Source organism: Haloleucobacter ellipsoideus, assembly GCF_052491725.1.
In genome coordinates this window covers 1-57049 of sequence record NZ_JBQWAR010000018.1, presented here as the reverse complement: position 1 = coordinate 57049, position 57049 = coordinate 1, and the positions used below count along the sequence as shown (strand labels likewise).

Annotated in this window: 49 protein-coding genes and 4 tRNA genes (1 of these 53 cut by a window edge); 21 read left to right on the top strand and 32 right to left on the bottom strand. The window is 63.7% G+C overall.

The features are described 5' to 3' along the window. The 7 genes from ACT6QG_RS07495 to ACT6QG_RS07465 all read left to right on the top strand — a co-directional run. Nucleotides 1-699 carry the 3' portion of a phosphoglycerate kinase gene (locus ACT6QG_RS07495; protein ID WP_444976954.1) on the top strand. 528 nt of this gene lie to the left of the window's left edge, so only the last 699 of its 1227 coding nucleotides appear in the window; its start codon lies off the left edge, out of view; its stop codon occupies nt 697-699. 37 nt (nt 700-736) lie between these two features. After that, on the top strand, nt 737-1762 hold the full coding sequence (locus ACT6QG_RS07490; protein WP_444976953.1) for a class I fructose-bisphosphate aldolase: 1026 nt from the start codon (nt 737-739) through the stop codon (nt 1760-1762). 242 nt (nt 1763-2004) lie between these two features. Further along, entirely contained in the window at nt 2005-2679 is a 675-nt protein-coding gene (locus ACT6QG_RS07485) for a thiamine phosphate synthase (protein ID WP_444976952.1), read from the top strand. Between the two features lie 12 nt (nt 2680-2691). Then, entirely contained in the window at nt 2692-3768 is a 1077-nt protein-coding gene (locus ACT6QG_RS07480; protein ID WP_444976951.1) for a tetratricopeptide repeat protein, read from the top strand. Nucleotides 3769-3952: 184 nt separating this feature from the next. Beyond that, complete coding sequence (locus ACT6QG_RS07475; protein ID WP_444976950.1) at nt 3953-4744, top strand: inositol monophosphatase family protein; 792 nt, start codon at nt 3953-3955, stop codon at nt 4742-4744. 281 nt (nt 4745-5025) lie between these two features. Further along, nucleotides 5026-5112: transfer RNA gene (locus ACT6QG_RS07470), tRNA-Leu, on the top strand. A 290-nt stretch (nt 5113-5402) separates the two neighbouring features. Further along, nucleotides 5403-5813 carry a hypothetical protein gene (locus tag ACT6QG_RS07465; protein ID WP_444976949.1) on the top strand — a complete coding sequence of 137 codons (411 nt, stop codon included), beginning with the start codon at nt 5403-5405 and terminating at the stop codon, nt 5811-5813. Nucleotides 5814-5830: 17 nt separating this feature from the next. Here the strand turns inward: ACT6QG_RS07465 and ACT6QG_RS07460 are convergent, their stop codons facing one another. The 3 genes from ACT6QG_RS07460 to cycA all read right to left on the bottom strand — a co-directional run bounded on the left by ACT6QG_RS07460 (nt 5831) and on the right by cycA (nt 8872). After that, nucleotides 5831-6517 carry a FadR/GntR family transcriptional regulator gene (locus tag ACT6QG_RS07460; protein ID WP_444976948.1) on the bottom strand — a complete coding sequence of 229 codons (687 nt, stop codon included), beginning with the start codon at nt 6515-6517 and terminating at the stop codon, nt 5831-5833. 180 nt (nt 6518-6697) lie between these two features. After that, complete coding sequence (locus ACT6QG_RS07455) at nt 6698-7354, bottom strand: MarC family NAAT transporter (protein ID WP_444976947.1); 657 nt, start codon at nt 7352-7354, stop codon at nt 6698-6700. Between the two features lie 102 nt (nt 7355-7456). Continuing rightward, nucleotides 7457-8872, bottom strand: coding sequence for a D-serine/D-alanine/glycine transporter (gene cycA, locus ACT6QG_RS07450; protein ID WP_444976946.1), 1416 nt, complete (start codon nt 8870-8872; stop codon nt 7457-7459). A gap of 189 nt (nt 8873-9061) precedes the next feature. On the opposite strand from cycA, the gene ACT6QG_RS07445 reads away from it, so the two are divergent. Continuing rightward, a complete protein-coding gene (locus tag ACT6QG_RS07445) occupies nt 9062-9604 on the top strand; it encodes a peptide deformylase (protein ID WP_444976945.1) in 543 nt (180 codons plus the stop codon). 324 nt (nt 9605-9928) lie between these two features. Further along, nucleotides 9929-10975 (top strand): HPP family protein, encoded by a 1047-nt coding sequence (locus ACT6QG_RS07440; protein ID WP_444976944.1) that lies wholly within the window; start codon nt 9929-9931, stop codon nt 10973-10975. 3 nt (nt 10976-10978) lie between these two features. Here the strand turns inward: ACT6QG_RS07440 and ACT6QG_RS07435 are convergent, their stop codons facing one another. The 9 genes from ACT6QG_RS07435 to ACT6QG_RS07395 all read right to left on the bottom strand — a co-directional run bounded on the left by ACT6QG_RS07435 (nt 10979) and on the right by ACT6QG_RS07395 (nt 20440). Then, complete coding sequence (locus ACT6QG_RS07435) at nt 10979-12454, bottom strand: sensor domain-containing diguanylate cyclase (RefSeq protein ID WP_444976943.1); 1476 nt, start codon at nt 12452-12454, stop codon at nt 10979-10981. Nucleotides 12455-12605: 151 nt separating this feature from the next. Then, nucleotides 12606-14000: an FtsX-like permease family protein gene (locus ACT6QG_RS07430; RefSeq protein WP_444976942.1), complete on the bottom strand. Its 1395-nt coding sequence runs from the start codon at nt 13998-14000 to the stop codon at nt 12606-12608. Beyond that, the gene (locus ACT6QG_RS07425; RefSeq protein WP_444976941.1) at nt 13997-14719 is read right to left on the bottom strand and encodes an ABC transporter ATP-binding protein; all 723 of its coding nucleotides are present in this window, start codon (nt 14717-14719) and stop codon (nt 13997-13999) included. Before ACT6QG_RS07425 ends, ACT6QG_RS07430 begins: the two co-directional genes overlap by 4 nt. A gap of 4 nt (nt 14720-14723) precedes the next feature. Beyond that, nucleotides 14724-15203, bottom strand: coding sequence for a hypothetical protein (locus ACT6QG_RS07420; protein WP_444977420.1), 480 nt, complete (start codon nt 15201-15203; stop codon nt 14724-14726). A 66-nt stretch (nt 15204-15269) separates the two neighbouring features. Continuing rightward, entirely contained in the window at nt 15270-17198 is a 1929-nt protein-coding gene (locus ACT6QG_RS07415; RefSeq protein ID WP_444976940.1) for an alkaline phosphatase, read from the bottom strand. Between the two features lie 132 nt (nt 17199-17330). Continuing rightward, nucleotides 17331-18068 carry an amino acid ABC transporter ATP-binding protein gene (locus ACT6QG_RS07410; RefSeq protein WP_444976939.1) on the bottom strand — a complete coding sequence of 246 codons (738 nt, stop codon included), beginning with the start codon at nt 18066-18068 and terminating at the stop codon, nt 17331-17333. A 13-nt stretch (nt 18069-18081) separates the two neighbouring features. After that, entirely contained in the window at nt 18082-18747 is a 666-nt protein-coding gene (locus tag ACT6QG_RS07405; protein ID WP_444976938.1) for an amino acid ABC transporter permease, read from the bottom strand. Nucleotides 18748-18749: 2 nt separating this feature from the next. Beyond that, on the bottom strand, nt 18750-19472 hold the full coding sequence (locus tag ACT6QG_RS07400) for an amino acid ABC transporter permease (protein WP_444976937.1): 723 nt from the start codon (nt 19470-19472) through the stop codon (nt 18750-18752). Nucleotides 19473-19546: 74 nt separating this feature from the next. Further along, nucleotides 19547-20440, bottom strand: coding sequence for an amino acid ABC transporter substrate-binding protein (locus tag ACT6QG_RS07395; RefSeq protein ID WP_444976936.1), 894 nt, complete (start codon nt 20438-20440; stop codon nt 19547-19549). A 446-nt stretch (nt 20441-20886) separates the two neighbouring features. Between ACT6QG_RS07395 and ACT6QG_RS07390 the strand changes: the two genes are divergently transcribed. Further along, complete coding sequence (locus tag ACT6QG_RS07390) at nt 20887-22080, top strand: mechanosensitive ion channel family protein (RefSeq protein ID WP_444977419.1); 1194 nt, start codon at nt 20887-20889, stop codon at nt 22078-22080. A 132-nt stretch (nt 22081-22212) separates the two neighbouring features. Here the strand turns inward: ACT6QG_RS07390 and ACT6QG_RS07385 are convergent. Continuing rightward, a tRNA-Gly gene (locus ACT6QG_RS07385) sits at nt 22213-22287 on the bottom strand. 262 nt (nt 22288-22549) lie between these two features. On the opposite strand from ACT6QG_RS07385, the gene ettA reads away from it, so the two are divergent. After that, entirely contained in the window at nt 22550-24205 is a 1656-nt protein-coding gene (gene ettA / locus ACT6QG_RS07380) for an energy-dependent translational throttle protein EttA (RefSeq protein ID WP_444976935.1), read from the top strand. Between the two features lie 60 nt (nt 24206-24265). Here ettA and ACT6QG_RS07375 read toward each other — a convergent pair whose 3' ends face one another. The 12 genes from ACT6QG_RS07375 to ACT6QG_RS07320 all read right to left on the bottom strand — a co-directional run bounded on the left by ACT6QG_RS07375 (nt 24266) and on the right by ACT6QG_RS07320 (nt 37559). Then, a complete protein-coding gene (locus ACT6QG_RS07375; protein ID WP_444976934.1) occupies nt 24266-25579 on the bottom strand; it encodes a GGDEF domain-containing protein in 1314 nt (437 codons plus the stop codon). 417 nt (nt 25580-25996) lie between these two features. Further along, nucleotides 25997-27139, bottom strand: a complete 1143-nt coding sequence (locus ACT6QG_RS07370) for an NADH:flavin oxidoreductase/NADH oxidase (RefSeq protein ID WP_444976933.1) — start codon at nt 27137-27139, stop codon at nt 25997-25999. 126 nt (nt 27140-27265) lie between these two features. Further along, a complete protein-coding gene (locus tag ACT6QG_RS07365; RefSeq protein WP_444976932.1) occupies nt 27266-28360 on the bottom strand; it encodes an NADH:flavin oxidoreductase/NADH oxidase in 1095 nt (364 codons plus the stop codon). A gap of 73 nt (nt 28361-28433) precedes the next feature. After that, the gene (locus ACT6QG_RS07360; protein WP_444976931.1) at nt 28434-29486 is read right to left on the bottom strand and encodes a LacI family DNA-binding transcriptional regulator; all 1053 of its coding nucleotides are present in this window, start codon (nt 29484-29486) and stop codon (nt 28434-28436) included. Nucleotides 29487-29522: 36 nt separating this feature from the next. Beyond that, a complete protein-coding gene (locus ACT6QG_RS07355) occupies nt 29523-30683 on the bottom strand; it encodes an iron-containing alcohol dehydrogenase (protein ID WP_444976930.1) in 1161 nt (386 codons plus the stop codon). Nucleotides 30684-30746: 63 nt separating this feature from the next. Further along, nucleotides 30747-32177, bottom strand: coding sequence for an aldehyde dehydrogenase family protein (locus ACT6QG_RS07350; protein WP_444976929.1), 1431 nt, complete (start codon nt 32175-32177; stop codon nt 30747-30749). 4 nt (nt 32178-32181) lie between these two features. After that, nucleotides 32182-33045 carry an N-acyl homoserine lactonase family protein gene (locus ACT6QG_RS07345; protein ID WP_444976928.1) on the bottom strand — a complete coding sequence of 288 codons (864 nt, stop codon included), beginning with the start codon at nt 33043-33045 and terminating at the stop codon, nt 32182-32184. After that, nucleotides 33042-33734, bottom strand: a complete 693-nt coding sequence (locus ACT6QG_RS07340; protein ID WP_444976927.1) for an ABC transporter ATP-binding protein — start codon at nt 33732-33734, stop codon at nt 33042-33044. The genes ACT6QG_RS07345 and ACT6QG_RS07340 overlap by 4 nt, the downstream gene beginning before the upstream one ends. Continuing rightward, complete coding sequence (locus tag ACT6QG_RS07335; RefSeq protein WP_444976926.1) at nt 33727-34494, bottom strand: ABC transporter ATP-binding protein; 768 nt, start codon at nt 34492-34494, stop codon at nt 33727-33729. Before ACT6QG_RS07335 ends, ACT6QG_RS07340 begins: the two co-directional genes overlap by 8 nt. Further along, nucleotides 34491-35498 carry a branched-chain amino acid ABC transporter permease gene (locus ACT6QG_RS07330; RefSeq protein WP_444976925.1) on the bottom strand — a complete coding sequence of 336 codons (1008 nt, stop codon included), beginning with the start codon at nt 35496-35498 and terminating at the stop codon, nt 34491-34493. The genes ACT6QG_RS07335 and ACT6QG_RS07330 overlap by 4 nt, the downstream gene beginning before the upstream one ends. Before the next feature lies 1 nt (nt 35499). Further along, the gene (locus tag ACT6QG_RS07325; protein ID WP_444976924.1) at nt 35500-36366 is read right to left on the bottom strand and encodes a branched-chain amino acid ABC transporter permease; all 867 of its coding nucleotides are present in this window, start codon (nt 36364-36366) and stop codon (nt 35500-35502) included. 20 nt (nt 36367-36386) lie between these two features. After that, nucleotides 36387-37559 (bottom strand): ABC transporter substrate-binding protein, encoded by a 1173-nt coding sequence (locus ACT6QG_RS07320; RefSeq protein ID WP_444976923.1) that lies wholly within the window; start codon nt 37557-37559, stop codon nt 36387-36389. Nucleotides 37560-38041: 482 nt separating this feature from the next. Here ACT6QG_RS07320 and ACT6QG_RS07315 point away from each other — a divergent pair, with 482 nt between their 5' ends. From ACT6QG_RS07315 to tcuB, 3 genes are all read left to right on the top strand, one after another. Then, nucleotides 38042-38725, top strand: coding sequence for a GntR family transcriptional regulator (locus ACT6QG_RS07315; RefSeq protein WP_444976922.1), 684 nt, complete (start codon nt 38042-38044; stop codon nt 38723-38725). Between the two features lie 63 nt (nt 38726-38788). After that, a complete protein-coding gene (gene tcuA / locus ACT6QG_RS07310; protein WP_444976921.1) occupies nt 38789-40273 on the top strand; it encodes an FAD-dependent tricarballylate dehydrogenase TcuA in 1485 nt (494 codons plus the stop codon). Beyond that, nucleotides 40263-41387: a tricarballylate utilization 4Fe-4S protein TcuB gene (gene tcuB / locus ACT6QG_RS07305; protein WP_444976920.1), complete on the top strand. Its 1125-nt coding sequence runs from the start codon at nt 40263-40265 to the stop codon at nt 41385-41387. Before tcuA ends, tcuB begins: the two co-directional genes overlap by 11 nt. 81 nt (nt 41388-41468) lie before the next feature. On the opposite strand, the gene dmeF is transcribed toward tcuB, so the two are convergent. The 5 genes from dmeF to ACT6QG_RS07280 all read right to left on the bottom strand — a co-directional run bounded on the left by dmeF (nt 41469) and on the right by ACT6QG_RS07280 (nt 43911). Continuing rightward, complete coding sequence (gene dmeF / locus ACT6QG_RS07300) at nt 41469-42431, bottom strand: CDF family Co(II)/Ni(II) efflux transporter DmeF (RefSeq protein ID WP_444976919.1); 963 nt, start codon at nt 42429-42431, stop codon at nt 41469-41471. A 77-nt stretch (nt 42432-42508) separates the two neighbouring features. Then, on the bottom strand, nt 42509-42790 hold the full coding sequence (locus ACT6QG_RS07295; RefSeq protein ID WP_444976918.1) for a metal/formaldehyde-sensitive transcriptional repressor: 282 nt from the start codon (nt 42788-42790) through the stop codon (nt 42509-42511). 312 nt (nt 42791-43102) lie between these two features. Beyond that, a tRNA-Ala gene (locus tag ACT6QG_RS07290) sits at nt 43103-43178 on the bottom strand. Nucleotides 43179-43301: 123 nt separating this feature from the next. Continuing rightward, nucleotides 43302-43377 (bottom strand) — tRNA-Ala (locus tag ACT6QG_RS07285). A 144-nt stretch (nt 43378-43521) separates the two neighbouring features. Further along, entirely contained in the window at nt 43522-43911 is a 390-nt protein-coding gene (locus ACT6QG_RS07280) for a TIGR02300 family protein (protein ID WP_444976917.1), read from the bottom strand. Between the two features lie 243 nt (nt 43912-44154). Between ACT6QG_RS07280 and aroA the strand changes: the two genes are divergently transcribed. After that, nucleotides 44155-45516, top strand: a complete 1362-nt coding sequence (aroA, locus tag ACT6QG_RS07275; protein WP_444976916.1) for a 3-phosphoshikimate 1-carboxyvinyltransferase — start codon at nt 44155-44157, stop codon at nt 45514-45516. 1 nt (nt 45517) lies between these two features. Continuing rightward, entirely contained in the window at nt 45518-46144 is a 627-nt protein-coding gene (gene cmk / locus ACT6QG_RS07270; RefSeq protein ID WP_444976915.1) for a (d)CMP kinase, read from the top strand. A 174-nt stretch (nt 46145-46318) separates the two neighbouring features. On the opposite strand, the gene ACT6QG_RS07265 is transcribed toward cmk, so the two are convergent. Together ACT6QG_RS07265 and ACT6QG_RS07260 are read right to left on the bottom strand one after the other, a co-directional pair. Next, entirely contained in the window at nt 46319-47050 is a 732-nt protein-coding gene (locus ACT6QG_RS07265; protein WP_444976914.1) for a TetR/AcrR family transcriptional regulator, read from the bottom strand. A gap of 57 nt (nt 47051-47107) precedes the next feature. After that, nucleotides 47108-48316 (bottom strand): GGDEF domain-containing protein, encoded by a 1209-nt coding sequence (locus tag ACT6QG_RS07260; RefSeq protein WP_444976913.1) that lies wholly within the window; start codon nt 48314-48316, stop codon nt 47108-47110. A 215-nt stretch (nt 48317-48531) separates the two neighbouring features. On the opposite strand from ACT6QG_RS07260, the gene ACT6QG_RS07255 reads away from it, so the two are divergent. The 5 genes from ACT6QG_RS07255 (at nt 48532) to ACT6QG_RS07235 (ending at nt 56747) form a co-directional block, all read left to right on the top strand. After that, nucleotides 48532-49812 carry a metallophosphoesterase family protein gene (locus tag ACT6QG_RS07255; RefSeq protein ID WP_444976912.1) on the top strand — a complete coding sequence of 427 codons (1281 nt, stop codon included), beginning with the start codon at nt 48532-48534 and terminating at the stop codon, nt 49810-49812. Then, complete coding sequence (locus tag ACT6QG_RS07250) at nt 49809-53273, top strand: AAA family ATPase (protein WP_444976911.1); 3465 nt, start codon at nt 49809-49811, stop codon at nt 53271-53273. Before ACT6QG_RS07255 ends, ACT6QG_RS07250 begins: the two co-directional genes overlap by 4 nt. Before the next feature lie 135 nt (nt 53274-53408). After that, nucleotides 53409-53855 (top strand): DUF3775 domain-containing protein, encoded by a 447-nt coding sequence (locus ACT6QG_RS07245; protein WP_444976910.1) that lies wholly within the window; start codon nt 53409-53411, stop codon nt 53853-53855. 682 nt (nt 53856-54537) lie between these two features. Beyond that, nucleotides 54538-56286: a DEAD/DEAH box helicase gene (locus ACT6QG_RS07240; protein WP_444976909.1), complete on the top strand. Its 1749-nt coding sequence runs from the start codon at nt 54538-54540 to the stop codon at nt 56284-56286. Further along, on the top strand, nt 56283-56747 hold the full coding sequence (locus ACT6QG_RS07235; protein ID WP_444976908.1) for a YaiI/YqxD family protein: 465 nt from the start codon (nt 56283-56285) through the stop codon (nt 56745-56747). Before ACT6QG_RS07240 ends, ACT6QG_RS07235 begins: the two co-directional genes overlap by 4 nt. Nucleotides 56748-57049: the final 302 nt, after the last annotated feature.

The window sequence follows — 57049 nt, the reverse complement described above, 5'->3', positions numbered from 1 at the left end:
GATGCGCTGAACCACGCGCTGGAAGAGCCCGAGCGGCCGGTCATGGCAGTGGTCGGCGGCGCCAAGGTCTCCACCAAGCTGGAGCTGCTGGGCAATCTGGTGCACAAGGTGAATGTGCTGGTGATTGCCGGTGGCATGGCCAACACCTTCCTTGCCGCCATGGGCCATACCGTTGGCAAGTCCCTGTGCGAGCGGGAGATGGGTGAGACCGCGCGCGATATTCTCAAGGAAGCCGAGAAGGCGGGCTGCGAGATCGTGCTGCCGGTGGATGCCGTTGTCGCGAAGGAATTCAGGGCCAATGCCCCCAGCCGCACCATCGATGTGGATCATGTGGCCGAGGACGAGATGATTCTCGACGCCGGCCCACGCACCATCGAACTGGTGGAGCGCAAGCTCGCCGGGGCGAAGACTGTGGTGTGGAACGGCCCGTTCGGCGCCTTCGAGCTGACCCCGTTCGATGCGGCAACCGTTGCGGTTGCGCAGGAGGCGGGTCGCCTCACCAGGGCTGGAAAGCTGCTTTCCGTGGCGGGCGGCGGCGATACGGTCGCGGCGCTCAACCACGCCCGCGCGGCTGATGATTTCTCCTATGTCTCCACGGCTGGCGGCGCTTTCCTCGAATGGCTCGAGGGCAAGTCCCTGCCCGGCGTGGAAGCGCTGCGTCCCAACACCGCCGGCAAGGCCGCCGCGGTTTCTGCTTGATCTGCCGCGCCGCGGCATAACCCAAGGATGATTGCACATGAGCGCTGCTGAACTCGACGCAAATGCGCAGAAGATGGTGGCTGAAGGCAAGGGCATTCTGGCAGCTGACGAAAGCTCCGCCACTATCAAGAAGCGTTTCGACGCCATCAATGTGGAATCCACCGAGAACAACCGCCGCGATTATCGCGAGCTGCTGTTCCGTTCCACCGAGGCGATGAAGAACTATATCTCCGGCGTGATCCTCTATGACGAGACCATCCGCCAGAAGGCCGCCGACGGCACCCCGCTGGTGCAGCTCATTGCCGAAAGCGGCGCGCTGCCCGGCATCAAGGTGGATACCGGCGCCAAGCCCCTGCCCTTCTGCCCCGGTGAGACCATCACCGAGGGTCTGGATGGCCTCGCCGGCCGCCTGAAGGAATATTATGATCTCGGCGCGCGTTTTGCGAAGTGGCGTGCGGTGATCGATATTGGCGCGGGCATTCCCTCCCGCACCGCGATCGAGACCAATGCCTCCGCCCTCGCCCGCTATGCGGCGCTGTGCCAGGAAGCCAGGATCGTTCCGATCGTCGAGCCGGAAGTTCTCATGGATGGCGATCACACCATCGATCGCTGCTATGAAGTGACCGAGGCCGTGCTGAACGAGGTGTTCAACCAGCTCTATGTCCAGCGCGTGCGCCTTGAGGGCATGGTGCTGAAGCCGAACATGATCGTGCCTGGCAAGAAGTCCGGCCAGAAGGCTTCCGTGCAGGAGGTGGCCGAGAAGACCGTGCGCGTGCTCAAGAGCACCGTTCCGGCGGCTGTGCCCGGCATCGCCTTCCTCTCCGGCGGCCAGTCGGATGAAGAGGCCACCGCGCATCTCGATGCCATGGTGAAGCTCGGCAACCTGCCGTGGGCGCTCACCTATTCCTATGGCCGCGCCCTTCAGGCCGCGCCGCAGAAGGCATGGGCCGGCAAGGCGGAAAATGTGGCGGCTGCCCAGGCGGCCTTCACGCACCGCGCCCGCATGAACTCCCTGGCTTCCCGCGGCCTGTGGTCGGCGGAAGAGGAAAAGAAGGTGGCCTGAGCCATTTTCCCACATGCATATGGAAGAAGGGCTGGCTTTTGCCGGCCCTTTTTCATTGGCACAACATGGCGCGCCATGCCACGAACCGTGAAGGCCATCTGGATTTCAACGGCTTCCATGCGTATTTCAGGAGCAACTGGTTTCCTGCGGCCAGCACCACCTGCATGGCCCCGGCCCTGCACCTGGTGCAGCATGTGCGGCCCGCCCCTCAAATTGCCCGTTTTCGGGCAGATGGATGCTCCATGTCCGAAATTGAACTGCCCCCGTCCCGCCTGACCCTGATCCTCGAAGCAAGCCCTGCGCTGAAGGTGGAGGATGTGCAGGCGCGCGTCAGCGCCGGAGATGTGGCCGCCCTCATCCTCACCACGGATGGCGCGGCCCTGCCGGCCCTGCCCCATCTGCGCGCTCTGGCGGCGCCCGCCCAGCACAATGATACTGCCGTTCTGATCTGCGATGATGCGAACATGGCCCGCAAGGCCGGGCTGGATGGCGTGCATGTGAGCGATGCCACCCCTTCCCCGCTCAAGGCCGCGCTTTCTGCGCTGAAGCCTGATTCCATTGTGGGCGCGGGCGGGCTCATGGAGCGTCACTCCTCGATGGAGGCGGGCGAGAGCGGCGCGGATTACGTGATGTTCGGCGCCCTTGCCCCGGCGGAGGAGGATACCGGCCGCATCCGGGCCATGGTTGGCTGGTGGGCGGAATTGTGTGAGGTGCCCTGCATCGGCGTCGCCACAGCAATTGAAGAAGTTGAGGAACTGGCCCGGCTCGGCGCGGATTTCATCGCCCTGCCGGCCCGCCTGACCGCTGGCCCGCAAGGCCCCCAGGAGGTGGCCAGAGCCCAGAAGCTGCTGGAGCAGGGCCATGCCGCGCGGCTGGAAGCGCTGACCCTCGCTTTGGCCCAATCGGAACCGAACTGACAGGAAAGAGTGATGCGGCTTTCTGTTCTGCAAACGCCCCTGCTGCGCGCGCCTTTTCTGGGGCTTGCGCTTTCCGGCCTGCTGCTTCTGCCCGCCCCGGCGGATGCGGCCCCGAGGGAAGATGCGCAGAAGCAGACACAGGGCAAGGCCAGGGGCAAGCAGGCCCCGGAGAAGGCGAAGCCCGATGCCGCACAGGCCCAGCCCCGCCCCAATCCCTATCCGCAGGAAGATACGCCCGGCGCCAAAGGCGATGTCGCCTATGGCGCCTATCAGCGCGGCTTCTACCGCACCGCCTATCGCGCCGCGCTCAAGCAGGCGGAGGAAAGCGGCAATGTCCCGGCCATGGTGCTGCTGGGCGAGCTGTATCAGCGCGGGCTCGGTGCGCCCGCCAGCCCGGCGAAGGCCGCCGAATGGTATCGCAAGGCCGCTGACAAGGGGTCTGTCGATGCGCAGTTTGCCCTGGCCCTGCAATATCTTGCGGGAGACGGGGTGAAAGAGGATGAAGAGACCGCCGCAAAACTGTTTCGGCAGGCGGCGGAGAGCGGACACGGCCCGGCGGCCTATAATCTGGGCCTGCTCTATATGCAGGGGCGCAAGATGCCGGAAAGCCGGACAGAGGCGGCGCGCTGGTTCCGCCTTGCTGCGGAAAAGGATGTCGAGGACGCGCAATATGCCCTCGCCGTGCTGCTGAAGGAAGGCGAGGACGTGCCGCAGGATCTGCCCGGGGCGGTGCGGCTGCTGCAACAGGCCGCGGATCACGGCCATATCACCGCCCAGCTTGAGCTGGCCATCATGCAGTTCAATGGCAACGGCATGGAAAAGAATGAGGCGGCAGCGGCCACCCTGTTCCGCAAGGCCGCGCTGGCCGGCAATGTGATTGCCCAGAACCGCTATGCCCGCCTGCTTTCGGCCGGACGCGGCACCCTGCAGGACAAGGTGCAGGCCAGCGCCTGGCATCTCATGGCCAGAGGACGCGGGCTGGGCGACCCCTATCTCGATGACGTGATGGACAGCCTTTCCGAAGCAGACCGCAAGCAGGCCGAGGCGCTGGCGCAAAAGTGGCGCGCGGGTGAAAGGGCGGTGCAATAGGCCCCGCTCTTTCACCCTGCATGCCTGCCCTCTTCCGCAATGGCCTTGACGACGGCGCATCGGGCGGGCACACGTCGGCGCAATACATCCTTTCCACGGAAACCACAGGTGCCGGGGCGATTCGTCGTCGCGTTTCTGAGTCCCCCACTCAGGACAGCCGGTGCTGCTTTTTCGGATAGTGCTCATGATCCGCTCGCCGCTAATGACTGTCATGGTCCAGGCCGTCCGCAAGGCCGGCCGCGCCCTCATCCGCGATTTTGGCGAGGTGGAGCAGCTCCAGATCTCGCGCAAGGGTCCGGCGGATTTCGTCTCCGCCGCGGATCGCAAGTCCGAGGAGATTCTCTACACCGAGCTTTCGCGCGCCCGCCCCGCCTACAGCTTCCTGATGGAAGAGCGCGGCCCGGTGGAGGGCTCGGACCCGGATAACCAGTGGGTGGTGGACCCGCTGGATGGCACCACCAATTTCCTGCATGGCATTCCCATGTTCGCCGTTTCCGTGGGCCTTGTCCGCAATGGCGAGCCTTATGCCGGCGCCATCTACAACCCCATTGCCGATGAGCTGTTCATTGCCGAACGCGGCGCGGGGGCCTTCCTGAATGACCGTCGCCTGCGTGTCGCCGCCCGCCTGAAACTGGCTGATTGCGTGGTGTGCTGCGGCCTGCCCCATATGGGCCGGGGTGATCATGCCGAGTTCAACCGCGAACTGCGCGTGGTGCAGCAGCAGGTGGCGGGCTTGCGTCGCACCGGTTCTGCCGCGCTGGATCTGGCCTGGGTGGGCGCGGGGCGTTTCGATGCCTTCTGGGAGCGCAATCTCGCCCCCTGGGACATGGCGGCCGGGCTGGCGATCGTGCGGGAGGCTGGCGGCTTCGTTTCCGATATGAACGGTCGCGACAAGATGCTGCAGAATGGTGATGTGCTGGCTGGCAACGAGAATATTCATCGCGATCTGCTGCGTCTGATGAAAAGCATCGCCTGACCCTGCTCCGGTCGATCCGCGCCAAAACTCTCCTTGGGCCGGCCCTTCGGCCCGGGGAAGGACGAGGCCGGCCCGTTTCACATCATGCACGGGCATCAGGCGGCCCAATGGTCTTTCCGGCCCCTGCGCGCATCTGGCGGGCACATGGGCGGAGCTTCGCCGGGTGATCCCTCCCCGGCATCATTCTTGTCGATCCATGAGAATGCCATCTGGAAATATCGTTTCCAGTGCCGTATAGGAGCCTTCCGCCTTCCCCGCGCCATGCGTGGTGAACGGCCTTTGCGGGCGTGGCGGAACTGGTAGACGCAGCGGACTCAAAATCCGCCGTTGGCAACAACTTGTCGGTTCGAGTCCGACCGCCCGCACCATATTTCCTTCAAGACATCCAATGCCAATGCGCGAACACATCGCGCGCCGGCTCCCTTCTGCATGCGGGCGCAGCCAGAGCGGGGCTGGAAAAACGCGGCACCGGTCAAGGAAACCGCCCCCTGCCACAGCCTGTTGCAGCACAACCTGTTGCAGGCGGCAGGCGGCGTTTTGTGCGCCCTTCACCTCATCTCCATCGGCTCCCCGTTGCCTCCACCCGCCGAGAAGATATTGCAAACGATTATCAGTCCCCTTAAAGATAGGATGTTAGGATGAAATAAAGGGGTGTTCCATGTCCCACGAATTCCGCCTCCATGACATCAGCGATTTCCCGCTTGTCCGGTTTGATGCGACCGCGATGTATGAGGGCTATGGCGCTGTCTGGTGCACCGAAATGGAGGCGCTGATCGCACGAGATGCGCCCTTCGTGCTGGTGTATCGCGCCACCGAAGATGAAGAGACGCATGAGGACCGCAAGACGCGGGGCATATGGATGAAGGCCAACAAGAACGCTCTGGCCGAAAAATGCCGGGCCTTCATCATCATCGAGCCGGATGCCGGGCGCCGCGCCGAAATGGAGGCGATGTTCCCGAACCTTGTGCGCGCCTTTGGCACCCCGCAGGCTGCACGCGCCACGCGGGAAGAGGCGGAGACGCTGGGCCGGCATGTGCTTGCGGGCGGCAGCCTGAATGACGCCGCCTGAATGGGGTGAGGCCCCGATCAGCCCGCCAGGGCCGTGATCAGGGGCATGATCACCGCCCTTGCGGCACTGGCCGCGCCGTCCCCATCCTTGCGGTCAATCGCATCCACAATCGCCGCATGGGCCGCAAGCCCCGGCTCCGGCAGGTCCTTTTCCCCCAGCGCTGCAAGGGAGTTGTGACGCACGCTGCCGGAGAAATAGCGATACAGCTCGGTAAGAGCGGTGTTTCCGGAGATTTTCGCGATGGCATTGTGAAAGGCGAGATCCGCATCCACAAAGGCTTCGGGGGTGGCGGAATCCGCCTGTTCGCCCCGCTCTTCCAGCAGGCGGCGCAGCAGCGCCACATCAGCCTTGCCGCGATTGGCGGCCGCGAGCCGGGCGGCTTCCGTCTCCAGCATGGCGCGCAGCTCAAAATGGTCCCGCAGGCTGGAACGGCTGACCCGGCGCATGATCTCCGCAGGATCGATGCTGGAGCGCACATAGGTGCCATCGCCCTGACGCACCTCAAGCACATGCGCATGGGAAAGAACGCGGATCGCCTCACGCACTGTATTGCGACCAACATGAAGCATGTCGGCCAGCTCCTGTTCCTTCGGAATGCGCGTACCGACCTTCCACGCCCCACTCTCCACCTGTGCGCGGAGCAGCTCGATCGTGGATTCAACAAGGGAGCGGCGGGGCGCCTGGGGGAGCTGGAGGGTGGTCATGCCGGGTGCCTAGCACAAAGACAGGGATGATCCCACCTTTGCCACATCCCCGCTCCAGCCGGCAACCGGAGCCGGCGCTTCGGCTGGCCCAACGCACCGGAACAGCTCCTGAAAGCATTTCGCCAGCCACATGGGCTGGCGAAACTTCAGTCTTGCGCTTCATCCGGCAGGGCCGGCTTCTCACGAGAAGGTAATGATGAACTCGCGCACACCGGAGGCGATGAACTGCACCGCCACGCAGGTGAGCAGGAAGCCCATGATCTTGGTCACGGCCTGAATGCCGTGCTCACCCAGAAATTTCGCCAGCCAGTTGGCGGAGATGAGGGCAAGGAAGGCGATGGCGATGGTGATGAAGATGCCGGCCAGAACCACCACATAGCCCACCATCTGGTGTGCTTGCGGGATCTGCGAGCCATAGCTCATCACCACCGCAATGGAGCCCGGCCCGGCAAGGCTGGGCATGGCGAGGGGCGAGAAGGAAAAATCGATCTCAGCCTGCTTGATCTCGGCCGGATCGGATTCAACCGATGCCTCCTCACCCTCACCGGAGAAAAGCATGCGGAAAGCCAGCACCAGAATGATGAGGCCACCGGCGATGCGGATACCGGCAAGAGAAATGCCGAACAGCGAGATGATGCCGTTTCCCATGAAGAGAAAGGCGGCAAGAATGGCATAGGCATAAAGGCAGGCGCGCAAAGCCTGCTGGCGCTTGTGGTGCGCCGACATTCTCTTTGTGAGCGCCAGAAAGAGCGGCACTGTGCTCAAAGGGTTCATGATTGGCAAAAGGCCAATCGCGACGAGCGGGATATATTTCACCGCAAGGGCAAATGTGTCCATGACTATTGCCTAGCAAAGCCCGGCGCAGAGTGGAACCCCTATGTGGCCATCCCGCGGGGCGCGTTGCTCCCCCGGCCGCGACCGGCCGGGGGATGGTTTGCATCAGCGGCCAGAGCCTGCCTGCGCTTCCTTGCGGCGGATGAAGAAATAGGCCACCGCCAGAAGCACGAACCACACGGGCGTGACCATCATCGCCATTGCCGTATCGGGCTGCTGCGTCAACGCCCACAGGACAAAGGCGAAGAAGGCGAACACCATGACGGCGGCGGCGCGGCCGCCCGGCATCTTGAAGTTGGACTGCTCATGCAGATCCGGGCGCTTGCGGCGATACTGGATGTAGGAAGCCAGAATGATCGACCACACGAAGATGAACAGCAGGGCTGAAACGGTGGTCACCATCGTGAAGGCCCCGATGATGCTCTGCCCGGCATAGAGCAGCACCACGCCCGCCAGCAGGAAGATGCAGGAGAACATCAGCGCGTTCACCGGCACCTTGCGGCGGCTCAGCTTCTGGAAGGCCTGTGGCGCGAAATGGGATGTGGCGAGGCCGAACACCATGCGCGAGGTGGAATAGATACCGGAGTTGGCGCTGGAGGCGGCGGAGGTGAGCACCACGAAATTCACCACATGGGCCGCGATGCCAAGGCCGCTGAGGGCGAACATGGCCACGAAGGGGCTGCTGCCCGGGTCCACCTGGTTCCACGGAATGACCGTGATGATGACGAACAGGGCGCCCACATAGAACACCACGATACGGATCGGGATGGAGTTCACCGCGCGCGGCAGGTTCACCTTCGGGTCCTTGGTTTCAGCAGCCGCGGTGCCGACCAGCTCGATGCCCACGAAAGCGAACACCGCGATCTGGAAGCCGGCGACAAAGCCATAGAAGCCATTGGGGAAGAAGCCGCCATAGGCCCACAGATGGGAGACGGACGCCTGGGTGCCATTGGGCAGGGTGAAGCCGGTGGACAGCATGAACACGCCGGCAATGATGAGCGCCACAATGGCGATGATCTTGATGAGGGCGAACCAGAACTCGATCTCGCCGAAATTGCGCACGCTCGGCAGGTTCAGCGCCAGCAGCACCACGATGAGGCCAAGGGCCGGAATCCAAAGCGCCAGTTCCGGGAACCAGAAGGAGACATATCCGGCAACCGCGACCACATCGGCGATACCGGTCACGATCCAGCACAGCCAGTAAGTCCAGCCGGTGAAGAACTGTGCCCAGGGGCCCAGATAATCGCCCGCGAAATCTGCGAAGGAACGATATTCAAGATTGGACAGCAGAACCTCGCCCAGCGCGCGCATGACGAAGAACAGCATGAAACCAATAATGGCGTAGACGAGCAGAATCGAGGGGCCCGCTAGTGAAATGGTTTTGCCGGAGCCCATGAACAGGCCCGTGCCAATGGCGCCGCCAATTGCGATCAACTGCAGATGACGATTTGACAGGCTCCGCGCAAGATGCGGATCTTCATGTTGAACGGGAGCTGGCTCCTGCGGCCGGGATTGACTCATGTTTGCCCCATATCCTGAATAGACGTCACGCATCTTTTACGACAGTACTGCGGCACAGTGCGAGCAGGAATTGCTGAAGAAAAAGCCCCTGAACGTGGCGCATCCCCTCAAGCCGGCCTGTCACAACGGGCGTCACGATATTCTACAAGACAGATGCGGGTTCATCCGCGCAGGTGATGGAGCAAGAGTGTGGCTGTCCAACCCGTTGTCAAATATCCAGATTCCCGCCTGCGCACCCCGGCGCAAAGGGTCACAGACTTTGATGCGGGCCTCCAGGATCTGGCGGGCGATCTTCTCGAAACCCTGCGCGCCATACCCGCCATAGGTATAACAGGCCCCCATATCGGCGTGCTGCGGCGGATCGTGGTTCTGGCGCTGCCGGATGAGGAAAAAGTGCGCGTTTATGTCAATCCGCACATCATCTGGCAGTCTGAGGACAAGATCCGCCATGTGGAAGGCAGCATTTCCCTGCCCGGCGTTTCGGAAGAGGTGGAGCGCCATGCGCGGGTCAAGGTCGCGTATCAGGACCTTGAAGGCGTGGCGCAGACCGAGGAAGCCGATGGTTTTCTTGCCGTGTGCCACCAGCATGAGATTGACCAGCTCGATGGCCTGTTCTGGCTGCAAAGGCTTTCGCGCCTCAAGCGGGAGCGCCTTCTCAAGCGCCATGAAAAGGCGCTGCGCCAGCTGGCGGATACAGATGCCGCGTCACCTCGCCTCCCTGAGAAAGGCTGAGACTGGCTCCAGACCCTGCAACCATGGAGCGGCAATGCAGCGCCCGCAGATCTGCCCTCGCCCTGCCGGGTCATGAGGCGGGCCCAGCCAAGTTGACTTTAGGGAAAGTCTTTTCCCGAAGGTGCGTTTTCCTGTGAAACCCGATGCAGAACCTGCTCCGCCGCCCTTTTTCCTGTCCTGATTTTGCCGACCATTCATAAATATTGCGCAGACCTGCCGGATTTGGCAGGAATCAGGCAGATATTCTGCAAGATCCCGAGTCGGCAAGCTCTGCCCTGAACGCGTGTCCGCCCGGCTTTCTGAACCGCCCGATGGAGCAGGCTGGTGTCATTTCTCACACGGCTTCGCCTTTTCCGCCCCACTTTGGCGGGCGCAACCCTGCGCAACCAGTCACTGGCCTGCCTTGGCGCGTGTATCGGTATTGTGCTCTCCGCGGCCGTTGGCGGGCTGAGTGCGCTGGACCCGCTGCATCTCATGTGGATCGTGCCGCCCATGGGCGCTTCGGCGGTTCTGCTGTTCGTGGTGCCGGCAAGCCCCATGGCGCAACCCTGGCCCACCATTGGCGGCAATGTCATCTCCGCCATGATCGGCGTGGCCTTTGCCCATCACATGCCCCTCTCCGCGCTGTCGGCGGGCCTTGCCGTCACCTGCGCCATCGGGGCCATGTCCCTGTTGCGGTGCCTGCATCCTCCGGGTGGGGCGGCGGCGCTTGTGGGGCTGTTTGCAGGGGCCTCCTCCAGCTATGTATTCCCCCTCGTGCCCGTGGGCCTCAATGCTGTCGTGCTGGTGGCCTGCGCCTGGCTGTTTCATCGCCTGTGCGGGCAGAACTATCCCAACCGGCCGGTTGCCGCGCCCGCCACGGGCATCGACAGGGACAGGCCCTGGACCTTCAGCCGGAAGGATATGGCGGCCGCCCTCGAAGAGGTGGGTGAAGCGTTCGATATCGATGCCGATGACCTGACCGGCCTGCTGCGCCGGGTGGAACAGAAGGCGCTGGCCCGCTCCTACAACCAGCTCATCTGTGCCGATCTCATGACGCATGGTGTCTTTTCAGTGCGCGCATCGGACCCGCCTGAAACGGCCCGCACCCTTCTGGTGGACAAGGATGTGCGCCGCCTGCCGGTTCTGGATGACGAAGGCCGCATCATCGGCGCCATCGGCCTGCGCGAGCTTGTCCGGGCCGCCACGCGGGTGGAGGAGCTGATGTCCCCCGCGAGCATCGCCTTGCCGGATGACCCGGCCTTCGATCTGCTGGACCGCTATGCCTCGCGCCGGGTGCACACCGTGTTCATCGTGGATTCGGAACGCCGCCCCACCGGCGTGGTGACCGAGGCGGACTGGCTGGCAATCCTGACCCGCGGCCTGTCCTGACCTTTACCCCGCCTCCATCACCCGGTTCCGCCCCGCTGTCTTGGCGGCATACATGGCCGCATCCGCATCCTTCAGCAAGGCGGCAGGAGAAAGGCTTGCCGGTGGCGTGGTGGAGGCCACACCGATACTGACCGTGACAGGCGCCATCTCCACCATCAGGCTGGGCGTCATCTGCTCCACTTCGGCCCGGATTCTCTCGGCGATCCGGCGGGCCGCCTCCAGCCCCGCACCCGGCAGAAGCACGATGAACTCCTCGCCGCCATAACGGGTCGGCAGGTCCATCTTGCCCCGGCATAACCGGCTGATCGTCTGCCCCACCCGAAACAGCACCTCATCGCCAACGGAATGGCCATGACGATCATTCACCGCCTTGAAGTGATCGATATCGATCATCAGAACGGACAAGGGATGGCGGTCCCGCACCGCCCGGCTCATTTCCTGGGAGAGGGCCGCATCCATCGCGCGCCGGTTGGGCAGGCCGGTCAGCCCGTCCGTAATGGCGATACTCTTCATATAGGCCTGCATCTTCTGGCTTTTGCCCAAAGCCCGGCGCAAGGCCACGAACAACACGATGATCAAGGCGCCATCCACCAGCACCAGCAGCAGGTTGATGAGGCTCTGGACCCTCCACTCGCCCAGAATCTCCTCTGTCGAAATGCCGACGGACAGGATCAGGGGAAACTGGCCGATACGGCTGGTCACATAATAGCGCTCCACCCCATCAGCGGGCGAGGTCATGATGAAGGGCTGGCGCGGCTCCTCCATCATGCGGTGAAACAGCGGGGAGCTGGCAAAATCAGGGTCTGGCCCGGACATCCGGCCCTGCAGCTGGGTGGCCAGAACGACGCCATCCATATTGAAAATGCGCATCGAGCTCTCCGGCCCCAGATCCACTTCCGAGAAGAGCGCATTGAAATAGGCCGTGCTCAGGCCCGCGGCGGCAACACCCAGAAGATCGCCATCGGGCGCACTCATGCGCCGGCTCATCACCACCATCTCCTCTTCCCCGCGCAGGCGGGACTTGAAAGGACGGCTGATATAGAGATCGTTGTTCGGGGTCTTGTGGACGAGGAAATAGTCGCGATCAGAGAAATTCTCGGTGCGGGGCGTGCCTGAACGGGAATCGAACCGGATATTGCCATATTTGTCCAGCGCCAGCAGCGAGCCCATATAGCGCGCCCCGTCCGCCCGGTCGAACAGCAGCATATGGCGCACACTGTCCGGCAGCGTCTCCAGCCCCGCAAGGGTAATGGTCTTCTGCAGGCCCGTGAGGGTCAGGTCAAACACATTGAGATTGCGCAGGATCTGGGCACCCAGGGTCTGGAGCGCATTGTCGGCCGCGCGGGCCGCTATGGTCCATGTTGCCTGATAGGAGCGATAGATCGAGATCCCCTGCACCACCAGCATGCCGGTGACCAGAACAGTCACGAGGATAAACAGGCCAGACCCGTGAACAAGGCGCTGCCAGGCATGTTTCATTCGGGCTCAGCCCCTTGTCCTCGTGATTGAGCGAAGAGGCATCCTCGGCCCCGGTCCGGCTTACCGCAGATGATGCGGGGCAAGATCCTTTTGTCATACTACAAAATCAGCCGGAGAATATGCCTCGCCAAGCTGATATTGTGGATGATGCTCAGGCCCGCAGGGCGGCCGCTGGAGGCTGCCTGTAGGCCAACCAGGCCGGGATGAGGGCGATGAGCGCGGCCACCGCCAGCAATATGCCCGCAAAGCCGATATCGCTGCCCTCCAGCGTCACCGGCAACTCCACACCGCTCTGCCCGGTGAAGATGGAAGCCGCCATGCGCGCGCCCAGATAACCGAGTCCCACGCCCAGCATCACCCCCAGCCCGATCAGCAGCAGCAGCTCGATCCATACCACACCGAAAATGGTCCATCGCGGTGCCCCGAGCGCGCGCAGCACACCGATCTGCCGGCGGCGCTGGGACAGATGCACGACGCAGACCAGCACCACCGCGGCACCCACGAGAATCTGCGTCCCTGTCGCGATCATGGTCAGCACCAGCCGCGCGTCTCCAAGCGTCGCATAGAGGCGGGTGAGCACTTCGGCCGGAAAGACGCCGAGAGTGGTCTGGGTGCGATAGTGCTGGCGGAGCTGATAGGCATTGGCGATGGACTTCGGCTTGACGATGATGGCCGGCACCCCGGCCATATCATCCGCCCATGGCGGCCCCAGATGCGGCGGGGCCAGTGCACGGGACGCCTCATGATCATGGTCGTGGTCATGATCATGGTTGTGGTCATGGTCGTGGTCATGGCCGGCATGATCATGGACCGAATGATCTTGCACGGGATGGGCCTGGGCGGGGGAATGCGGCTCGGCACCATCATGCGCCATGTGCTCATGCTCTCCATGACCCTCCCCGGCATGCGCATGCCCGGCCTCTTGATGTCCCCCGGGCAGGCCATGGATGGACCATACGGTCTCGATCGGCACGAAGATCGCCCGGTCCCACGGCGTGCCGGTGCGGGCGAGGCGGCCAGTAATCACATAGGCGGCCTCCTCATGCACATGCCCGCCCTCACCCGGCTTGCCATGCACGGGCTGCACCGTATCTCCCAGCGGCAGATCGACCAGCGCGCCGATCACAGCATCGCGCGGCCCTTCCAACCCCCGCCCCTCGGCCAATGGCTTGCGCCCCTTGTCGGTGAGAAATTCCTGGGTGGTGCCGATGATCGGCATGTCCCGGTAGGAATCCCCGAAACCCACGGGCGCGGCCCATTCCACCCGCGGGTCCTGCGAAAGGGTTTTGAGCACATGCCCGGGCAGCAGGGTGAGCGGGGCCGGCTGGAGGAACACCGCGCTCAGGACGAGCTGCGTCTCGCTGCCCGCCGCGCCGATGATGAGATCGAACCTGTCCGCCGCCCGCGCACTGCCCACCCGCAAGGCGCGCTCCTGCATGGTGACCGCCACGCCAAGCGCCGTTGCAAAGGCGATGAGCAGGACAATGACCAGAGCGCCGGCCCACAGGCGACGCAGGTCCGCCACGATGAAGCGCATGGGGATCATGGCATTTCCGGCATCTGTGAGTGAACGGGGGGAGAGGCTGGCGCGGCAGGGGTGATGTCCTCGAGAGTGCCGCCGGTCAGGCGTAACTGGCGGTCCATGCGCGCGGCAAGGCGCAGGTCATGGGTCACCGCGATCAGCGTGGCCCCCGCTTCCCGCGCCAGTTCCAGCAACAGGTCCGCCACCACCGCTCCGCTGGCCTCATCCAGACTGGCGGTCGGCTCATCGGCAATCAGGATATCCGGCCGGGCCAGCAGGGCGCGGGCCACGGCGACACGCTGCATTTCCCCGCGCGACATGGTCTCGACAGACTGGTCATGCTTGTGCAGGCCCACCCGCTCCAGCAAGGCACGGGCACGCCCGCGCGTTTCGGCAGGCAGGCGCAGCGTATGGAAACGCGCCGGCAGCAGCACATTCTCAAGGGCACTGAGGCCGGAGAACAGGTGAAAATCCTGCATCACGAGGCCGATATGCCGTGCCCGCCAGCGATCCCGGCCCGCTTCCGGCAGGGCCGATATGATCTCCCCGTCCCAGCGCACGAGACCTTCATCAGGCTGTTCCAGCCCGGTCAGCATGTTGAGCAATGTGGTCTTGCCGGAACCGGATGGCCCGGTGATCGCAACCCTCTCGCCAGAAGCGATGGACAGATGCGCAATATCCAGCACCTGCGCACCGAGGCCGGGATAGGTAACCCGCAGGTTTTCAAGTGTGAGCTCCGCCATGGCTTCACGCCTGCCAGAAACGGGCATTGGCCAGACGCACAAGACTGACGAAGCCGGTTTCAGGATCTGTCCAGGAGCCGACCTCCAGCATCCCTTCCACGGTGATGCGCGCATTATACTGCACGAAGGTCTGCCGGTGGGTCAGGTAAACCACGACGATATCTTCCGGCCAGTCTGCATCGGAAGAGCAGAACGGGCAGATGGACAAGGGCGTGGAGGAGAGCACGAAGAACTGCGCTTCCGCCTTCAGCGGCGGGGCCATGAAACCGTCCATGCGCACCTTCTGCCCCTTCAGCCTTTCCAGCTTTTCGGAAAAGGTAAGGCCGAGAGGGCTGATCTTGCCATACAGCTCATCAAACTCCAGCTCCGGCAGCGCGGCGCGGGCGGGCCGCACTGCGGGAAATGGCAAAGCGATGAGGCTGACCGAGGCAAGGCCCGCCGCGGCAAGAATGCGCCGGCGGCTGAGGGGCCGGGCATTGAGCATCATGTCTGTCTCCGGTTTCCTGAAGAATGAGGCGGGGCAGCCATGCGCCCCGCCTCCATCCGCTGGTCAGTCGATCTTGGCCTTGCCGAGCGAGAAGGCATCGGCGAGGACGAAGAACACATCGGAATTTTCCATATAGCCGCGCAGCCTGTCGGAACCGGGGCCCTGCGCCTGCAGCACCACATCATCCACCGCATGCACGCCGGTATCTTCCGAGCGCGGGATATTGCCGATGCGCAGCACCGCGCCGGGCACATCCTTGTAGGCCTCATTGGCCACATACTCGCCCTTCTCGTTCTTCACGGCCGGCACGAAGGTGCCGTCCATCTTCGGGCGGAAGGTCTCGTAATAATCCGGGTAATTGTTGGAGAAGACCGCAAGGCGGCGGCTCACATTCACCGTATCGGGATAGCCGTCACCATTGCTGTCGACATAATTGGGGAAGCCGCCGGCCTGATAGGTGCCCACCTTCTCGCGCATGGGGGAGGACTTCTCGATGGTCCCCGCTCCGGTCACCTGCGCGTTCTCGCTCAGCTCCAGCACCTCGGTGCCGGGCTTGTCATCATCGATGGTCCCGATGATGGACACGCCGTGCGTATGGTCGGCGGTGACGATGATCAGCGTATCGGGATGCTTGCGGGCGAACTCCTGCGCAATGCCCACCGCCTTGTCGAAGGTGATGGTCTCGATCATCGCGCGGTCCCAGTCGAGCGGGTGCTCATATTTGTCGATGAGCGCGCCTTCCACCATGAGGAAGAAGCCCTCGTCATTCTTTTCCAGCACATTGAGGGCGGCGGTCATCATCTCCGGCAGGCTGGGCTGGTTGGGGAATTTCTTCGCATCCCCCACACCCAGCTTCATGTTGAGCGTGCCTTCCATGTTGCCGGTGGTGAACAGGCCGAGAATCTTGCCGGAATTGGTTTCAGCCGCGGCCTTGGCCAGCTCCATCTTGTCGGTTGCGATGGCATAGCCCTCGTCGCGGAACTTCGCGACATAGTCCACATCATCCTTGCGCTTGGAGCCGGGCGTGCCCTGCGGCAGGAAATAGGCCGAGCCACCCCCCAGAATGACATCGGGCTGCACCTCGAACATCATGCCAGTGATTTCCGCCTTGTCGGCGCGCCGACGGGTGTGGGCAACCACGGCAGCCGGGGTGGCATCCTGCAGCTCGGCGTTGGAAACGATGCCGATGGCCTTGCCCGGCGCCATGCGGCGGATCACTTCGGCAATGGTTTCCTGCCGCGGCTGGTCGAGCGAGCTTTTCGCGCGGGAGGCATAGACGCCCAGCGCATTCACCGCGGACTTCTGCCCGGTCATATAGGCCGACATGGTGTTGGCGCTGTCCGCGGCGATGGAATCGGTGGAGGAGGTGCCGATGAACGCCATGACAGGCATGGTGTCCATGTTCAGCTTGCCATTGGCCTTGCCCTCGGTATTGCCCTTGGACATGATCCGCGCGCCGGTGCGCATGGAGACGGTCATGCCATCACCAATGAGGAAGATGATGTTCTTCGCGCTGGCCTGCTTTGGCGTGCCCAGCACCTGCCAGGTCACACTCTGGCGATAGGTCTTGCCATCCGCGCCCTTGCCTTCGGCCACCACCTCATAGGTGCCGGGCGCCTCGATGGAGACCCCCTTGAGGACCAGTGACGAGCCGTCCTTGTCATTTTCATTGCGGATGTAAACGGGCTTTTGCGTGAAGAGGTCGCCATAGGGCTTGCCGCCCACTGTCAGCCGGATATCGCCCTGGCTGATGATGGCCGGGAACTCGACCTTCAGATCGAACGTGCCGCCGGAAAGCAGGGTTGCGCGATTGATGGGATAGATCCGCGTGCCCGCGCCGCCATCATATTCCAGCGCCCGGGCCGCAGCGCCGGGCTGGGCCTGGGCGAAGGCCGGGACAGGAATAAGGGCGGTCGTTACAGCAAGCGCGACGCCTGCCAGCCAGAAGTGACGCATGATGGCTGCCTTGTGCATATCTCGCAAAAGAACCATTCAGGGAATTCCTTCCCTGAAGATGCGGCACACCATAGGCAGGTCATATGTCAGCGCGGTAACAGTCCCGCGCCGCGCTCCCGAAGGGCATCTGCGCCACGCCGCGAACCGTGGCATGGCGCAGGAAAAGGCTCAGTGCTGGAGGATCTTCTGCAGGAAGTCCTTGGTGCGGGGCTGGCGCGCCTCGCTGTTGCCGAAGAACTCCTCTCTGGAGCAGTCCTCAAGGATCTTGCCGCCTACATCCATGAAGATGACCCGGTCGCTGACCTTCTTGGCGAAGCCCATTTCATGGGTCACCACCATCATGGTCATGCCCTCCTTGGCCAGGTTCACCATCACATCCAGCACTTCACCCACCATTTCAGGGTCAAGCGCCGATGTCGGCTCGTCAAACAGCATGACGATCGGGTCCATCGAGAGCGCGCGGGCGATGGCGACACGCTGCTGCTGGCCGCCGGAGAGCTGGCCGGGGAACTTGTCCTTGTGCGCCAGCAGGCCCACACGATCCAGCATGGCCAGGCCTCGCTTCTTCGCCTCCTCCATCGAGCGCCCCAGCACCTTCACCTGTGCAATCGTCAGGTTCTGGGTCACGGACAGATGGGGAAACAGCTCGAAATGCTGGAACACCATACCCACCCGGCTGCGCAGCTTGGGCAGATTGGTGGACGGGTCATGGACAGGCGTTCCATCCACATAGATCTGGCCTTCCTGAAAAGGCTCCAGCGCGTTGATGGTCTTGATGAGAGTGGACTTTCCAGAGCCGGATGGCCCGCAGATCACCACAACCTCACCCTTCTCGATCTTTGTCGAACAATTGGTCAGGACCTGGAAGTCGCCGTACCATTTGGAAACATTCTTCAGTTCGATCATGTTGTTCTTCCCATCAACGGACGATGGCGATCTTCTTCTGAAGCCGCTTCACGATGAATGACAGTACAAAGCAGATGAAGAAGTAGATGACCGCAGCCATGAGATAGGCTTCGACCGGACGTCCGTAATTCTTGCCCGCCAGATCCAGCCCCTTGAACAGGTCATAGGCGCCGATGGCATAGACCAGGGATGTATCCTGAAACAGGATGATGCTCTGCGTCAGCAGCACGGGCAGCATGTTGCGAAGCGCCTGCGGCAGGATGACGATCCGCATGTTCTGCGAATAGGTCATGCCCAGCGCCTGCCCGGCAAAGACCTGCCCGCGCGGAATGGACTGGATGCCCGCCCGCATGATCTCGGAGAAATAGGCCGCCTCGAACGCAATGAAGGTGATATAGGCCGAATATTCCGCGCCGATCGACTGGCCGATGATCATCGGGATCAGCAGGAAGAACCACAGGATCACCATCACCAGCGGAATGGAACGCATCACATTCACATAGCTGGTGGCCGGCACGGCAAGCCACTTGTTCCCGGAAAGGCGCATCAGCGCGAGAATGGTGCCGAACACCACGCCGCCAATGGTGGCGATCACCGTCAGCTGCAGGCTGAACCACAGCCCGCGGATGACATATGAGGAGAACATGTCCCAGTTGTAGAAGCTCAGATCGAGATTCATGGTCAGTGGCCTCCCGCGCCAGTGGCGGCAATGAAGCCGGGGACCTTGGAGCGTTTCTCGATGAAGACGAGCACCCGGTTGATGACAAAGGCTGTCAGGGCATACAGCACGGTCACCGCCAGATAGATTTCGATCCCGCGCGAGGTTTCCTCCTGCGCCTGCATCGCGAACATGGTCAGGTCGCCAAGCGACACGGCGAAGGCCACCGACGAGTTCTTCACCAGGTTCATCGATTCAGAGGTCAGCGGCGGCAGGATGATGCGCAACGCCATGGGCAGGATCACATAGCGATAGCTCTGCGCCGTGGTGAAGCCCATCGCCATGGCGGCATATCTCTGGCCGCGCGGCAGGGTCTCGATGCCGGCGCGCACCTGTTCGGCAAAGCGCGCCGAGGTGAACAGGCCCAGCGCCGCCACCATCAGATAGAATGTATGCACGCCCTTGAGGAAGGGAATGATCTCCGGCAGCACCATGTACCAGAGAAAGACCTGAACCAGCAGGGGGATATTACGGAAAACCTCGATCCATATGGTTGCCAGCGGCGCCCAGAACCTGCTGTTCGGCAAGGTGCGCAAGGTGCCGACGACGATGCCGACAACCAGTGAGACAACCAGCGAGCACATCGCCACCGCAACCGTCCACCCCCATGCCGAGAGCATCCAGTCGAGATAGGTTTCCCCGGCGCCCGTATCCTGAAAGAAAAACTGCCAGTCCAATGACATCATGCCCCCTCCGAAATGCTGCCCGACTGGCCCGCCGCCCCGTTTTCAGCCGGTGACGGCGGGCCTTATGCAGGGGGTCAGTTATTGTAGGCTTCGGCGGGCTTGTCGTTGGGGTTCGCCCAGGCGTCCTTCGTGGACTGCGAGAGCGGGAGATTGATGACAACGCCGGCCGGGGGAATCGGCTTCAGGAACCACTTGTCATAGATCTTCTCAAGCTCGCCGGTTTCGAACAGGGACTTGAGGCTGTCGTCCACCACCTTCTTGAAGGCGGGGTCCTTGGGCAGCATGATGGCGATGGGCTCAACCGCCAGCACTTCACCCACAATGGCGTAATTGCCGGGGTTGCGGGACTTGGCGATATTGGCGGCCAGGATCGAGCCATCCATGATGAAGGCGTCGGCGCGGCCGGTTTCCAGCAGCAGGAAACTGTCGGCGTGGTCCTTGCCGTAAACCTCACGGAACTTCACATTCTCGGCAGCCTTGTGCTTGCGCAGGGTCTGCACCGAGGTGGTGCCGGTGGTGGTGGCGATGGTCTTGCCGGTGAGATCCTCGATCGACTTGATCCCCGAATCCTTCTTCACCGCGATCCGCACTTCTTCGACGAAAGTAGTATTCGCGAAAGCCACGTCTCGGGCGCGCGCCTCATTATTGGTGGTGGAGCCGCATTCGATATCCACCGTGCCATTGGATACCAGCGGCACACGGTTCTGCGAGGTGACGGGCTGATATTTGATGGTGAGCTTTTCCAGGCCCAGATGCTTCTGGATGTCGCTGATCACATGGGCGCAGACATCATAATGGAAGCCGGCATATTTGCCGTTGCCCAGCGTATAGGAGAGGCCGGATGACTCACGCACCCCTTCCACAATGGTGCCGCTGGATTTGATTTTCCCAAGGATATCAAGGTCTTGCGCGTGAGCGCCGCCAGCTATCATCAGTGCGCCAATTGCCACAAGCAGATGCTTTTTCATGGTTTCTCCTTGGTTCGTTGATGACCTTGTGCAGGCATGTCCGCCCCGCGCATGATCTGCCAATCATCCCGACAACAGTATCATTCCGGGGATCAGGAATCATTCTGTTGTGGAACTATGATCTACATTGGCAAGAATAGCACAATCAGACCACGTCAAAAATTGGAGACATTCCTGCCAGCTTTCACCGGGAGAAATTGCCCTGTGGGGTTCAGCATCTGCCTGATATTTGCACACATCAGGCCCCTCCCGCCCGAAGCGGTAACATGCTCCGGCCCATCTTGTGGATTGCCTGAAAAAACATGTTTCCAGACCCGCTTCTGGCGAACAAACAGGCGGGGCATGTGCACACATCTTGCGAATAATGCGTACAGAATGCTGTGGACGCCACCTTGCGGCGAGCCGCCCGCACCCACCCTTGCATGATGGGCAGACCTCTCGTGGACATGATCGAAAACCTGGAACGGCTCCTCAACGCCCACCCCTATATCCAGACCTGCGTCTGGTTTCTGGGCCTCATTGTGGGGGCATGGCTGGCCGGGCATGTGGTGCGCTTCATCCTGCGCCACACCATCACCCGGATGGTGGAGAGGATGAGATTCTTCAAGGGCCATGACGTTGAGCATGCCGATATCAGCACCCGTATTGCCTCCTGCATCCCGGCCTTCCTGATTTCCTCGGGGATCGGGGCGGTACCGGGCATCTCTCCCGCCTTCGCCGCCTTTGTCCGCAATGTCTCGGATGCGGTCATCATCCTTTTCGCGGCCATGGCCATCGTGGCCACGCTGCGCCTGTGCGGACAGATCTGGCAGCGCCGGCACGATGATTCAGGACGCTCCATCAAGGGCTATGTGCAGATCGCCACCATCATTACCTATGGCGTGGCCATTATCCTGATGGTCGCCGCCCTGATCGACCGCTCACCGCTGATCCTGCTTTCCGGCCTTGGCGCGCTCACCGCCGTCCTCATCCTGGTGTTTCAGGATACGCTGCTCTCCTTCGTGGCCGCGCTCGAATTGTCCTCCACCGAAATCGTCAAGGTGGGTGACTGGATCGAGATGCCGGCCATGAATGCCAATGGCGAGGTGATCGACCTTTCCCTCTATTCGGTGACGGTGCGCAACTGGGACAACACCTATTCCACATTCCCGCTGCGCAAGATTGTTTCCGAGCCGTTCAAGAACTGGCGCGGCATGGCGGAATCCGGCGGGCGCCGCATCATCCGCGCCATTCCCATCGACCAGACCACGGTGCGCTTTCTTACTGAGGAGGATCTGGAGAAATTCTCCCATCTGCGCCGGCTGACCGAACATATCTCCCGCGAAAAACAGGCCATGGCGGAGTGGAACGCAAAGCTGGGCGATGCGGCGCAGGTGCCCGGAAACCAGCGCCGCATGACCAATCTGGGCCTGTTGCGCGCCTATCTGGAAAACTACCTGCAGGATCACCCGGCCCTGCGGAAGGACATGACGCTGATGGTGCGCCATCTCGATCCCGGCCCAACAGGGCTGCCGCTGCAGATCTACTGCTTCACCAACACCACCCAGTGGATCGCCTATGAGGGGATTCAGGCCGATATTTTCGACCATGTCATCGCCATGCTTCCGGAATTCGGCCTTGCGGTGTTCCAGGAGAACTAGGAGGAAATAGCGGGGCTGGACGGCGGACAGGAGGGCCTGCAAGGGCCCGTCTCCAGCCGGCTCAAGGGAGGCCAAACAGCAAAAAAGCCGCCTTGCGGCAGCTTCTTTGAATGCACTGTCTTGATAAAAAACTGGAGCGGGCGATGGGATTCGAACCCACGACCCCAACCTTGGCAAGGTTGTGCTCTACCCCTGAGCTACGCCCGCATCCGGTTTTTTGTGCCGCGCCTCAGTGCGTCGCGGTGAAGGTGCTTCTAGACAGACTCGGGATTTTGCGCAAGCCTCATCTCTCAAGTTTTCCACAGCGGGCTATAAAATTCTCTCCTCCCCCCTGCCCTGCCCCTTCTCCCGCCCCTGTCCACGAAAGGCCGGGCGCCGGCGCGCAGCATGCGCTTGCCGCGTGCGCAAGGGGGGGCTAGAAGAGCAGTAACTTCTTTCAATCCCTCTTTTCGGATGGAGCCGGCGGCGCATGGCCCCCTATCAGTATGCGTACCATATGAGCGGTCTGACCAAGACCTATGCTGGCGGCAAGAAGGTGCTCGACAATGTGCACCTCTCCTTCTACCCCGATGCGAAGATCGGTGTGCTCGGCGTCAACGGCGCCGGCAAGTCGACCCTGCTGCGCATCATGGCTGGCATCGACAAGGATTATGCCGGCGAGGCCTGGGCGGCCGAAGGCGTGCGTGTGGGCTACCTGCCGCAAGAACCGCATCTCGATCCCGACAAGAATGTGCGTGACAATGTGATGGAGGGCGTGGCCGCAAAGAAGGCCATTCTCGACCGCTACAATGATCTCGCCATGAACTATTCGGACGAGACCGCCGATGAAATGACCCGCCTTCAGGACGAGATCGAGGCCCAGGGCCTGTGGGATCTCGAATCCAAGGTGGAACAGGCCATGGAAGCGCTGGGCTGCCCGCCGGATGACTGGGATGTCACCAAGCTTTCCGGCGGTGAGCGCCGCCGCGTGGCCCTGTGCCGCCTGCTGCTGGAGCAGCCGGAAATCCTCCTCCTCGACGAGCCCACCAACCATCTGGACGCCGAGACGGTGAACTGGCTGGAAGGCCATCTGCGCAGCTATCCGGGCGCGATCCTCATCGTCACCCATGACCGCTACTTCCTCGACAATGTGACCGGCTGGATTCTGGAACTCGATCGCGGCCGCGGCATTCCCTATGAGGGCAACTACTCCTCATGGCTGGCGCAGAAGCAGAAGCGCCTCCAGCAGGAGGGTCGCGAGGATGAGGCTCGCCAGCGCGCCCTCGCCCGCGAGCAGGAGTGGATCTCCGCCTCTCCCAAGGCGCGTCAGGCCAAGAACAAGGCGCGTATCCAGCGCTATGACGATCTCGTCAAGAAGGCCTCCGAAAAGGCCCCGCAGACGGCGCAGATCATCATTCCGGTGGCCGAGCGCCTCGGCAACAATGTCATCGATTTCGAGAATCTCTCGAAGGGCTTCGCCGACAAGCTGCTGATCGACGACCTGACCTTCAAGCTGCCGCCCGGCGGCATTGTCGGCGTCATCGGTCCGAACGGCGCGGGCAAGTCCACGCTGTTCCGCATGATCACGGGACAGGAGAAGCCGGATGCCGGCACCATCACCATTGGTGACTCGGTCAAGCTCTCCTATGTCGACCAGAGCCGTGATACGCTGGATGACAAGAAGACCGTGTGGGAAGAGATTTCCGGCGGCAATGACGTGATCTATGTCGGCAAGAAGGAAATTCCTTCGCGCGCCTATTGCGCGGCCTTCAACTTCAAGGGCGGCGACCAGCAGAAGAAGGTCGGCATGCTCTCTGGCGGTGAGCGCAACCGCGTGCATCTGGCCAAGGTGCTGCAGACCGGCGGCAACGTGCTGCTGCTCGACGAACCGACCAACGATCTGGACGTGGAAACCCTGCGCGCGCTGGAAGAGGCGCTTGAGGATTATGCCGGCTGCGCCGTCATCATCTCGCATGACCGCTTCTTCCTCGACCGTATCGCCACCCACATGCTGGCCTTTGAGGGCGACAGCCATGTGGAGTGGTTCGAGGGCAACTTCGCCGATTATGAAGAGGACAAGAAGCGTCGTCTGGGCGTGGATTCCACCATTCCCAAGCGCCTGCAGTACAAGAAGTTCTCGCGCTGATTCAAGACGGCCCGCCCTTTTCTGTGGCGGGCCGTTTTTCTTTCGAGATCAGGTCGGCGATCAGGTGACGTTGACGGAACCGGCAGAACAGATGCTGTTGCGCCCCCTGGCCTTGGCCTGATAGAGCGCCCCATCCGCAGCTTCCAGCAACATGCGACGACGACGCGCCATGTCACTGGCCGGATCGATCCGCATCAGGGAGGCCACGCCGATACTGAGGCTGATACGGCCCAGCCCGCTGCGGGCATGGGGAATATTGAGCTCCCACACCGCCTTGCGCAGGCGCTCCGCCACCACCATGGCACCGGCAGGATGGGTGCTTGGCAGAATGGCGACGAACTCCTCGCCCCCATAACGGCACACCACATCCCGCGGGCGGGCGACAACACGCGCCAGCGCCTTGGCCACCCTTTGCAGGCAGATATCTCCCGCCGGATGACCGTAATGGTCATTATAGGCCTTGAACTGGTCCACATCCATGATCAGCAGGGAGACCGGCGCCTGTTCGCGGCGCGCCGCGCTCACCTCGATACGGTAGACTTCCTCGAACTGGCGCCGGTTCAGCAGCCCTGTCAGGAAGTCCCGTTCCGCTGTCGCCTGCAAACGCTCGTTCGCCGCTGACAGGATGCGCTCGGCGCGCTTGTAGATGCTGATGTCCGTGAAGCTGACAGCGCCGCCAATGGCATGGCCCTGATCATCCCGCACCGGCCGCACCGAAACCTGATAGCTGCGTCCGCGCCAGACGAATTCATGGTCCGGCACCTGGTCGCCCCGGTCGAAGGCGGCAACATCATTACGGAAATTGGCCGCCCCGTCCGGCATCAGGTCGGCGATCATGCGCCCTTCCACATCCCGGGGGGTCAGGTTCACCAGCTGGGCGAAGGCTTCATTCACGCGGATGAAGCGCCCCTCCCGGTTCATGAGAAAAAGGGCGACGGGAAACAGGTTGGAATAGGCAGAGACATCGCCAACCACGGGGGCGATGTCATCTTCCCCCACCAGGCGGCAGATGCCACAATAGATGCGCCCGCCCTCCTGCCCACCCGGCAGAGGCGCGGCATTCATGTCCAGCAGCACGGTCCTGCCATCCTTGCGGATGACCCGGTGCAACGCGCGCTGGAGCGGACGCCCCTCGCGCATTGCATCCAGCAGCAGCGGGCCGAATGAGACAGCCTCCTGCACCGGCATGAGGGACAGATAGGGCCGCCCGATCAGCTCCCCGGGTTCAAAGCCCACAAGATTTTGCACCGTGGCGGAGGAAAAGACGAAAGCGCCGCTTTCATCCATCTGCCAGACCCATTCCCGGCAAATATCCATGATCTCGGCGATACGGGCATCATCAGCCTGGCCGACAGCGGCTTCAAAACCACTCATCTTGCTGATGCTCACTGGGCGTCGATCTCCGCTCGGACACAGGTTGGAAATTTCATCATGAAACTTCCGTGAAGCACCACCTTAAGGGAGATCAAATCAGCCATCATTTTCAGGCCCTGACAATCCTGATTGTCGATATTTCTGGCGCGGAGCACAGAGCAGGCCTGACCGGATGGCCCCGAATTCCAATAAAACGGATGAGACATCCATATAGGGAACCCGGAAGGCGGCCACAACCTGATTGTTGAACCTGCCGGAGAATACAACCCGGATCTAAATACCTCTTCAAGATGGACGACCCAATAAAAAGACCTCCCGACTCGGGCTGGAATATTTTGTCGGAGAAGATTGCGATAAAAAAACCGGCCCCTTGAGGGCCGGCGGCAGTCTTCAGTTCATTCCCGTGCAGCAGTTTGACTAGAGTCTGCCATCGGGAGCGCGCACATTCGCCGCCCATTTCTGGAGCCACCAGCCATAAGGCTCCGGCCAGCTCTCGAAATCCTTGTCCACACCCAGTTCCTGGGCGGCATGATAGGCCCAGAAGGGATCATAAAGAGCCTGCCGGCCAATCGCGATCAGGTCCGCCTTGCCTTCCTGGAGCACCTCCTCGGCCTGTGCGCCATTGCGAATCATGCCAACAGCCATGGTCGGGATGCCGGCTTCCTCCCGCACCTGCCGGGCAAAGGGCACCTGATATCCCGGCCCGCGCGCCAGATTGGAGTTTGTGGCGCCCCGCAGGAGATTTCCGCCCGAGGAGCAATCCACCAGATCAAGACCGATGCGCTTGAGTTCTCGCGCCAGCACCACGCTGTCGGCGATCGTCCAGCCGCCATCCACCCAGTCGGTCGCGGAAATGCGGGCGAAGATCGGCACTTCGGCGGGCAGGTCGGCGCGCAGGTCGGCGGCGATTTCCAGAGGCAGCCGCATGCGGTTTTCCAGAGAGCCGCCATAGGCATCCGTGCGGCGGTTCGCCAGCGGCGTCAGGAAGCTCTGCAGCAGATAGCCATGCGCCATATGGATCTCGATGATATCGAAACCGGCCTTCAGGGCACGCCGCGCGGTGGCGATGAAATCCTGCCTCAGGCGGGCAATATCTTCCGGCGACATCTGGTCCGGGACGGGCCAGCCCTCGGCGAAGGGAAAATCCGAGGGCCCTTCCGGCGTCCAGCGTTCCTCGCCGGCCGCGACATCCTCATCATTCAGCACGCCATTGCCGCGCCACGCCCTCTGGGCGCTGGCCTTGCGGCCGCCATGGTTGATCTGGATGGCCGCCTTCGCCCCGAAATGGTGGATGCCGGCAACGAGTTGCCGCATGCCCTCGATCTGGCTGTCATCCCACAGGCCAAGACAGCCATTGGTGATGCGCCCGCGCCGCGAGACCGCCGTCTGCTCCACCACCACAAGGCCCATTCCACCCATGGCGAACTTCTGGTAATGGGTCAGATGAAACTGGTTCACCCGCCCCTCATCCGCAATATACATGGCCATGGGCGAGAGAACGATGCGGTTACGCAGCTCCACACCGCGAAACGCGCAGTTTTCAAATAGCTTGAGTGACATCTTATACCCCTTGAGGCCACGAAACATCGCATTGCCGTGCTGAAAGCGCGGCATCGGCCATGTTGAATCCGCCGCTCTTCCGGAAAAGAGCGGATATGGGTGATCTGCCTGTACGCCCTGCCGGGATCAGCGGGGCAAGTGGCGCATGGATGGGTGACACCGCAGATAGGGTTCGGGCACCCGCATCTGCCCTTTCAGCTCAAGGCAGGCGTGCCAGGCCCAGCGGGGATTGAAGAGCATGCCCCGGCCGATCGCGATCAGGTCTGCCCGCCCCTCTTCCAGCACGCGATTGGCGAGCTGGGGATCAGACAGCATGCCGACAGCAATCACCGTGCATCCGGCCCCCTCACGAATACCCTGTGCCAGCGGAACCTGATAACCCGGCCCGGGGGTGATCTTCTGGTCTGGTGAACTGCCCCCGCTGGAGGCGGCCACATAATCGCACCCCAATGCCTTCAGGCGTTGGGCGAAGATGATGGAATCCTCAAGGGTCCAGCCGCCCTCCACCCAGTCCGCCGCGGAGATGCGCACGCCCATGGGCTTTTGCGCGGGCCAGGCCGCCCGCATCCGGCGGAAAAGCTCCAGCGGATAGCGCATCCGCCCCTCCAGATCGCCCCCATATCTGTCGGTGCGCGTGTTGCTCAGCGGGGAGAGGAAGCTGTTGAGCAGATAGCCATGGGCACAATGCAGCTCGATCACATCGAAACCGGCTTCCCCGGCCCGGCGCAGGGCCTCCAGATAGGCCTGCGTGATCTGTTCCAGTTCGGCCTCATCCGGGGCATGGGGCACATCACGTCCGGGATAGGGGCAGTCACTGGCGCCCAGCAGCGCCCAGCCGCCCTCCTCCGGGCCGAGGCCCGCACCACCGGCCCATGGCACCGCAACCGATGCCTTGCGCCCGGCATGGGCAAGCTGGATGCCAACCTTTCCGGACGACGATGAACGGCGGAAACTGGCGACGATGCGCTTCATGCCCTCGGTCTGGGCATCATCCCACAGGCCGAGGCAGGCCGGGGAAACGCGCCCTTCCGGCAGAACGGCGGTGGCTTCCAGAATGGTCAATGCCGCTCCGGAAACGGCAAGCGTGCCATAGTGCATCACATGCCAGTCCGTCACATGCCCGTCCCCTTTGGCGGAATACTGCGCCATGGGCGAGACGACGATACGGTTGGCCAGTTCCAGCCCGGCCAGCTGAAAGGGTTGGAATAGAATATCGTTCATGTCCTGAGATCTCCTCCCTGTTCTGTTTATGGTTCCGGAGCTCCGTGACGGGGGTCAGGGGGGCGCGGATGCGCTAGCCGCTGATCGCCCGGCAGGAATCCCGCAGGACGAGTTCGGTCACGATCTCGATGCGTTGCGTGCGTTCGGGATCAAGACGCCCCTCGATCTGGTCCAGCAGGGTTTCCGCCGCGACGCGACCAAGGGTCATGGCGTCGTAGCGAATGGCGGTGATGGCGGGCGAGGCGATGGTCGCCAGGTCCGTGTCATTGCTGCAAATGAGCGAGATGTCCTCCGGATAGCTGCGCCCCATGGTGCGCAAGGCCGAGATCACCCCCGGCAACAGGCGCACGCCGAAGGAGAGCAGCGCTGTCGGCGGCTGTTCCAGCTCCAGCAGAAGCTGGGTCTGGCGATAGGCATATTCGGAGGCGAAACTGTCCAGCCGCAGCAGGTCGGGATCGACCGCAAGGCCATGCGCCGCCATCTCGTCCTCCAGCCCGCGCTGGCGGTCGCGTGCAACACGTGTCCCGCGGCCGCCCGCAATCATCGCGATGCGCCGGTGGCCAAGGCCGATCAGATAGCTGACCGCCTGCCGCGTGCCGCGATAATGATCCGCCCCCACGGAGGTGCCGCCAATGGCCAGTTCGCGCTCCATCATCACCCGCGGCATGGAAGCGCGTGCAATCGCCTCATTGACGAGGGGATTGCTCTCATCCTCCACGGTCAGGATCATGCCATCGGCGCGGCGGGCCTTGAACAGCTCGAGCAGCGCCACCTCCCGCTCGGGCTTGCCATCGCTGCTGGCGGTGACAAGCAGATAGCCCTTTGCCGTGAGGACCTCCTCCGCCCCCTTGGTCATGCGGGCATAAAGGGAGTTGCGGATATCCGAGAAGATGAAGCCGATCATGCGCGAGGAGGAGGAGCGGATGTTCTGCGCCGCCAGATTGGGGGTCCAGCCGAGATCCTCGATGGCCGCCCGCACCTTCATGCTCACCGCCGGCGTCACGCCGGGCACATTGTTGATGACGCGGGACACCGTACCGATGGACACCCCGGCATGGCGCGCAACATCCTGCACGGTCAGCCGGTTCTGTGGCACGCGATCAGCAATGTTCTTCTTCTTCGGCATGGGCTGCGCAATCCTGTCCGTTTCCTGTCCGCCGCGTTACAGCGCCTGCTGGAACAACTGCACGAAGTCCGCGCGGGAGGTCGTGCGCGGATTCCAGCGGTTATAACCGGCATCGATGCAAAGATCGGCCAGTTCTTCGATGTCCTCCGCAACCACCCCGACATCGGAAAGCCGGGCGGGAATGCCGACATCGGCGCACAGGTCCCGGATCGCGCCGATGGCCACTTCCGCCGCCTCCAGCGTGCAGAGCCCCTCGACATGACACCCCATGGCGCGGGCAATGTCGGCATAGCGCTCGGGGCTTGAGATCATGTTGAAACGGGCGACGACAGGCAGGCACAGCGCATTGGAAAGCCCGTGCGACAGATGATAGCGCGCGCCGATGAAGCGGGCCATGCAGTGCACATTGCCAAGGCCTGTCTGGCCGAATGTCATGCCCGCCAGCGCCGAACCGCACAGCATGTCAAAAGCCGCGCGGCTGTTCGCCCGGTTGGCGACAAAGGGCCGGAGGCTGCGGGCGAGCAGCTGGATGGCATGCAGGTTGATGCCATCCGTGAAAGGGTTGGCATTGCGGGAGATATAGCTCTCGAAAGCATGCACGAAGGCATCGAGCCCCGAATGGGTGGCCACCGATGCCGGCAGGGAGGCCAGAACCAGCGGGTCCAGAAACGCCACCCGGGCCGGATTGAGCGCGGCATGGCGGATCGACATTTTCAGCCCCGATTGCGTATCGGAGATCACGCAGGAGCCGGAAACCTCCGAGCCGGTGCCCGCTGTGGTGGGCACGGCGATGAGCGGCAGCGGCGGGATCGAGAATCTTTCGATGCCGGCATAATCATGGATACGCCCGCCATTGGTGGAGACGATGGCGACAGCCTTGGCCACATCAATGGTGCTGCCCCCGCCAATGGCCAAAATCAGGTCTGCCTGCAGCGCCGTGCTGATGTCGATCGCCCTGGCAACCGAAAGATCGGTGGGGTCCGGCTCGATTTCTGAGAATGTCGCACAGGCAATGCCGGCGCGCTCCATCTGCTCCAGAATCCGGCGCATGAAGTCGAGATTCAGAAGAGCGGCGTCCACCGCGATGAACACCTTGCGCGCTCCGTGCTCAGCAAGGATTTCCGGCAAGCGGGCCAGACATCCCTCGCCAAGAATGATGCGTGTCGGGCAGAAATAGGATGATTGTTGCAGAAGCATTTCACCAAACCGCAATAGAGCTGTCACGCATGCAGGCACCGGAACAGCTGAAATGAAAACAGGTCAGGGATTGATCACGATCAGCCGCTCGATCGACATTTCCTCGGCGGCATAGGCCGGCCCTTCCTTGCCGAAGCCGCTGGACTTCATGCCGCCGAAGGGCATGACATCCGCCCGCGCCGAAGACGTTTCGTTGATCTGCACCGTGCCGAAACGCAGTTGCCGCATGGCGGTCATCGCGGCCGTAATGTCCCGGGTGAAGATGCCCGCGGCCAGCCCGAACTCGGTGTCATTGGCCCCGCTTATGGCCTCATCCAGCGTATCGAAGGGCTGGATGGCGATGAGCGGGCCGAAGGCCTCCGCGCACCAGGCATTCACATGGGCCGGAACATGGCTGAGCACGGCCGGATGCACGATGCGTCCCTCCCGCTGGCCGCCGCAATGCAGGCGCGCGCCTGCGGCAACCGCATCGCGGATCCATGCTTCGGTCTTGACCGCAGCCGCCGCGCTGATGAGCGGGCCGACGCGCGTCTCCTCATGATCCGGATCGCCGGGCAGCATCTCACCGGCGAGCTGCACAAGGCGTTCCGTCACCTCCGCCACAAGGGGCCGGGCCACATAAAGGCGCTGCACCGATGTGCAGACCTGCCCGGCCTTGCGGAAGCCGGCATTGGCGATCCTGGGCAGCGCCTTGTCCAGATCGGCGTCCGCGCACACGATGGTGGAGGCAATGCTGCCCAGCTCCATCTGGCTGCGGCGCAGCCCCACATGCTGCTGGATGATGCGCCCCACCCGGGTGGAGCCGGTGAAAGTGTAGAAGGCCACATCCGGATTGGTCAGCAGATGCTCGGCCAGCCGCCCCTCCCCCTGGATGATGTGCAGATAGCCCTTCGGCATGCCCGCCTCCACCAGCACCTGCCCCAGCAGCGCCGCGGTGAGCGGCGTGAGGGAGGAGGGCTTGAGGACAGTCGGGTTCCCGGCGGCAAAGCTGGGGCCGATCTTGTGCAGCACCGTGTTCAGCGGCGAGTTGAACGGCGTGATGGCCACCACGACCCCGATGGGATCACGCACCGTGAAGCCGATGCGCTGCCCGGAGCCCGGATGCGCCCCGAATGGCACCGTATGGCCGGTGAGGGATTTGGCGACCTCGGCCGAAAGCTCCAGCGTCAGCCCTGCGCGCATCACCTCCGTGGCGGCATCAACCCGGGTGAAGCCGGCCTCTGCAACCATGAGGGCGATGAAACGCTCGCGCTGGTCCTCAAGCAGACGCGCGGCCCGATACAGGATTGCGGCGCGCTCATGCGGGGCGGGCGCGCCCTTTTCCAGTGCCGCCCTGGCCGTGGCGACAGCTTCTGCAATCAGCTCCGGCGTGGCCACGCAGACCTGCGCGATCTCCGCGCCCGAATACTTGTTCTCAACACCAAGGCGCTCTGGCGTCTCGACCCATGCGCCATCAATCAGGAGGCGATGGAGATCATCAAAATGGGCTGTCATGGCTTCAATCCGCTCGGCGATCATCATGGGATGCGGGCGTCGGCGCCCGCAGGGCGTGGGGCGAGCTGACATCCCAGATGAGGGATGTGCCCGGAACCTGCCGATAGCGCTCCCTCAGCAGGGGGTCGTGGCCCGGCACGATATGGTCGGGGCTGTCCGCAAGGCGTGTGAGAAGGGCCAGGCCATCGAGATAGGCGGGCACATCGACGACAACCGCATAAGGGTTCTGCAGTTCGCCATTGGCATAGAAATGCATGGCATCGGAGGCCAGAACCACGGTTCCCCGCGCCGTTTTGGCCTCCACGATCTGAAGCCCCGGCGCATGCCCGCCAACCGGATGTAGGCGGAAGCCTGGAAACACCTCGCAGCTCTGCTCGGTGAAGCTGACACGCCCGGCATAGAGCGCCCGCAGAATATCGCAGACCTGCTCGATATCATAAGGCCGGCGCAAGGGTGCGTGGCACATGTTGCAGCCCGTGGCATAGGCCATTTCGGCCTTGTGCACATGCAGGCGCGCATTGGGAAACTTCTCCAGATTGCCCAGATGGTCCCAGTGCATGTGGGTGACGATGATATCCGTCACCGCCCCGGGCTCCACGCCCAGTTCCCGCAGCCCCTCTGTCGGGCAGCGCAGATAGATGTGGCCGCGCGAGATGCAGGTCTCCTTGCTGCATCCGCTGTCGATGAGAACCACCCGGCCCGCGCCAACCGCCAGCCACACGAAGAAATCGAGCGGCATCGGCACATCATGGAAATCCACCGCGCCGACAAAATTATGCCCTGCCGGCCGGTCTGCCGGGCTTTGCGCATACAGGATCGTGTAGAGCGCCCATTCCGGCGCATCAGGATCGAAAGAGGGCCTGTTCATAGATACTCCTCCGCCAGCGCCGCACCGCGCAATTCCTCGATTCCGCCTTGCCGCAGCACCACACCGCCGCGCATGACATAGCCACGGGTGGCCACCTTCAGGGCGGGCAGCGCCATCTGCTCGGTCATCAGCACGGTCACGCCCTCGGCGCGAAACTGGCGGATCGCGTCACTGATCTGCCGGATCCAGACCGGAGCAAGCCCCAGAAAAGGCTCATCCAGAAGCAGCAGACGCGGTCCCGCGCTCATGGCGCGGGCAATGGCCACAACCTGCTGCTGGCCACCGCTCAGCAGCCCCGCCAGATCCCCTGCACGCTGGGCCAGCATGGGGAACATGCCGGCCAGCCGTTCATAGGCGCGCGCCTGCTCGGCGCGGCCAAGGCGGGCGGCCCCGGCCAGCACATTGTCCTGCACCGTCATGGTGGGAAACACCCGCCGCCCTTCCGGCGAATAGCCGATCCGGCAGGCAGCGCGATCTGCGGCATGAACCTGCGTCAGGTCCTTGCCATCCAGCAGGATCTGGCCCGAGCGGATCGGCACCATGCCGATGATCGCATTGATGAGACTGCTCTTTCCCGCCCCATTCGCCCCGATGAGGATGACCGTCTCCCCCGCCGGAACGGTGATGGAAATGCGGTTGAGGGCCTGAATGCCGCCGTACTGGACGGTCAGATCTCGCACTTCAAGCATGGGCCGGGATCTCCTCGTCATCGCTCGCGCCGAGATAGGCCTCGATCACTTCGCGGCGGGAGAGCACCTCCTGCGTGGCCCCCTCCGCAATCAGGCGCCCGCCATCCAGCACGCACAGGCGCGGGCACAGCCGTTTCACCAGATCCATGTCATGCTCGACCAGCAGCACGCAGGCGCCGATCTCGCGCATCGCCGCGCCGACATAGGCATCGATGAAATGGCGCTCGTCCCTCTCCAGCCCGGCTGCCGGCTCATCGAGCATCAGCACCTTGGGCGTGGTGACGATGGCCATCATCAGCCCCAGCATCTTCTGCATGCCATAGGGCAATGTGTCCGATATCTGCTCCATCCGTCGCGACAGGCCGGCATGGTCGAGCAGGCCGCGGATCGTCGGATTGTCGAGCATGAAAGCCTTGCGGCTGAACAGGCGCGCGCGCTCCAGATTTTCCGCCACGCTGGCAGACCTGAAGGTCTTGGTCTGCTGGAACGTCCGCACCAGCCCCATATGGCTGCGGGTCTGGAAACTGGTCCCCGTCACCGGCGCGCCATTGAGGAGAACCGCGCCGGAGGTCGCCGGAAGCTGGCCCGAAAGAACATTGATGAGCGTGGTCTTGCCCGCGCCATTGGGGCCGATGACCCCGAGAATTTCGGCACGGCCAAGCGTGATGGACAGATCGGTAAAGACCTTGTTGCCACCGAAATGCTTGCTGATGGCCCGCGCTTCCAGCATGGCGGGGGCTGCATTCATCGCGCGTGTCATGCCGGTTCTCCCTTCACCACGCCAGCCTGCCTGCGCCCCCTGCCGCCCAGATTGCGGCAGACCGTGCACACCAGCCCGAGAATGCCGCCCCGCGCAAACACCACGGCCACGATGAGAAGAATGCCGAACAGGCCGGGCGACAGCTCTCCCTGCAGGCTGAACACATTGGTGGCCCAGACCAGCAGGCCCGCACCGACAATCGGCCCGAGGATCGAGGCGTATCCGCCGACAACCGCATAGGCGACATAGTTGATGGCCGTCATCGCCGCGAAGGATGAGGGATGCGCCGTCATCAGCATCTCGACCAGCGCAAAGCCACCCAGCCCCGCAATGCCGGCCGCGAAGCAGAAACCGGTGACCTTGTAGATCCAGGGCCTCATGCCAAGGCTCTGCGCCAGCACCTCATTCTCGCGAATGGCATCGAACTGGTTGCGCAGGATCCGCGTCACCAGAACCGTCAGGAGGGTGGCCAGAAAGGCAAGGCCGGCAGCCAGCATCAGCACGGCGGCATTGGTCTCGATATGAAAATCGAACACACTGACCGGCGGCAGGCTGGAAACACCATTGGAACCACCCGTCAGGCCCGGCGTCTCGAACAGCACCAGCGGCATGATTTCGGCGATCACGAAGGTCACCAGCACGAAATAGACCCCCTTCATCCGCAAAATGAGCAGCCCCAGGGGAATGGCCACCAGAAAGGGCAGCCCGAATGCGGCAAGGGTGAGAAAGAAGAGGTCCGTGATGTCATGGCGGACACTCAGTATCGCCGCAGTATATCCGCCAATGGCCATGAAGGCCGGCACGGCGAAAAACATCAGATCCATGCGCAGCATGATGTAAACGCTCAGCGCGCCCATCACCGCGATCATGAACTGGGTGAGAACGGAAACCAGCGCGGCGCCCTCAAAGAAGGCCGGCAGTGAAAGCATGCACGCCATGACAATGAGCGCGACAAGCTCCGCCCTGCCGAGGCGCTGAAGAAGGGATGTTCTGGTGCGGTTCATCTCAGGCTCCGCGGATCGGGCGGCCAAACAGGCCAGTCGGCTTCACGAGAAGGACGATCAGCACAAGAATGAACAGCAACAGTGCACCCTTGGAGCCGCCGAGATAAACGGCGGCATATGCCTCGACCAGACCGACGAGAAAAGCGGCGATCGTTGCCCCGCCAAGACTGCCCAGCCCCCCCAGAATGACCACGAGGAAGGAGGCGGCCAGCACCGGGTCTCCCACATGGGGCGTGAGCGAAAGGATGGGCGTGACGAGCGCGCCCGTCATGCCGGCAAGGCCGGTCGCCAGCGCAAAGGCCAGCGGAAACATCAGGCGCGCGCGAATGCCCAGCGCGACCGCGACATCACGGTCTTCCGACAAGGCGCGCATGCTGCGGCCGAAATTCGTCCGGTAGATCAGCGCCCATGTCAGGCCCAGCGCAATGAAGCAGATGACAAAGACGATGAGATTGGCAAGCGGCAGATAGATGCCGCCAAAGCGCAGGACCCCCTGCACGGGAAACTGGAACAAGGGTGCATCCGGGCCGAAAGCCAGCACCACGCCCGTACCCATGACCAGATACAGGCCCAGCGTGAGGATGAGGGTCGCCAAATGGTCTTCGACGACCCTTTCCAGCAGCAGCAGTTCAAAGATATATCCCAGCGCGGCTGTCACCAGTGTGGCCAGAATGACGGCAACGGGATAGGGCAGCCCCAGCATCGAAACCCCGCAATAGGCCGCATATCCGCCCAGAAGATAGAATCCGCCATGGGCGAAGTTCACCACGCCAAGTATTCCGAAGATGAGGGTGAAGCCCAGTGCCAGCAAGGCATACTGCGCACCAAGGGACAGCCCGATCAGGCCGGCTGAGACAAATCCTTCCACTGTCGCTCTCCTGATCTGGACTATTCGTCAGTCGGGGCGTCAGAGCGCCGGACGGGAAGGGTTTCTCCATTGCGGATCAGCCCCATGCCAAAGGGCAGGGAGAGTTCCTGGCGGATGCCATAGGTCTTCTCGCCAATCCATTTTCCCTGGCCGAGATTGGGATCATTCACATGCAGCTCACGCAGGGATTGCGCGACAGCCTCGGCATCCTGATAGGTGCCGGCATTGGAAATGGCCTCAGCAAGAGCGCGCCCGCCAGCCACGAACAGGAAGAAGAAATTGTTCTCCGGCGCCTCGACACCGACCAGTTCGTGATAGCGCTTCTGCAGGGCGCGCACATTGTCATCGATGAAAACCGGCTCGAACCAATAGAAGTCCTTCAGCACATCGAGGCCACCGGCAATACGGGTGATCTCTTCCGTCCCCGGCCCGCCCAGACGGCCAATGGCCCCCTTGAAACCGGCCTGCCGCAACTGCTTCACGATGATGCCGGCATCACCGGGAGGTGTTGAAACCGTATCCACCACATCCGGATTTGCCGCCATGATGCGGGTGACGATGGGGGCGAAGTTGGTGGTTCCGCGCTGGTAATATTCCAGCTTTGTGGGAATGCCGTTATTCTCGTAAACCTGCGCCACCACTTCGGCCACATCCGTACCGGCCTGATCGTTCGGCGCAATGGTCAGCGCTTTCCTGATGCCGAACTCTTCCTTCGCCATCTTGACGATCGGGTCACCCCACGCCGCCGGGCCGGGGCCCATATGGAAGGTCAGCGGCCAGCGCTTGCCAATGGCATCGCGCGCATAGCTGTCGCTGAACATGAGGATCTTGTTGCGGGTGGTGATCGGCTTCATGCCGGTGACTTCGGGCGAGCCCATCGGCCCCAGCACGAACTTCACGCCTTGGCTGACAAAATTGTTGGCCGCCGCGGCACCGCCTTCGGCTGTATATTTGGCATCGATCGTGACGACCTTGAGCTGGCAGGTCTCATCGCCCACCTTCAGCCCGCCGGCCTCGCGCACCTCTGCGGCAACGAAATCCGCCGCGCCCTTGATGGCAAGCCCCCACTGGGTTGCCGCCCCGGACATGGGACCTGTGGCGCCGATCTTGATTTCACATGCCCGGGCACTCACGGCACCCAGGCCAATGGCCATGGCGCAGCCGGCCATGAGCACGACCTTGTTCAGTCGCATGACTTCCTCCCTGGTGAAACACGTTCTTCTGTCCGTATGGCGCACGGGGTGCGGGCCATCGGTGAAACGTTTCATTATTTTGTATTCTGACTTTGAGATATTTCTCAAGTGGCTTTCTCTGAAATTTCTTCAAAAAATTTTTATCCGGACGAGAATTCATAGAAACATGTATTATTTCAATGAGTTGCATATTTTTCGGGAATTTCATATGGTTGAAATCAGGGGTTGAGAAGAAGGTTCAGGCGATAAAAATGTTTCATGAATGATGCATTGCCGCATGCTGAACCGAACATCCATAAGTCCCGGATATTCAATCTGTTCGCAGGTTTCGCACCGCACCCGGAAAGTGCGGAATCCACTCTGGGCAGCCCCCTGCTGAAGCCTTTCAACGCTCTCTTCCCCCAGCTTTGAGAGGCTCCAGACTCGGCTTGACTCATTTTTGTATCCAACTGTATCCACTGAAATTCAGGACAGGAGCTGGCATGAGCAACACCCGGCAGGACAACAGGCAGGCCGACCATCGCCAGGGCGATCAGGCCTACCGGCAACTGATTGATGCGATTGCGCGCGGAGAGCTTCTGCCCGGAACCCGCCTGCGTGAAACCGATCTTTCAGAACGGCTTGGCCTCTCGCGCACCCCTGTGCGTGAAGCCCTTCGGGCGCTGGAGGCCGATGGGCTCGTGAGCCATCAGCCCCGCCTTGGAGCAGTCGTGCGTGAGCTCGACCATGCGGAGGTCATGGAGCTTTATGAAATGCGGGCGGTGATGGAGGGCACGGCCGCACGCCTTGCCGCACGCATCGCTTCCGATGTGGAGCTGCAGGCCCTCATGGCGCTGAATGCCGAATTTGCCGCCTGCACCGATCCGGTCGAGGCCGCCGCTCTCAACCGGCGCTTTCATCAGGCCCTGCTTGGCGCGGCGCGCAACCGCTTTCTCGCCCGCGCCATGGAGGGGCTGGAGAAGACCATGCTCATCCTCGGGCCAACCACCATGATGCTGGCCTCCCGCATCCGCACCGCCTCGGAAGAGCACACCACCCTGCTGGCCGCTCTGGAGCGGCGTGATGGCGTGGCCGCGGAAGCGGCCATGCGCGCCCATATCGAGGCCGCCCAGCTTGGCCGCCTGCATCTGCGCAGCGCAGGCAGCCCGCCACGTTCCGAAGACTGAAAACGGCCCTGCCCCCGGGCGAGGCCAGACATGCCAAGCGCAGAAAAAGAGAGGAAACCCCATATGCGCCCAGCCTCACCCGGACCAGACGGCCCGCCCGCTCCCCCGGCGACGACAAAGCCGCCTGCCTTCTCCACCATTGCCCGGCCGCGTTCGGGCAAGCGCGACGGCATCTGGGATGTGATTGTCGTTGGCGGCGGCAATGCCGCCCTCTGCGCGGCCATCACCGCTGCGGAAGCCGGGCGTTCCGTTCTTATTCTTGAAGGCGCGCCAAAGGATTACAGGGGCGGAAACTCGCGGCACACCCGCAACTTCCGCTGCATGCATCGCGGCCCGCTCGCGGTGCTGACCGACAGCTATGAGGAGGAGGAGTTCTACAATGATCTTCTCCTCGTGACGAAGGGCAAGACAGACGAAAAGCTGGCCCGCCTCGTCATCAGCAATACAGAGGCATGCCTGCCCTGGATGCAGGCGCACGGGGTGCATTTTCAGCCCTCGCTCTCCGGCACCCTCTCGCTTTCGCGAACCAACGCCTTCTTTCTGGGCGGGGGAAAATCTCTGGTGAACGCCTACTACAATACAGCGCAGGATCTGGGCGTCACTGTCGCCTATGAGGCGCAGGTCAGCCATATCCATATTGCGAATGGGCGTTTCAGCGGCGTGGATGTCTGCGTTGCCGGCCAGCCGGTGGAGCATATTGCCGGGCGGGCAGTGGTTCTGGCCTCGGGCGGCTTCCAGTCAGATATTGAATGGCTCACCCGGGCATGGGGCCCGGCAGCCGCCAATTTCCTCATTCGCGGCACGCCTTATAATCGCGGCGTGGTGCTGAGGGACATGATCGACCAGGGCTGCCCCAGCGTGGGCGACCCCACCCAGTGCCATTGCGTGGCCATTGACGGACGCGCGCCGAAATATGATGGCGGAATCTGCACCCGTCTGGACTGCGTGCCCTTTTCCGTGGTGCTCAACCGCAATGGCGAGCGCTTCTATGATGAGGGAGAGGACACCTGGCCCAAGCGCTATGCCATCTGGGGGCGGCTTGTGGCGGCCCAGCCGGAACAGGTTGGCTTTTCCATCATCGATTCCCGCTCCATCGACCTGTTCATGCCATCCGTCTTTCCACCCGTGAAGGCGGATACGGTCGAGGAACTGGCCGTCAAGCTCGGGCTGGACCCGGCCAAAGCGGCCGCAACCATCGCACGGTTCAACGCCGCCTGCCGCCCCGGCACCTTCCACCCCACCGAGCGTGACGGGCTGGCGACGCAGGGCCTGACCCCTCCCAAAACCAACTGGGCCCGCCCCATCGCGGTGCCGCCCTTCTATGGCTACCAGCTTCGGCCCGGTGTCACCTTCACCTATCTGGGCCTGGATGTGGATGAGACCGCACGGGTCGCCGGGCCGGAGGGGCGGCTGGAAAATGTGTGGGCGGCCGGCGAGATCATGGCCGGCTCCATCCTCGGGCAAGGCTATCTGGCCGGCTTTGGCATGGCCATCGGAACCGTTTTCGGACGTATCGCGGGACGGGAGGCCGCAGCTTATGTCGCTTGATCTCACCCTTCATGCCTCAGGCCCCGCCAATGCCGAAAGCCTGAGCCCCGCCATGGCCGAGGCGCATCGCCAGCTCGAAATCTGCAATGCCTGCCGCTATTGCGAGGGCTTCTGCTCAGTGTTTCCGGCGATGATGCGCCAGAAGGTCTTCACCTCCGGCGACCTGAACCATATGGCCAATCTGTGCCACAACTGCCGGGGCTGCTATTATTCCTGCCAATATACCCCGCCCCACGAATTCGCGCTGAACATCCCGGCCGCACTGGCCGAGGTGCGGCAGGAGAGCTGGGAAAGCTTCATCCGCCCCCGCGCACTGGGCCGGGCCTTTCAGGAGCGCGGCTTTGCCATTGCTCTGCTGGTGATGATCGCAACCGGAGCCTTGCTGTGGTTCGCCATGAATGCGACGGCCAATCCGGCCTCGCAATTCTATCAGCAGATGGCTCACAATCTGATGGTTGCCATCTTTGCCCCCGCCTTCATCCTGCCCCTGCTCGTCATCGCCTTTGGCGTCAGCGACTATTGGCGCAAGACGGGTGGAACATGGCCCTGCATGGCAGACCTGAAGGACGCCTTCGGCTCTGTCGCGCGCATGCGGAATCTCGCGGGCGGCCATGGCGAGGGCTGCAATTTCGAGAAGAAGGACCGCTACTCCAACGCCCGCCGCTATGCCCATCAGGCGGTTCTCTATGGCTTCCTGCTCTGCTTTCTCGCCACCTCGTCCGGCACGCTCATGCATTATGCCCTGGGCTGGGCCGCGCCTTATGGCCTGTTCAGCCCGCCCAAGATGTTCGGAATCAGCGGCGGCATTCTGCTGGTGCTGGGATCGATCGAAATGATCCGGCTGAAGCTCAAGGCGGACCCCGCACTGGGTGCGCAGCGGGTCTGGCGTGGGGAGTTTGCCTTTATCGCCCTGCTCGGCCTTACGGCCGCAACCGGGCTGGCCTTGTATGCGGCAACCGGAACCTCACTCGTCCGTCCGCTTCTCGCCCTTCATCTGGGCGCGGTACTCACCCTGTTCCTGATGATGCCCTTTACCAAGATGGTACACGGCTTCTTCCGCCTCTCCGCGCTGATCATCGAGGCGCAAAAGCGCCGTGCGAAGGCCGGGAACTGAAGGCTGCATCTGCGGAAACCGAAACCTGCGCCCGCCCGGACACCACGCCATGCGGGCGCAGATCATCCCGGACAGATGCGGTCAGCAGCATTCCACCGTGAGATGCTCCACCTCATCGACAGGCGCCAGACGGGAGCGGATCACCTCCGGGGTGAGCCCGGCGCCCCGCACGCTCACAATGGCGGCGCGCGCCTGGGGCCCAACCCGCCAGACATGCAGATCCACGATCCGGGCATCCCCCGGCCCCTCGACAGCCGCGCGCACTTCATCGGCGACATGGCGGTCGGTTTCATCCAGCAGCACGCGGGCCGTGTCGCGCATCAGGCCCCAGCCCCAGCGGGCAATCACCGCGCCGCCGACAACACCCATCAGCGGATCGCACCAGCTCCAGCCCAGATAGCGCCCCGCCAGCAGGGCCACGATGGCCAGCACCGAGGTGAGCGCATCGGCCAGCACATGCATATAGGCGGAGCGCAGATTGTTATCCCCCTCCATATGCCCGTGATCATGGTGGTGACCATGGTCGTGGTGGTGTCCGCCATGGTCATGATGACCACCCGCCAGCAGGACGGCGCTCACCACATTCACCACCAGCCCCAGCACCGCAACCAGCGCCGCATCGCCATAATTGACCTCTGCCGGCTCGAACAGGCGCATGACCGATTCGATGGTCAGCCCCAGCGCCACCACCACGAGAATCAGCGCGGAGGCAAAGGCCGCCAGATCACCCACCTTTCCGGTGCCGAAGCTGAAGCGGGGGTCCCGGGCATGGCGCCGCGCATAGCCATAGGCCAGCGCAGCCATGCCCAGTGCGCCGGCATGGGTGGCCATGTGGAAACCATCGGCCAGCAGGGCCATCGAGCCGGTGAGCAGGCCGGCGATGATTTCCACCACCATCATGACGGCGGTGAGCCCCACCACCCACACTGTGCGCCGGGCATTCTCGCCATGGTGGGCGCCCAGAAACACATGCTCATGCGCCCCCGGGGCTGATGGTGGTTCAGGGTGATGGTGGCTGGAATGGGCATGCGGGCCAGAGATCATGTGCTTTCTCCCCTATGCCGGAGCGAACCGGCGTCAGGCTGCGCCATTCATCCTCTTGCCGGGGCGCGCCGGCGTCCTCATTTCGCATAACGGCGAATCACCGCCTTCAGCTCTTCCGCCCCCTGCGCGCGTTCCTCGTCACTCAGGCCGGGACGCGCGACATGTTCCAGCAGATGTGATTCGACGATCTCATCCAGAAGGCCATTCACGGCCCCGCGCACGCCGGCCACCTGATGCAGCAGCTCGGCACAGGGGGAATCGCGCAACAAGGCCTTGTCTATGGCCTCAATCTGCCCGGCGAGGCGTTTCACACGCGCCCTCAGGGCAGTCTTGTAAGCAGTCGAGCTTGTATGCGACATGGGATAGGTGGGTACCCTATATTGGAGTGATGCACAATGCGCCCATCCGCCACATGCAGCCTCTGCCACACGGGGAACAAGCGAGACATCAAGAGGACAGCAGGCGGCGGGAGTAAAGGGAGAGACGCGAAATGAGTCGCCTGCCCCGCAGGCGCACCATGGCCCTGGGGATTGCGCACATCAGTCAGGAGGGCATGGCAAGGGCGGAGAATAGAATCAGCCAGCCTGCAAAACCATGTGCCGGCGCGGACATATCCGCGGCACACCCGGGCCGGGGTGCTGGATGAGCTTTTATCTGTGCCGGAGGAAATCTGGTGGAGCCAGGCGGAATCGAACCGCCGACCTCTTGAATGCCATTCAAGCGCTCTCCCAACTGAGCTATGGCCCCACAACGCCGCAGGCTGCGCCATCATCAAACTGAAGCCAGAGGCTCCGGTTCATTTTCAAGCGCCGGGAATGTCCCGCGGCAGGGTAGACGGAGCTTGCGCCCCGGTACTCAAAAAAGAAAATCTGGTGGAGCCAGGCGGAATCGAACCGCCGACCTCTTGAATGCCATTCAAGCGCTCTCCCAACTGAGCTATGACCCCACCGGGCTGCGGGCTGCGTGATCAATGCCAGATCAAGCCGAGGCTTTCACTCACATTTTTCGCGCCGGGATGTCCCGCAGCGGGAGCCCGGAGACGGATGTCTCTCGAGCGAGGACGGCCTTAGAGCATGGCCGAAGACGGGTGTCAACCCTCTTCATCATCCTCCAGACCATCACCGATCAGATCGGAAACGTCGTCATTGTCATCCTCGTCTTCCTCGAGGAAGGTGTCGTCGTCTCCGGTGTCCAGATCGTCATCCACATCCACGTCATCGGATACGGAAACCTTGGAGGAGGCTGCGGATTCCGCATCGGCTTCCTCAAGGCTGATTACCTCGGCAGCTGTCTCCTCATTGTCACCGTCATCCGTGCTTTCGGCATCGGCACGGGCCACGGTGCGCGCCGCCGGTTCAAAATAGGAGCGCGGATAGCTCTCCCCTGTGAACGGAGACACGATGGGATCCTTGTTCAGATCGTAAAACTTGCGACCCGTAACAGGACAGGTGCGCTTGGTGCCGAGTTCAGGCTTCGCCACGGCAAAGATCCTCGGTAAGACTGTGGAAAGGGCGTGCTCCATTGAAACGTTGCATGGCCCATGTCAAGGCGCAATCGCCGAAAAGGCTTTTTTTGGCGGCCTCAACAGGCCGTTCGGCACAGGCCGGCCCATCTTCCCGCCGTGCCGATGGCTCCTGTCCGGCAGCTATGTTAGACGACCCATCATGATTCGAGGCATGGCCGCCGCCAGAATGCGCGGGGCGGCAAAACCGGGGTTCAGCTCATGTCTTCCGCCAGCTCCAGCCCATCTTCCAGCCATCACGGCGCGGCCCGCCCCGCAACCGGGCGCAAGTCACCCGCGCTCAAGGGCCAGGTGCGTGTGCCGGGCGACAAGTCCGTCTCCCACCGCGCCCTGCTTTTCGGCCTGCTGGCAGCGGAGGAAACGCGCATTACCGGCCTGCTGGAGGGCGAGGATGTGCTCAACACCGCCAAGGCCTGCGCGGCCCTTGGCGCGAAGGTGGAGCGGCTGGGAGACGGCGAATGGCGGGTGGAGGGCGTGGGGACGCGCGGCCTTTCCGCCCCGGCCGAGCCTCTGGATTTCGGCAATTCCGGCACCGGCGTGCGCCTGATGATGGGGCTTGTCTCCGGCCAGCCGGTGAGCGTGGCTTTCGATGGCGATGCCAGCCTGCGCCGCCGCCCGATGAAGCGGGTTCTGGACCCGCTGGTCGAAATGGGCGTGCAGGTGGAGGAGTGCGCCGAAGGCCAGCGCCTGCCGCTGCGCCTGAAGGGCAGCGCGAGCCTGAAGGCCATCACCTATGAAACCCCCGTGCCCTCGGCGCAGGTGAAGTCCGCCGTGCTTCTGGCCGGCCTTGGCGCACCGGGCGAAACAATTGTTGTGGAGCGCGAGGCCACGCGTGACCACACCGAGCGGATGCTCACCCATTTCGGCGCGGATGTGCGCGTCGAGCCGCACGGCGCCCATGGCCGGCGAATCACTCTTTCCGGGCACCCAGCGCTGAAGGGTGCGCCGGTGGATGTGCCGGCGGACCCCTCTTCCGCCGCCTTCCCGCTGGTGGCCGCGCTCATCGTGCCCGGCTCGGACGTGCTGCTGACGGACCTGATGATGAACCCGCTGCGCACCGGCCTGTTCACCACGCTGAAGGAGATGGGCGCCGATATCGAGATCCTGAACGAGCGCCTGGAGGGCGGGGAGACGGTGGCGGACCTGCGCGTGCGCCATTCCCGGCTCAGGGGTGTCGAGGTGCCGCCCGAGCGCGCCCCGGCCATGATTGACGAATATCCCGTCCTCGCCGCTGCCGCCGCCTGCGCGGAGGGTGAAACCATCATGCGCGGGCTGGCCGAACTGCGGGTGAAGGAGAGCGATCGCCTCGCCGCCGTGGCGGACGGGCTGGCGGCCTGCGGCATCACCCACCGGGTGGAGGGCGATGATCTCATCGTCACCGGCGGACCTGTGGTCGGCGGCGGGCCTGTCACCACCCATATGGATCATCGAATCGCCATGTCCTTCCTCATTCTGGGCCTTGCCAGCGAGAAGGGCGTGAGCGTGGATGATGTCGCCTTCATCGCCACGTCCTTCCCCACCTTCATGCCCATGATGCGTGGCCTTGGCGCGGTGATCGACTGAGATGCTGATCGCGATCGACGGGCCGGCGGCATCCGGCAAGGGCACCCTGGCGCGGCGGCTTGCCGCCCATTACCGCCTGCCCCATCTCGATACCGGCCTGCTCTATCGGGCCGTGGGAGCGCAGTGTCTGGCGCGCGGTCTTCTGGAGGATGCGGCCGCCTCCGCCGATATTGCCCGGGCGCTGGATACAGACATGCTGGACCCGGATGCCCTGCGCACCGCCGAAATCGGCGAGGCCGCCTCACGGGTTGCCGCACGCCCGGATGTCCGCGCCGCCCTGCTGGATTTGCAGCAGCGCTTCGCCGCACAGGAGCGGGGTGCGGTGCTGGACGGACGCGACATCGGCACGGTCATCTGCCCTTCCGCCGATGCCAAGCTTTTTGTCACGGCCACGCCGGAGGTGCGGGCCGAGCGCCGCTTCCGCGAATTGCAGGGCCGGGGCGAGATCACCTCTTTCGAGGCGGTTCTGGAAGATATCCGCAAGCGTGATGCGCGCGATTCCGGCCGCAGCGCCGCCCCCCTGACACAGGCGGGGGATGCCACGACCCTGGACACCACCGCCCTTGGCATTGAAGAGGCTTTCGCGGCAGCTCTGGCCGTGGTCGAAAAGCGCCTTTCCAGCCGGTGAGAGGCTCCCTCCGGCAAGAGCAAGCGGAGCCGGATGAGGGGGCCTCTGCCCCCCTGAAGCCAGCCCGGCCCTTTCCTGAACATCCGTTGCAAGACATGGGGCACAGGCCGCACAAGCACGCCTGCATGGCGCCCTGCCCCTCCCGCCCGGTGCCCCTGCCCGGATGAAGCGTGTTCAGGCCCCCGAATAGCCCTCGGCCGCAGCCGGGGTTTCGGCCGTCCCATCCTGCCGGCTTTGATCCTGCCGGGCCTGTGCCCGCCTGCGGCGATCTTCCCGCCGCTGGTTCCGGCGGGCGCGGCAGGCCCGCCACGGGGCCAGAATGGTGATGGCGTTATCCAGCATGCCCAGCAGCCTGGCGCCATTTTCCAGCTCCCGGTCGAGCGCCGCCATGGTGCGGTCCAGCCCCTCGGTCTCATCCTTGAGCCACACCTGCACCACGCGCGCGAACAGGAGAGCCAGCCCCCGCGCCCGCGTCTGTCCCGCAAGGCCGGTGCAGTCCACGCCCGCCGCCGCCATCATCCAGCGCTGCGAGCGTTCAGAAAGGCAGAACAGGCGCAGCGCCAGCGCCGGATCATGCCGCGCGGCCCGGGTCAGGGTGCGCACCGCATCCTTGTGCGGCTCCAGCGCATCCAGCCGGCGCATCAGCACCTCGAACAGGCGCTCTCTTGGCCCCTCGCCGGCAAAACCCTCATCATCCGGCCCGCCCTCGGCCAGAACCTGCCGGTCCGTCTGCCGGAAAAAGGCCGAGAGAAGTTCATTGATGGAGCCGAAAGCCCCGCGCAATTCCGGCAGGGAAACGCCGGCTCCGCGCGCAATATCCGCCAGCGCGATGCGGTGGGGCGGCGTGTGGGCCAGTTCGGCGAGGAAGCTGCGCAAACAGGCGTCGTGCAAGGCGTGTGCTGTCATCTCATCCTCCATGCGCAGAACGGGCCAGCCCTCACACATCCCTCATTCGGCGGCGGGCTAGCCCTGCGCTCCCGGCCGCGCCTGCGCCTTCTCTCCAGTCAAGCCTGCGTTTGCGGCAACAACATAGCCATTGCGCCCGCGCCGCTTCACCTCATAGAGAGCGGCATCGGCTTGCTCGGTGATGCGCGGCAGGCTCAAGGCCCCCTCGCCCCGCCATGAAGCCACACCAATGCTGGCGGAAAGGGTGATGGGCCATTCGCGCCATTCCAGCGGTCTTTCATTCAGAATCCGCAGAAAGTCCCGCGCCAGCGCCTCTTCATTTTCCGCGCTCATCCCTGTGGCGATCAGCGCGAACTCATCGCCCCCGAGCCGCGCCAGCCGGGCATCAGCACCCAGATGATGCACCGCCAGCTCTTCCACGAGGCGGGCGAAGTCGCGCAGGCAGGCATCCCCCGCCGCATGGCCCATGCCATCATTGATGCCCTTGAAGTTGTCGATATCGAACATGAAAAGCGAGAGCGCGCCCCCGCCGGCCTGCGTCGAGGCCACCATGCGGGCAGCCTGTTCATTGAAGGCGCGGCGGTTGGGCAGGCGGGTCAGCTCATCATGCTGGGCCAGTTCCTCCAGCCGCGCGCTTAACCGGTCCACAGCCATCAGCAGGAAAGCGAGGTTCCAGATGGTTGCCCCGCAGATCACCGCCAGAAGCAGGACGGAGGCCACCTCATAATAGGCCGCGGTGGAGAGCAGCCCCATGATGCGCAGGGCATTCAGCACCGCTTCCGTCATCTGCCCGGTAAAAGACAGCGCAATCGCCACCAGTCCCGCAAGCACACCCAGGGACCGCTCGCCCCACTGGGTGAGACCCACCATGGCCAGAAACATCGGCACCATCTGTGAAACCGCATAGGCAATATTCTGCCCCGGCCGCTCCGGCCCGGCCACCAGCATCAGCACAAGGCCGAATGCCAGAGCACCCGCGCACACGCCCCATAGCGGCGGACGGGCGAAAAACACGCGCAAGCCCGTCCACATCAAGCAGAAGCCCAGTGTGATGAGGAGATTGCCGGCAATACAGAAAGCCCGGCCCCAGGCCGTGCCATCGCCCGCCAGAAGCAATCCGCCCACCATGGTGCAGATGCAGGCGGCCAGCCACAGGCGCGCGCCGGGAATATCCCTGTGGGTGATGACAAAGCCGAGCCAGACCAGCCCCATGAAAAAGGAGTTCAGCAGGATAACAATGTAGAGAGTGAAGAAATCGAGCGCCATTGTCGTCGCTGCCGGAAAAGCTGGACACTGCGGAAAAAGCCGGGGGCATAAAGCTTCCCCGGCGGGACGACGTCAAGTTTTATCCTGCTGAAGGCACCACGGCCTGTTTAAGAGGCCAACGGGCTTGCCCTGTGGCCCGCGCTGGGGAACAACAGGCGCACCCTCCCGGGCCCCGTGCCCTGCCATCCTGCCGCCAGACCGGAGTGCGCATCGCCATGTCGGCCACCTTCCGTTTTCTGCATGCCGCCGATCTCCATCTCGACAGCCCCCTGCGCGGGCTTGCCCGGCGCGGCGCGGCGGCCCACGCGTTTCGCGATGCCTCCCGCCGGGCGCTGGAAAATCTGGTGGCGGCAGCCATCGAGCGCAAAGTGGCCTTTCTCATCATCGCCGGTGACATCTATGACGGCGACTGGAAGGACTTCACCACCGGCCAGTTCTTCGTGCGGCAGATGGGGCGTCTGGCGCAGGCACAGATCCGCGTCTTCATCCTGCGCGGCAATCATGATGCCGCATCCGTCATCACCAGGGATCTGCCGCTGCCGGGCAATGTGCATGCCTTCTCGGTGCGGACAGCGGAGACCGTGCGGCTGGAGGAGCTGGGCGTTGCCCTGCACGGGCGCGGCTTTGCAAACCGGCATGTGCCGGAAAACATCGTGCTGAACTATCCTCCCGCCACACCGGGCCACTTCAATATCGGCGTGCTGCATACCTCCCTCACCGGCCGCGAGGGGCATGAGGTCTATGCCCCCTGCTCCATCGCCGATCTGGAGCGGCTGGATTATGATTACTGGGCGCTGGGCCATGTGCATCAGCGCGAGCTGGTGAGCGAGAGGCCGCATATCCTCTTTCCCGGCAATCTTCAGGGCCGCCATGCGCGCGAGACCGGCCCCAAGGGCGCAACGCTGGTGGAGGTGGTGGACGGGCGCATCCGGGCCCTCACCGCGCTCACGCTGGATGCGGCGCGGTTTGAAACGCTGGAGCTGGATCTTGCCGGCATCGCGGATATGGCCGGCCTGCATCAGGCCGCCCGCGGCGCCTTCCATGCGGCTGTGGAAGGGGCGGAAGGGCGCCCGCTGGCGGCGCGGGTCCATCTGCGCGGCGCCACGCCCCTGCACGCCCGGCTGATTGCCCACCCGCTCCAGCTGCTGGAGGACATGCAGGCGCTGGCCGCCGAGGCCGGGCCGGATGTGCTGGTGGAAAAGGTGGTGCCGGCGACGCAGGACACCCACCCCCATGGCGAGCTGGCCCTTACCGGGTTCGACGCCATCCTTGAGGAGGTGGCCGCAGACCCCGCCTTCGCCGCCGAGATTGCCGCCACCCTCGCGGACCTGCGGCAGAAGGCCCCGCGGGATCTGGCACGGCTGAATGGCGAGCCGGAGCTTGCGGCGGAGGAATGGGCGGCCCAGGCCATCGCCAATGCCCAGGCCACCATTCTGGCCCGTCTGACAGATGAGCAGGCATCGGCGAGCCCGGCCGTGCCGGAGGAGCAGGCATGAAATTCTCCAGCATCGGCCTCATCCGCTATGGCCGTTTCACCGACAGGCAGATCGATCTTGCGCCCGGGGCATCCGTGGTGGTGATCGAGGGCGCGAACGAGGCCGGCAAGACCACCGCCATGCATGCGGTGGCGGATCTCCTGTTTGGCATCGAGGAGCGTTCGCGCTTCAACTTCCTGCATGATTACAGGTCCATGCGCCTCACGGCCACCATTGTGGGCACGGATGGCCGCACCCTCTCCCTTGCCCGGCTCAAGCGCCGCAACGCGGCCCTGCTGAATGCGGAGGATGATTCCCCCCTGCCGGATGATGCGCTGGCGCCCTTTCTCGGCGCGCATGACCGGCGCGCCTTTCTGGACATTTACGGGCTGGACCAGCAGCGCCTGCGCTCCGGCGGTCAGCAAATGGTGACGGGTGGCGGCGCACTGGCGGAAACGCTGCTCTCCGTCGCGCCGGGTCTTGCCCATGTGGCGCGCTTGCGGGACCAGTTGCAACAGGGGGCCGCCGAAGTGTTCAACCCGGCCCGCCGCAATGCCGGCCATCTGTTCTACAAGGCGATGGACCGGCGCGCACAGGCCCGCGAGCAGCTTCAGAGGCTGGAGTTGCGGGCCGATGAGGTGAAGGCCACCCGCGCGGCCTTCACCGCGGCGCAGGAGACCCGCCAGAGCGCGGAACAGGCGGAGACGGAAGCGGCACTCGCCGTGGCGCGGGCCGAGGCGCTGCGGCAGGCGGCCCGCGAATTGCGGCTGCTGGCCGCCCAGAACCGCATTCTGGATGATCTTGGCCCCCTGCCGGTGCTTGAGGCCGGGGATCTTGCGCGCATCCGTGCCCGGCTTGAGGCCCATATCCGCGCGCAGGAGGATCTGTCCCGCGCAAGGCAGGAGGAAGAGGCTGCACAGGCTGTTCACGCCGCCATTCAGGTGGATGCCGCCATTCTCGCCATTGCCGGGGATGTGGAGCAGTGCGTCGAGGAATATGTGGCCATGCGTGACAGGCGCGCCGCCTTGCCCAACCGCGCCCGGGAGCGGGACAGCGCGCATCTCGCCCTCGGCGCCATTGCACGGGACCTGCATCTTGAATCCGTTGCGGATCTTCGCGCACGCCTGCCGGCCCGTCCGCTTCTGGCCCGCGCAACAGAGCTTGCGGACCAGTTGCGCACGCAGGAGGCCCGCGCCCATGCCCTGCGTGAGGAAGGGGAAAAGCTTGCCCTGAAACGGCGCGAGGCCGTGGCGTTGCTACAGGAGCATGGTGCGGTGGAGGACCCCGCCCCCCTGATGCGGCGTTTCGAGGCGCTGGATGGGGCGGAAGCGCGGGCGGAGAGCCTGGGCACGCTTCAAACGCGCCTCAGGGCCCTGCACACCGCATGGCAGGCCCAGATGGCCCGCCTGCCTTTTGGCCCGCATGATTTTTCATCCCTTCTGGCCCTGCCCCTGCCGGATCCGGCCAGTGCGGAACGCCAGCGTGAGGCATGTGATGCAGCGCTGGATGCAGTAGCGCGCCTTGAAGCCCATGCGGGTGAGCTGAGGGACGAACAGGCCCGCACCCTTGCCCGCCTGAAGGCGCTGGATGCGGGCGGCACGGCCCCCACCCCGGCGGCGATCACCGCGGCCCGCACCAGCCGCGATGCCCTGTGGATGCGCCTGCGTCCGCTGGCCACCGGCGCGCGCAGCCCGAGCGCCGAAGATGCCGCCCATGCCGAGGCGCTGGACCTCGCCCTCACCACCGCCGACCGGCTGGCGGATGACCGGCAGACCGAAACCCAGCGCCTCGCCGACATGGCGCGGACGACACTGGATCTGGCGGATATCGAGGCCCGTCTGTCCATCAGCGGCAGGAAGAGTGAAGCCGCCCGCACCCGGCTGGATGAGGAACAGGCGAAATGGACGGCTTTGTGGGCCGCCTCCGCCCTGTCTCCTCCACCCGCACAACAGGCGCTCGGTTTCCTGCGCGAAGTGGAGACGATCCGGGCAGAGCATGAAACCGCCTTGCGCGAGGAGGCGCAGGCCAAGTCCCTCTCTGCTGCCGTGCGGTGGGACCGGGAGGAGGTCCAGAATCTGCGCCATGCCCTCGGCCTTTCCCCTCTGGGCGAGGGGCCTTTGCGCATGGCGGAACTGCGGGCCGTTCTGCGCGCCCGCGCGGAAGCCTATCAGGCCCGGCGCGACAGCCAGCGCGATCTCGCCCGTCTGGATGAGGCCGCCGCCGATCACGCCCGGCGCCAGGAAGATCTGGCCGGGCGCGATGCGGCACTGCAACAGGAGACAGCGGCGGTCTTTCCCGCCCTCTGCATCCGCCCGCAGGCCACGGCGGATGAGGCCCGGGCGGCGATCGAGCTGTGGCACGACGCGCTGACCCACCATGGCGATCTGGAAACAGCCGAGCGCCGCATCACCCAGATCCAGCAGGATGAAAAGGACTTCATCGCCCATATCCGCGCCCTGTGCGCCCGCATTGGCGCGGATGAGCCTGATGATGCCTATGGCGCGGCCGTTCTGTTGCGCAACCGGCTGAAGGTGGCGCTGGAAGCACAGGGCCGGGCGCGCGATGCCGGCACGGCGCTGGCTGCCCGCACCCATGCCCGCAAGGCCGCGGCAGAACGCGCGGATCAGGCCCGCGAACAGCTTCAGCCCGCACTCGAGCTTGGCGGCCTTTCAGACCCGGAAGCCCTGCCCGCATGGCTTGAGCGCATGGAAAAGGCGCGCAAGGCCCGCGCGGAACAGGCCGAAATACGCGCCCGGCTGGATGACATTCGTGGTGACAGGCTGGTGGAGGAAATGCGCGCCGCCATTGATGATGCGGATGATGAAACCCTGACCCGTCAGGTTGCGGCCTGCGCCGCCGCCCGTGAGGAGGCGCGACGGGCGCGTGACCTCGCGGTGGAGCGCGCCACCCAGGCCCGGTTCGCCCTGGATGCGCTGGAGCAGCGCGAGGGCGCGGCGGAGGCGGCCCAGCAGGAGCAGGACGCCCTCGCGGAAATCACCGAGACGATGGACCGTTTCACCCGCGAGCATGTGGCCGCCCGCCTTCTCTCCCGCGCCATAGAGCGCTACCGCGAGGCGCACCAGCATCCCATCGTCACCCGCGCCAGCGCCGCCTTCCGCACCCTCACCAATGGGCGCTGGGACGGTATTGCGGTGGATTATGATGCCGATACCCCCCGCCTTGCCGCCGCCCGCGAGGGGCGGCTCGTGGGTTTCGAGGGGCTCTCCGAGGGGACGGCCGACCAGTTGTTCCTCGCCCTGCGGGTGGCGGCCATCGAGGAGCATGCCCGCCGCGCCACCCCCCTGCCCTTCCTGGCCGATGACCTGTTCGTGAGCTTTGATGAGGAACGCACGCAGGCCGGCCTGCGCCTGCTGGGCGAAATGGGTGCGCACACCCAGGTCATCGTCTTCACCCATCACCGCCATGTCACCGAATGCGCGCAAAGGGTGCTGGGAGATTCTGCCTGTCTCATCCGTCTCTGACCGGCGGCACACGCCACGGGCGGAACCATCCGCCGCCATCTTTGCGGCCTGTCATTGCGGCCAGAAGGCCGGCAACATGTTATAGTCACCCGAAAGGCGCAGTCTTGCGCCCGGAACACACCCCGAGGATGCGTCATGACCAGTTCCCGCACGGCCAGACCGACACCGCCCGCCCCGGAAATTTCCATCAATAGCGAGCAATTGTGCTTTCTGGTCGCCAAGTTCCGCGAATTCGACGTGAAGGACGCCCCCTCCCTCTCCGATCCCGGCTCCAATGCCAGCGATGACGGCATGCTCAATGTGCTGGAGGACCATGGCGACGACCCGGTGGTGAGCGAGATCGTCAGCTTCATCAACGCCATGAATGAGGATGAGCAGATCGACCTCGTGGCCATGGTGTGGCTCGGGCGCTCCGATGACGGCATCGAAAGCTGGGATGAACTGCGCGCCGCCGCAAGCCACGCCCATAACCGCCACACCGCCCGCTATCTGCTGGGCATGCCCCTGCTGGCCGATTATCTGGAAGAGGCCATGTCGCAGTTCGGCCTCTCCTGTGATGGGGAAGAGATGGGGCGGATGTGACACTTCCTCCTGTGGGCCGTGCGCAGACAAACCCGGTTTCGGGCTGGCGCCCCGCCCGCAGGATCGTTATACAGGCCCGAGGTCCCCGTAGCTCAGCAGGATAGAGCACAGGTTTCCTAAATTGGGCACACTGGCGGAAACGCCGGATGTGAATCCGCTCAAAGTCGGGGAAAGCTTCGGCCATCTGGCCATGCCAATCCCGAGCCAAGCCAGAAGCCGCAAGGCGGATGGAAGGTGTAGAGACTAGACGGGCGGCGCCTAAAGCCTTCAGGCCATGGCGAAGGGATAGTCCAGACCACGAACGCCGAATGGCGGCGGCGAAAGCCGAAGTGGGATGAAACCTGGTGTCGCGTGTTCGAGTCACGCCGGGGACACCACCTCCCGCAATATCAATACGTTAATCAGATTCAAGCGGCATCCGCGCCCGGCTGGCACCCTGTTCCGGCCCACATCTGGCCCACCCGCGATGCAGGGCAGCCCATGCCCGCCTTCATCCTTGCCCCGCCCCGACAGGGCCGGGCGCTGGAGCGATGCGCCGGCATGCGGGAAGCACGGCTGTTTGCCCTGCACCCAAATGCTCTATTGCGCTGGCACGGGCTGGCGCTTATCGTGCGGCGAAAGTAGGCGATTGAGCCTTGCTGCCGCCGGCCTTTGAGTCGCGGAACGCACAAGCCTGTAGAGAATGACCTTCAAAAAACTTCCCGCGCTTCTGTCCGAAGCCCTCGCGACGCGCGGCTATGCTGCACCCACTCCGGTGCAGGCGGCTGTCCTTGAAGCAGATGCAGAGGGGCGCGATCTCATCGTGTCCGCGCAGACTGGTTCCGGCAAGACCGTGGCCTTCGGCCTCGCCATCGCTGACAATCTGCTGGATGAAAACAGCATGGCCCGGCCGGCCCGGGCGCCACTGGCGCTCGCCATCGCCCCCACGCGCGAGCTGGCGCTTCAGGTGAGCCGTGAGCTGGAATGGCTGTATGGCGCAACCGGCGCACGGGTCGCCACCTGTGTGGGGGGCATGAACCCCGCGCTGGAGCGGCGCGCCCTTGCCCGCGGCGCCCATATCATCGTCGGCACGCCCGGCCGCCTGCGGGACCATCTGGAACGCGGCACGCTGGACCTTCAGGAACTGGCCGTTGTCATCCTGGATGAAGCGGATGAAATGCTCGACATGGGCTTCCGCGAGGATCTGACCGTCCTGCTGGATGCCACGCCCGAGGAACGGCGCACCCTGCTGTTCTCGGCCACCATGCCCAAGCCGATCATTGCGCTGGCCCGTCGCTATCAGCGCGATGCGCTGCGCATTTCCACGGTTGAGGAAAACCGTGGCCATGGCGATATCAGCTATCAGGCGATGGCGATCGCCCCGTCCGATATCCAGCATGCCGTGGTCAACCTGCTGCGCTTTCACGAGGCGGAAACCGCCATCCTGTTCTGCGCCACGCGCGACAATGTGCGCCACCTGCATGCCAGCCTCACCGAGCGCGGCTTCGCGGCGGTGGCGCTTTCCGGCGAGCATAGCCAGAATGAGCGCAACCATGCGCTTCAGGCCCTGCGGGACAAGCGCGCCCGTGTCTGCGTTGCCACCGATGTGGCCGCGCGCGGGATCGATCTGCCCGGCCTCACCCTGGTCATCCATGTCGAGATTCCGCGGGATGCGGAGGTGCTCCAGCATCGTTCCGGGCGCACGGGGCGTGCGGGCAAGAAGGGCACGGCCATTCTGCTGGTGCCCTATACCCGCCGTCGACGCGTGGAAGCCATGCTGCGGGGCGCGCGCATCAATGCCGATTGGGTATCCCCGCCTTCCGCCGAGGAAATCCGCGAGGCTGACACGGAGCGCCTGCTCGCCCAGCTGATGACGCCGGTGGAGATCAGCGATGAAGATCGCGCCATCGCCCAGCGCCTGCTGGCCGAGCGCAGCGCCGAGGATATTGCCGCCGCTCTGGTGCATGTCCATCGCTCGGCCCTGCCCGAGCCGGAAGAGCTGATTGCGGATACTCGCGCCCCCGCCCCGCGCAGCGCGCGTCAGGGTTTCGAGGACAGCGCCTGGTTCCGGCTGAATATCGGCCGCCGACAGAATGCCGATCCGCGCTGGGTGCTGCCGCTGCTGTGCCGCCGGGGCAATGTCGGCCGCAGCGAGATCGGGGCCATCCGCATCATGGATACGGAAACCCTGTTCGAGGTGCAGCAGAGCGTGGCCGCCCGTTTTCTGGCGAAGTTCCGCCGGAAGGATGAGGATGATGAAGGGGTGGAGATCGCCCCTGTCGAGGGTCAGCCTTCCATGCCGCCCCGGCCCAAGCGTGGCAAGCTGGACAATGCCGCTCCGCGCGCCCAGCGTCCGCCGCGCCAGAACAGGATGCGCAGCACGGGCCCAGCCGGCGCGCCTTCGGCAGACCGCAAGCCCGGCAAGCGCAAGAAGCCGGACCAGTATCGGTGATCCGCATTCTGGTGGATGCCGACGCCTGCCCCGTGAAGGAAGAGATCTACAAGGTCGCCTTCCGACACGCGGTGCCGGTGACAATTGTGAGCAACAGTTTCATCCGCATTCCGATGGATGATCTCGTGACCCGCGTGATTGTCGAGGCCGGCCCGGATATGGCGGATGACTGGATCGCCGAGCGCGCCGATGCGCGCACAGTCTGCATCACCGCCGATATTCTGCTGGCCGAGCGCTGCGTGAAGGCGGGCGCGGTGGTGATTGCACCCAATGGCAAGCCCTTCACCGAAAACTCCATCGGCTCGGCGGTCGCCATGCGGGCGCTGATGCAGGACCTGCGCGCGACCGGCGATAATGTCGGCGGTCCGCCCCCCTTCGGCAGGAATGACCGCTCGCGCTTCCTTTCCGAGCTGGATACCGCGCTGGTGCGCCTGCGCCGCGCTTTGCCGCCGCAGTCCTGATCCCCTCTCCCGACAGCAGATGCGCAACATGTCGCAACCCTGTGGAAGGATGCGCCGGACACTGGCTGCGCCTCACTTTCCCCCGCCAGATTTTGCACTGCACAAGAGCGGCTCTTTCGGGCCGCGTTGACAGTTCGCTCAAGCAACCCTACCTCTTAAGATGCCGGCCGGCTTGTAAAAACAGAGTTTGTGCTGTCCCGCAGCCAGAGCTCAAGGGGGATCAGATCATATGGCCCTACGCGTGTCCGGAAAGAATATCGACATCGGTGAAGCCCTTCGCGAGCGTCTCACGCAGCGCGTCT

What these genes read in the sequence shown, in the direction of transcription:
- ACT6QG_RS07490 (WP_444976953.1), top strand. Translation starts at nt 737, where the DNA reads ATGAGCGCTGCTGAACTCGACGCAAATGCGCAGAAGATGGTGGCTGAA.
- ACT6QG_RS07485 (WP_444976952.1), top strand. Translation starts at nt 2,005, where the DNA reads ATGTCCGAAATTGAACTGCCCCCGTCCCGCCTGACCCTGATCCTCGAA.
- ACT6QG_RS07480 (WP_444976951.1), top strand. Translation starts at nt 2,692, where the DNA reads ATGCGGCTTTCTGTTCTGCAAACGCCCCTGCTGCGCGCGCCTTTTCTG.
- ACT6QG_RS07475 (WP_444976950.1), top strand. Translation starts at nt 3,953, where the DNA reads ATGATCCGCTCGCCGCTAATGACTGTCATGGTCCAGGCCGTCCGCAAG.
- ACT6QG_RS07465 (WP_444976949.1), top strand. Translation starts at nt 5,403, where the DNA reads ATGTCCCACGAATTCCGCCTCCATGACATCAGCGATTTCCCGCTTGTC.
- ACT6QG_RS07460 (WP_444976948.1), bottom strand. Translation starts at nt 6,517, where the DNA reads ATGACCACCCTCCAGCTCCCCCAGGCGCCCCGCCGCTCCCTTGTTGAA.
- ACT6QG_RS07455 (WP_444976947.1), bottom strand. Translation starts at nt 7,354, where the DNA reads ATGGACACATTTGCCCTTGCGGTGAAATATATCCCGCTCGTCGCGATT.
- cycA (WP_444976946.1), bottom strand. Translation starts at nt 8,872, where the DNA reads ATGAGTCAATCCCGGCCGCAGGAGCCAGCTCCCGTTCAACATGAAGAT.
- ACT6QG_RS07435 (WP_444976943.1), bottom strand. Translation starts at nt 12,454, where the DNA reads ATGAAACATGCCTGGCAGCGCCTTGTTCACGGGTCTGGCCTGTTTATC.
- ACT6QG_RS07430 (WP_444976942.1), bottom strand. Translation starts at nt 14,000, where the DNA reads ATGATCCCCATGCGCTTCATCGTGGCGGACCTGCGTCGCCTGTGGGCC.
- ACT6QG_RS07425 (WP_444976941.1), bottom strand. Translation starts at nt 14,719, where the DNA reads ATGGCGGAGCTCACACTTGAAAACCTGCGGGTTACCTATCCCGGCCTC.
- ACT6QG_RS07420 (WP_444977420.1), bottom strand. Translation starts at nt 15,203, where the DNA reads ATGCTCAATGCCCGGCCCCTCAGCCGCCGGCGCATTCTTGCCGCGGCG.
- ACT6QG_RS07415 (WP_444976940.1), bottom strand. Translation starts at nt 17,198, where the DNA reads ATGGTTCTTTTGCGAGATATGCACAAGGCAGCCATCATGCGTCACTTC.
- ACT6QG_RS07410 (WP_444976939.1), bottom strand. Translation starts at nt 18,068, where the DNA reads ATGATCGAACTGAAGAATGTTTCCAAATGGTACGGCGACTTCCAGGTC.
- ACT6QG_RS07405 (WP_444976938.1), bottom strand. Translation starts at nt 18,747, where the DNA reads ATGAATCTCGATCTGAGCTTCTACAACTGGGACATGTTCTCCTCATAT.
- ACT6QG_RS07400 (WP_444976937.1), bottom strand. Translation starts at nt 19,472, where the DNA reads ATGATGTCATTGGACTGGCAGTTTTTCTTTCAGGATACGGGCGCCGGG.
- ACT6QG_RS07395 (WP_444976936.1), bottom strand. Translation starts at nt 20,440, where the DNA reads ATGAAAAAGCATCTGCTTGTGGCAATTGGCGCACTGATGATAGCTGGC.
- ACT6QG_RS07390 (WP_444977419.1), top strand. Translation starts at nt 20,887, where the DNA reads ATGATCGAAAACCTGGAACGGCTCCTCAACGCCCACCCCTATATCCAG.
- ettA (WP_444976935.1), top strand. Translation starts at nt 22,550, where the DNA reads ATGGCCCCCTATCAGTATGCGTACCATATGAGCGGTCTGACCAAGACC.
- ACT6QG_RS07375 (WP_444976934.1), bottom strand. Translation starts at nt 25,579, where the DNA reads ATGAGTGGTTTTGAAGCCGCTGTCGGCCAGGCTGATGATGCCCGTATC.
- ACT6QG_RS07370 (WP_444976933.1), bottom strand. Translation starts at nt 27,139, where the DNA reads ATGTCACTCAAGCTATTTGAAAACTGCGCGTTTCGCGGTGTGGAGCTG.
- ACT6QG_RS07365 (WP_444976932.1), bottom strand. Translation starts at nt 28,360, where the DNA reads ATGAACGATATTCTATTCCAACCCTTTCAGCTGGCCGGGCTGGAACTG.
- ACT6QG_RS07360 (WP_444976931.1), bottom strand. Translation starts at nt 29,486, where the DNA reads ATGCCGAAGAAGAAGAACATTGCTGATCGCGTGCCACAGAACCGGCTG.
- ACT6QG_RS07355 (WP_444976930.1), bottom strand. Translation starts at nt 30,683, where the DNA reads ATGCTTCTGCAACAATCATCCTATTTCTGCCCGACACGCATCATTCTT.
- ACT6QG_RS07350 (WP_444976929.1), bottom strand. Translation starts at nt 32,177, where the DNA reads ATGACAGCCCATTTTGATGATCTCCATCGCCTCCTGATTGATGGCGCA.
- ACT6QG_RS07345 (WP_444976928.1), bottom strand. Translation starts at nt 33,045, where the DNA reads ATGAACAGGCCCTCTTTCGATCCTGATGCGCCGGAATGGGCGCTCTAC.
- ACT6QG_RS07340 (WP_444976927.1), bottom strand. Translation starts at nt 33,734, where the DNA reads ATGCTTGAAGTGCGAGATCTGACCGTCCAGTACGGCGGCATTCAGGCC.
- ACT6QG_RS07335 (WP_444976926.1), bottom strand. Translation starts at nt 34,494, where the DNA reads ATGACACGCGCGATGAATGCAGCCCCCGCCATGCTGGAAGCGCGGGCC.
- ACT6QG_RS07330 (WP_444976925.1), bottom strand. Translation starts at nt 35,498, where the DNA reads ATGAACCGCACCAGAACATCCCTTCTTCAGCGCCTCGGCAGGGCGGAG.
- ACT6QG_RS07320 (WP_444976923.1), bottom strand. Translation starts at nt 37,559, where the DNA reads ATGCGACTGAACAAGGTCGTGCTCATGGCCGGCTGCGCCATGGCCATT.
- ACT6QG_RS07315 (WP_444976922.1), top strand. Translation starts at nt 38,042, where the DNA reads ATGAGCAACACCCGGCAGGACAACAGGCAGGCCGACCATCGCCAGGGC.
- tcuA (WP_444976921.1), top strand. Translation starts at nt 38,789, where the DNA reads ATGCGCCCAGCCTCACCCGGACCAGACGGCCCGCCCGCTCCCCCGGCG.
- tcuB (WP_444976920.1), top strand. Translation starts at nt 40,263, where the DNA reads ATGTCGCTTGATCTCACCCTTCATGCCTCAGGCCCCGCCAATGCCGAA.
- dmeF (WP_444976919.1), bottom strand. Translation starts at nt 42,431, where the DNA reads ATGATCTCTGGCCCGCATGCCCATTCCAGCCACCATCACCCTGAACCA.
- ACT6QG_RS07295 (WP_444976918.1), bottom strand. Translation starts at nt 42,790, where the DNA reads ATGTCGCATACAAGCTCGACTGCTTACAAGACTGCCCTGAGGGCGCGT.
- aroA (WP_444976916.1), top strand. Translation starts at nt 44,155, where the DNA reads ATGTCTTCCGCCAGCTCCAGCCCATCTTCCAGCCATCACGGCGCGGCC.
- cmk (WP_444976915.1), top strand. Translation starts at nt 45,518, where the DNA reads ATGCTGATCGCGATCGACGGGCCGGCGGCATCCGGCAAGGGCACCCTG.
- ACT6QG_RS07265 (WP_444976914.1), bottom strand. Translation starts at nt 47,050, where the DNA reads ATGACAGCACACGCCTTGCACGACGCCTGTTTGCGCAGCTTCCTCGCC.
- ACT6QG_RS07260 (WP_444976913.1), bottom strand. Translation starts at nt 48,316, where the DNA reads ATGGCGCTCGATTTCTTCACTCTCTACATTGTTATCCTGCTGAACTCC.
- ACT6QG_RS07255 (WP_444976912.1), top strand. Translation starts at nt 48,532, where the DNA reads ATGTCGGCCACCTTCCGTTTTCTGCATGCCGCCGATCTCCATCTCGAC.
- ACT6QG_RS07250 (WP_444976911.1), top strand. Translation starts at nt 49,809, where the DNA reads ATGAAATTCTCCAGCATCGGCCTCATCCGCTATGGCCGTTTCACCGAC.
- ACT6QG_RS07245 (WP_444976910.1), top strand. Translation starts at nt 53,409, where the DNA reads ATGACCAGTTCCCGCACGGCCAGACCGACACCGCCCGCCCCGGAAATT.
- ACT6QG_RS07240 (WP_444976909.1), top strand. Translation starts at nt 54,538, where the DNA reads ATGACCTTCAAAAAACTTCCCGCGCTTCTGTCCGAAGCCCTCGCGACG.